We start from the raw sequence: 55,092 nt of genomic DNA, 5'->3' as shown, positions 1-55,092 counted from the left end.
CTTCCTCGCGCCGGTTTTCCGCCGAGCCGCCCTCGCGGCGTTCCTCGTCGCGGCGGTTTTCGTTTCGGGACGTCTGACTGCTCTTGTCTTCGCTACGCTTCTGGTTGGACATCATTTGCTCCGTCGTTGGTGCAGGCAACAAGTCCTGCATGCACGATGCAGCAATGCGTGTGCCGCTCGCCGGACGCACGCCGCCTCTTGCCAGAGCGGCCAGGCCCGTGCATTGCGTTGTCGTTGGCTCCACTCGACACAGGAGTTCCTATGACCACCTCCGCCAAAGACCATCTGCTCGACTGGTTGCGCGACGCGCACGCCATGGAAGAACAGGCCGAACACATGCTGCGCTCCCAATCGTCGCGGCTCGAGCATTACCCGCAGCTCAAGGCACGCATCGATCAGCACATCGAAGAGACGCGGGAGCAGCAGCGCATGGTGAAGTCGTGCATCGACCGGCTCGGCGGCAGCACGTCGGCCATCAAGGACATGGCCGCGCGCATCACCGCATTCGGGCAGGGCCTGAGCGGCATGTTCGTCTCGGACGAAGTCGTCAAGGGTTCGATGGCAGGCTATGTGTTCGAACACATGGAGATCGCGGCGTATACGACGCTGCGCGCGGCGGCCCAGCACTGCGGCGACACCGAGACCGTGCGCGTCTGCGACGCGATCCTGCCGCAGGAGCGCGCCATGGCCGAATGGCTGTCGCAGCATCTGCCTGAAGTGACCCAGGCCTTCCTGACCCGCGCACAGACGCCTGGGCTCGAGGCCAAGCGCTGAGCGCGGGTCGCTCCGATGGCCGACATCCGCTGGATCTTCGTGGCGCTGCTATGCGTGGTGGCGCTCGCCTATGGCGCCCTGATCTAGCGCGCCGTGGGCGGCCGCGCGGGCAAGCGGCTGCATTCCCAGCCGGCGGTGTCGCAATGGAGCGGGTCCGGCCAATTCGAGGCCCGGCCCGCGAGCGGCGCAGCGCCGAGGGGGTTCACGGCTGATGCCGGTCGCCGCTCAGCAGCAGATGCGCCTGCTCGAGGCCGTCGCGCACGGCTTCACCGCGGGTCAGCCAGCCGCGCCACGCCTGCGTGAGCTGCGGCATCTCGATGCGCTCTGCGCCCTGGAGCACCGTCACCCGCGGCAGCCACACGCCTTGTTCGTTCTGGATCGCGTACACGAGGATCGTATAGCCGGCGTATTCCGCGCGCGCATCGGGAAGGTCGGACATGCGCGGCGCTGCATTGTTGTCAGAGGCGGGGGAAGCCATGTGCATCACCATCCCAGGTCCACCAGCATGGGGGCCGGCCGCGAACGCGGCACGGCCGCTTGCGAGGCGACGGCGCCGGGTATGGCGGCCGGGTCGTGCACCAGCGAATAGGCTGCAATGGCTGCGAGTGTGGTCACGACGATGGTCAGCAGTTCCTGGGTTTCCATGCGTGCTCTCCTGAAAGGCCCCTCCGCACCACGCCGGAACGGAAGGGCCGGCTCGAGTTGCGGGTTGCGGATTACGCGGTACCTTCTTCGTCCTGCGCGCCCATCTCGCCCAGTTCGGCGCCGGTGCGCGGGTCGGTGGCGGTGTCGGAGGCCTGGCGCTCCTTCATCGCCTGCAGCGTGGCGAGTTCAACGTCGCTCAACTGGACCGAGGCACTGCCGTCGCCGCCTGGGTCGGCCGGGATGGGCGGCTCTTCGACAAGCTCCAGGCCCGTGCCGCTGTTCCATGGCGCCTGCACCACCGGTGCCCCACGCGACATCTTGAAGTACGCATCGCTGAACTCCGGCACCGGCGGCAGCTTGCCCGGAGGGAAGTTGCCCGAGATGGAATACAGCGCCTTCTCGAACGACTTCTGGTGCGCAATCTCGCGTGTCATCAGGAAGCCGAGCGCCTCGCGCACGCCGGGGTCGTCGGTCACGTTCATCAGGCGCTCGTAGATGATCTTTGCGCGTGCCTCCGCGGCGATGTTCGAGCGCAAGTCTGCGGTGGGCTCGCCGATGGAGTCGATGTACGCGGCCGTCCAGGGCACGCCGCCGGAGTTGGTCAGCGCCGGACCGCCGCCATAGAGCACCTGCGTGACGTGGCTGTCGTTGCCAGCGCCGTTGAGCTTGCGGTACAGCTCGGCCTGTTCGTCCACGGCTTCGGCCAGCTCACCCTTGGCCCCGCGATTGAGCATGGCCACGATGGTGCCGATCACTTCCAGATGGCTCAGCTCTTCGGTGGCGATGTCGTAGAGCATGTCTTTGCGGCCCGGATCCTCTTCGGCCACCGCCTGCGTGAAGTAACGCATGGCCGCGGCCAACTCACCTTGAGGGCCGCCAAACTGCTCAAGTAGCAGGTTGGCGAGGCCCGGGTCGGTTTCGCTGACCCGCACGGTGTACTGCAATCGCTTGTTGTGCATGAACATGGGATTCTCCTGAGAGCGTGTTCAGGTGTGCGTATGCCGGAGTGGCGAAGGTCTGTCCGCAACGGCTGTTCCATCGCGCGCGGCCTTTGTGTATGCCGCTGCCGGTCGGCCCGGGAACGCCGATTGCGGATACCCGCAGCGCCACGCCCCTCCCTCCCATTGCGCCCATGGACGACAGTCTCCCCCTCGTGCACGACAAGCCTTCTGCCTCTGCCTGCGTGGTCGCGCAGGTGCACGACGTGCTCGAAGGGCGGCGCCGAGGCTGGCGGGTGCTGGCGCCCCTCATGGGGCCGGCCATCGTGGTGTCGGTGGCGTATACCGACCCGGGCAATATCGCGACCGGCATCCAGGCTGGCGCCGGCTATGGCTACCAGCTGCTGTGGGTGGTGGTGGCAGCCAACGTGGTGGCGATGCTGTTCCAGGCGCTGTCGGCGCGGCTGGGCATCGTCACGGGTCAGAACCTGGCGCAGCTGTGCCGCGCGCATTTGCCCGCGCCCGCCGCCCTGGCGATGTGGCTCATCAGCGAGCTGGCCGCCATGGCGACCGACCTGGCGGAGTTCGTCGGCGCCGCCGTGGGCATCGCATTGCTGACCGGCATGCCGCTGCTGCACGCGATGGTGGTGGCCGGCGTCGCGACCTATCTGCTGCTGACATTGCAGGCGCGCGGCTTTCGCAGCGTCGAACTGCTGATCGGGGCGCTGGTCGGCGTGATCGGTATCTCTTACATCATCCAGGTGTGGATGTTGCCCATTGCGTGGGGGGCGGCGCTGCGCCAGGCCGTGATGCCGTCTGCCATGCCGCCGGATGCGCTGATGCTGGCGGCGGGCATCGTGGGCGCGACGGTGATGCCGCATGCGCTCTTCCTGCACTCGGGGTTGACCGATACGCGCGTGCGCCCGCGCAGTGCGCGCGAGACTGCGCAACTGGTGCGCTATTCCAACGTGGAGGTGGTGGTGGCGCTGGCGGTGGCCGGCTGCATCAACCTGGCGATGGTGCTGGTAGCGGCCAGCGCGTTTCACGACGCACATGCCGACGTGGCCAGCATCGAAACGGCCTACGTCACGCTCATGCCGCTGTTCGGTGCGGCGGCGGCGGTCGTGTTCGTGGTGGGGTTGATCGCCTCGGGGCTGTCCAGTTCGGTGGTCGGCACGCTGGCGGGGCAGATCGTGCTGCAGGGCTTCCTGCACGTGCGCATTCCAGTCTGGCTGCGGCGGCTGATCACCATGGTGCCGGCGTTCATCGTCATCGGGGCGGGGGTGGACGCGACGCGGGCGCTGGTGCTCAGCCAGGTGGTGCTGAGCATGGCGGTGCCGTTTCCGATGGCGGCGCTGGTCTGGCTCACGGGTCGGCCCGATGTGATGGGCCCGCACGTGGCCGGCCGCGGCGTCGTGGTGCTGACCACCGTGGCCACGGTGCTGGTGACGGCGCTGAATGCGGTCGTGGTCATCAACAGCGTCTTCTGAGCGCCGAGCGCCTCAACGCACCACTGTCGGCCTCTGCTTGACAGTGTGCTCCTCCGGCGGGGCCGTTCGGGGCGCATCGCCCGCGTGGTCGCAGCGGGCGGCGGCAGGGTGGTGGGTGGCAGGAAGCATCCGCTCGGCGCCCCGGACTTTTCGTCCTACCTGCTGCAGGCGGTCGACTATTCCGCCATGCTCACGTGTCTCAACGCCGTGCAGGCTGCGGGCACGGACGACGCCGACCGCGTGATGGCCAAGCTCAGGTCGATGATGATCGACGACATGTACACCCAGGGCGGCTACGTGCGCGCCGACGGCATGATGCTCCACGACATCTGCCTGTTCGGGGTCAAGAAGCCGTCGGAGTCGGTGCGGCCGAGGGACTACTACAAGCCCGTACAGACGATTCCCGGGGAGCAGGCATTCCACACGCTGGCCGAGTCGACGTGCGCGATGGACGAGAAATAGCGCGGAAGCCGCTCAGCGCTGCTCTGTGTCGCTGCCCACGTCGATGCGCTTGAGCCCCACGTTGGCCGGCCCATGCAGCACGGCGCCGTCCGGGCCGAAGCGCGAGCCGTGGCAGGGGCAGTCGAAGCTCTTCTCCAGACTGTTCCAATGCACCATGCACTTCAGGTGCGGGCACGCGGCATCGAAGGTGTGCAGCACGCCGTCCTGGCTGCGGAAGGCGGCGACATGCCGGCCGATCGCCTTGACGACATGGCCTTCGCCCAGCGGGATGGCGTCCAACGCCGTGGCGGCGGCGCCGCCCAGCCAATCGGCATATCGCGCGGCGACGTTGGCGTTCTCGCGGGCATATTCGAGCGCGGCCGACAGCGACCTGCGCGACGGGTCATACAGCGCGGCCCAGGCATTGTCGCGGCCGCGCACGAGGTCGCAGATCAACATGCCGGCAATGGCGCCGTGCGTGATGCCGTTGCCGGAGTCGCCGGTGACCACGTAGACATGCGCGTCGCCCGGGTTCCGCCCGATGAAGGCGACGCCATCCACCGGCTCCATGACCTGGCCCGACCAGCGGTACAGCGGGTCGTCCACCACCGGGAAGCGCTGCTGCGTCCAGCGGACGAGCCGGGCAAAGCGCGCGTCGGCATCGTCGGCCTGCCCGACCTTGTGATCTTCGCCCCCGCTGATGAGCAACTGGTGATCGGCGTCGAGGTCCCCGGCGATGCGCACGTAATGGTAGGGGTCGGGCGTATCCCAGAACTGGCAGTTCGGCATGTCGCCCCGGCGCACCTTCATGGCGACCACGAACGTGCGGTAGGCCGCCTGTTTGGTGTGGATCGCAAACCGGTCGATGAACGGCGTGTTGGTCGCCACCACGACGCTGCCCGCGCGTATGCGGTGGCCATCGGCGGTAAGCACGCGGGCGGGGCTGCCGTCTTCGACGCCGGTTGCGCGCGTCTTGCCGTACACCTGGCCGCCGCGACGGCGGATGGCCTCGATGAGGCCGCCAAGATACTTCAACGGATGCAACTGGCCCTGCCGCGGAAACCGCAGCGCCGAGCGCAGCACCGCCTTGCCCGTCTGCACGGCGCTCACGCGCTCGACATCCACGAGCCCGGCGCGATGTGCCGCTTCGAACTCCTTGGCCAGCACGTCCTCATCCTCGGGCGATTCGACAAAGAGGTAGCCGTCCACCCGCTCGAAACCGCAGGCGATGGATTCCGCCGTGCAGATCGTCTCGATCCGGTCGATGGCGGCGGCGTGGCTTTGCGCGATCATGTGCGCGGCCTCGCGGCCGAGGTGGTCCTCGATGTGGAAGTAGCGGTCGTCGAACGCCGTCATGAGATGCGCCGTGGTGCGGCCCGTTTCACCGGCGCCTGCCGTGTCGGCGTCCAGCACGATGACCGATGCGCCGGCTGCGGCCAGTTCATAGGCGACCGACAGCCCGGCCATGCCGGCGCCAATCACGCAGGCATCGCAGGTCGCATCGCCCTGCAGCGGCGCGCTGGCCAGTTCGGTGTTTGCCGCCCAGTAAGAAGTCGTGGTGCCGCCATGGTTTGCCATTGTCGTGCTCCGTCGGAACGTGTGCCCTGCGTGCAGCGAGATTCGTGCCGCTGGCGGCACACGGCGTCGTGCGTGGATCACTCCCCGGGGCGGGCACAGCGAATAAGCAAAGACGAAAACGGTCGTTCGCACGCCGCGGGCCTGCCCATATGCTCGCCGGAACGACCTTCCGGAGACGCCAGCATGACGCAGCCATCCCTGAGCACGATCGCCCCCGCCTGGAAACTCGACACCGTTGCCGTGCACGGCGGCTACAGCGCCGACCCGACCACCCGCGCGGTGGCCGTGCCGATCTACCAGACGGTGGCCTTTGCGTTTGACGACACGCAGCACGGCGCCGATCTGTTCGACCTGAAGGTGCCGGGCAACATCTACTCGCGCATCATGAACCCGACCAACGATGTGCTGGAGAAGCGCATCGCCGCGCTCGAGGGCGGCATCGGGGCGCTCGCGCTGGCGTCGGGGCAGGCGGCTGTCACGTATGCGATCCAGACGATTGCGGAAGCCGGCGACAACATCGTTTCGGCCAGCACGTTGTACGGCGGCACCTACAACCTCTTTGCGCACACGCTGCCGCTGTCGGGCATCACCACGCGGTTTGCCGATCCGCGCGACCCCGCTTCATTCGAAGCGCTGATCGACGACCGCACCAAGGCCATCTTTGCCGAGACCGTCGGCAACCCGCTCGGCAACATCACCGACATTGCCGCGCTGGCCGAGATCGCGCACCGCCACGGCGTGCCGCTCATCGTCGACAACACCGTGCCGACCCCGTACCTGGCGCGCCCCTTCGAACATGGCGCCGACATCGTCGTGCATTCGCTGACGAAGTACCTGGGCGGCCACGGCACGAGCCTGGGCGGCGCGATCGTCGATTCGGGCAAGTTTCCGTGGGCCAAGCACAAGGCGCGCTTCAAGCGGCTGAACGAGCCGGACGTCAGCTACCACGGTGTCGTCTATACGGAAGCGCTCGGCGATGCGGCGTATATCGGCCGCGCCCGCGTGGTGCCGCTGCGCAATACCGGCGCGGCGCTGTCGCCGTTCAACGCGTTCCTGATCCTGCAAGGCATCGAAACGCTGGGCCTGCGCATCGACCGCATCACGCAGAACGCGGCGCAGATCGCCCGGCATCTGCGCGGCCATGCCAAGGTGGAGTGGGTCAACCACGCCAGCCTGGACGATCACCCCGACCACGGGCTCGTGCACAAATACCTGTCAGGCAAGGCGCCGGGGCTGCTCACGTTTGGCGTGAAGGGTGGTTTTGCTGCCGGGGCGCGTTTTCAGGATGCGCTGCAGTTGTTCACGCGGCTGGTGAACATTGGCGACGCCAAGTCGCTGGCAACGCATCCGGCATCGACCACGCACCGGCAGCTGTCCGAGGCGGAGCTTGCCAAGGCCGGTGTGCATCAGGAGACGATCCGGCTGTCGATCGGCATCGAGCATATCGATGATCTGCTGGCCGATCTGGATCAGGCGCTGGCGCGCGCCTGAAGCCGGGGCGCGGTCAGGCGTTCATTGCCGGCCGCGCACCCACCCGAACACCACCGCCAGCAGCACCAGAAACGGCACACCCACCACCAGCGTCATCCGGAAATCGGGCATCCAAGCGGTGCTCACGATGATGACCGCCATGGCGATCGCGCCAAGCGTGGTCAGCACCGGAAAACCCCACATGCGAAAGCGCAATGCGCGACCCTCGCGCTCGGCGGCCCGCCGGAAGCGCAAGTGCGTCACAAAGATGACGAGCCACGTAAACAGCGCACCGAACATCGCCAGCGACATCATCAGCAGGAACGAGTGCCCCGGCAGCACCACGCTCAGCACCGCCGCCAATGCCGCACCGGAGCTGGACACCGCCAGCGCGCGCAGCGGCACGCCGCGCTGGCTTACCGCGCCCAACGCCTGAGGCGCCTGCCCGCCCCGCGCGAGGCTGAACAGCATGCGCGTCGATACATACAGCTGCGCGTTCATCGACGACAGCGCTGCGGTCAGCACCACGAAGTTCATCACGCCCGCACCCCCGGCAATACCGAGGATTTCCATCACGCGCACGAAGGGGCTTTTGCCCGTGCCGGCCTGCTGCCACGGCACCACGGCCAGCATCAGCGCGAGCGTGCAGAGGTAGAAGAACACCAGCCGGAACAGCGTTGAGCGGAAGGCACTGGTGGCGGCGGCTTCGGGCTCGCGTGCCTCGCCGGCGGCCACGGCAATCAGCTCGATACCGAAGAAGCTGAAGATGCTGACCACCGCGCCGAACCACACGCCATTCCAGCCGTGCGGCAGGAAGCCGCCCGCGCTCACGTAGTTGTGAAAGCCGATCGGGCCGCCGTCGGGTGCACGATAGATGGCGTAGCTCGCCACCGCCAGAAACGCGACGATGGCCACCACCTTGATCATCGAGCACCAGTATTCGGCCACGCCAAACACGTCGACGCTGCTGGCATTGATCCACACCAGCACGGCCGAGAACCCGACGATCCACACCCACGCCGGCACGCCCGGAAACCAGTACGCCATGTACACCGCCACCGCGGTCACTTCTGCACCGATGACGAAGACGACGGCCGCCCAATACGCATAGCGCACGAGGAAGCCGGCCAGCGGGCTCACGTAGTGCTCGGCATAGGCGCCGAAAGAGCCGGTGGTCGGGTGCGCCACGACCATTTCGGCAAGGCAGCCCATGAGGAGCAGCGCGATGAACGCCCCGATGGCGTAACTGGCGATGACGCCCGGGCCGGCCAGTTGAATGGCTGCACCGCTGCCGAGGAACAAGCCGGTGCCGATCGCGCTGCCGATGGCGATCATGGTGAGTTGCGCGGAAGAGAGGCGGTGCTGCAGGCCGCCTTCGCGTGCGGCCAGCGCTTCGAAGCTGCCGGTGGCCTTGGTCATGGTGTTGTCCTGACTGGGGAAAGGCCCGGATGATACGCCGCCCCATGCAAAACGCCCCGCGCGGAGGCGGGGCGTCTTGTACAACGGGGCGGCGGCGCTCAGCGCGCCACGGGCTTGGCGTACTGGATCGGAATGTCTACCCGCGCCTGCGGCAGCGTCTTCTTGAGCTGCGCACGCGCGTTCACGGCCTCCTGGAACGACGCAAAGCGCAGCGTGCTGATGTTCAGGTGTCCGTAATACTCCGCCGACACGGGTGTTGCGGGCAGGGTGCCGACTGCCTGGCGCACGCTGTCGACTGACACCTGCGAGACAACCACCTCGTTGCGGCTCTCGCCAACCACGCCGCGCTCGTTGGCGACTTGCGTGACGGCTGCCGACGCAGCGCCCGCGGCCTTGGTACGCGTGCCGCTGGAAAGCACCTTGAACGACTGCGTTTCGATCTGCACCGTCGGTGCACTTGCGTACTGCGCAAGTTCCTGCGTGCTGAGGTGCTTGCCGACCGCCAGGTCCGCGGCTTGGCAGGCGGCGCCCATCGAGAGGAGCACCGCCAGCGACGCGGTTTTCATAAAAGTTGCATGGATCATGTTGAATGTTCTCCGAACGGGCTCACTTGGCGGCGATCACGCGGTATTCCACGGCCAGGGGCGTGGCCAGGGTCACGGTGTGGGTGCCGCCCTGGGGCTGGTACGTCGAGCAGGCGTTGGTCGGTACGCCGCTGACGGCATAGACCTCCCACGTGCCGGCTGCGTTTTCGCCGTAGAAGGCGTAGCTGCCAAGGCCGTACTTGTTCACGGCATTGACGCCGTTGTTGTAGTAGCCGTTGTAGGGGAGGGACAACGCCGACACCGTGCCCGACGGCGATTTCACAAAGAAGCCGACGCTACCAATGCAGACGGAGCCCGACACCCGCAACTGCAAGGCATCGACCTTGTCAGTGCCCGACACGTTGAACTGGCCGAGCTTTTGCACCGCGCCGTAGTTCAGCTGGTTGACGTTGGCGAACGCCGCCGCGAAATCCGGCACCGACAAGGCAGCCGGCTTATACGTTGTGGTGGCTTTGGCCATCTTCACGGCGGCGGATGCGTCGATCAATCCAAAGCCGTACCACGTCGAATACGCATAGCCAGCGGCGTTGGTCTGCCAGCCGTAGTCCAGGCGTGCGGTGGTGGCGCCGTCAACCAGGCTCGTGCTCGTGTCGGCCGTGGTGGTGTTGCTCGTCAGGTCGATCTTGGCATTGCGGCCGTCGCGATTGCCGTAGTCCGGGTCGATCTTGCGTGCGGTGGCCCGCAGAATTTCACGCACATCGCGCCAGGTCAGATTCGGATTGGCCGAGAGCATCAGCGCAACCACGCCGGACACCGTGGGCGTTGCCGCAGACGTGCCGTTCATGCTCGAGTAGTCGCATTTCGGGTTGTCTTTCAGATTGGTGGCCGTGCCCGCCATCGCAAAGTCATCCAGCTCGTCTGTATTGGCACGGCTGTAGCCGCGCGCGCAGCCGCTGAGGTCGGTGGAGAAGATCTTCGGCCCGGACCCGACCTCGCCGTACTTGCCGCCGTTGCCGGACTCGCCGCCCAGGCCCGTGATCCAGTTGACCGATCCGGCGTTTGAATAGCTCGCCTTGACGCCACGCGCATTGGCAGCGCCCACCAGGATCACGCCCGGCTCAAGCGCTTCGGGGTCATTGGCCGGATTCTCGCAACTGACGAGCCCAGGAACGCCGCCGGCGGCAGGGCACGTCCGCTCCGGCTGCCCTGGAACCACGATCGCGTCATACTCGTTGCCCGCTGCCTTGAGCATCACCATTCCACGGCCGCCGCGCAGGTTCGGGAACGCGCGAACCGCCGTCTGTGCCGAGGTGGGCGTGTCGTACTCCAGGGGCGCCTGCGGGTTCGCACCGTACGACGCATTGATGATGTGGCCGTTCTTCGACCAGGCCGCGCCGCCATAGGCGGCGTTAATGTCGGGGTTCGCCGCGCGCAGGTAGCGTGCACCGCCCAACGTCGCCCGCGGCGCGATCCCCATCACACCCTTGCCGTTCTGCGCCGCGGCGATGATGCCGGCCACGTTGGTGCCGTGCGCGTCCTTGATGTTCGCGGGATTGTCTGCCGGTGTCGGATCGTTCGAGCCATCGTCGAAGTTGTGCGTCATGTCCGAGTTGGCATTGGCGAACAGGTCTTCGTTGTGCACATCGATGCCGTCGTCCAGCACGAGCACGTTCACGCCCTGGCCCTTGACGCCGGCCCGGTGTACGTCTTCCACATCAATGTCGGTCGTGCCGTCGGCGACGAGACCGAACGCCGCAAAGAAGCTGTTCGCCTGCCTGAGCGCCCACTGGTAGGCGTACAGCGGCTCGGTGCTGCCGGTCTGGCAGGCGTACTTGGCATCGACGCCAGTTTCTGCGCAGGTGGATGCGGGCGGCGTGTTGCCGCCGTTGTTGCCGCCGCCAGTGCTGGCTGTGTTGCTGCCGGAATCTCCGCCGCCGCACGCGGCCAGGGCCACGGTGGCGAACAGCGTCAAGGCAAGCGTTTTTCCCGTTATGTCTTTCACGAGACCCCCGTTTTGTCGTTGTGAGTTGTGCGAAGCGCGGGATGCCCGCACCGCTTTGACCTGTTCGACGAAGAGAGGGCACATCGTCCGTGCCCGCCGCAAGCGCATTGGCGCTCGTCAGGTCGGGCCGGATGCTCGCATGCACGACGGGCGCGCTTCAACGAAGAAGGCGCATGCCGTCGCTAACCGGTTCCGCTGTCGCGCGAACCTGTCAGCGCGTCTCAGCCCAGGAGCGGCAAGCGCGGGAGGAGGGAGGAAAAAACGCGTGCGGGAAGAGGGGCGCTGCGCGCATCAGCGCATCTGCATGACCCAGGTGCGCCAGTCCTTGTGCTGCACGAAGGGCATGGCAGCGGCGCGCCCTTCGACGGCCAGCATGCGCGTCTCACGCGGTGACATGCTGGTCGCACGACGGTATGCACGTGCAAAGTTCGAAGCGTCGGAAAAACCGTAGGTCTGCGCGATTTCGGCCACCGAACGGTGTGTCTGCGACCGGTCGGCGAGGATCGCGTGGCACTGTCGCAGGCGCTGCATGCGCAGGTAGTTGAAGAAGCCGCCTTCGCGCTCGAACAGCCGGTAGAGCGTGGCACGCGAGATGCCAAACTGCACGGCCACGCCTTCGGGCGAAAGCGTCAGATCCGACAAGTTGTGCTGCATGTGCCGGCAGATCGATGCAAACAGGCTTTCCCTCACGGACGGCGCATTGGCTTCGGTCACCTGGCAGTTGATGGCGGCCGCAGCCAGTTGCAGGGTGCCCGGGATGACGGCCTGCGCTTCGGCATCGCTCAACTTCCCCATCGACTGATAGAGCGAACACAGGTGATCGCGCAGCAGCCCGACCATCGGGGCGTCGCCGCGCAGCACGCGCATGCTCAGTTCGTCGGGTGCGCGCAGCAGCGGTGCCAGCAGGCGCCGTGGCACGGCCAGGCTCAGAAAGCGGCTGTCGGTCGTGCTGGTGGCGAGCGGCTGCGCAGCGTCGACGATGAACAGATCGCCCGGGCGCGTGGCGCTGCCGCTGTCGCCATCGCGCTGTCCGCAGCTGCCTTCCAGGTAATACTGCAGAACGTAGACATCCACGCCGTCGCGCCCGAGCTTGGAGCGGGAGCGGTCGTAGTGTTGTGCCTGTGCGCTGAGCATGCCCACGCCGGTCTCCCCGCACAGATAGGCATCGACGCTGGCCCGGAACCCCTCCGCGCGCGGCACGGCAGAGCGCGTGTCGAACAGCACGTTGATCGCGTCCCGCCACGCGGCGAATTGATGCTCGCGCGCAAGCGCAGATGTATCGAAGTGCGAATGCGGTGGTTTGCTCACGGCGGTTTCCTCAAAGCCCCCGGCATTGTGCAGAAGTCGTGGCCGATGACGGCATGCTCCAAAAGGAGGGTTTACGCCGCACGCTCGCCTACACCACCGCCAGCCTTGGCCGCTCCGGTCTGGGCATGACCACGTTGCGGCCTGCGGCCTTGGCTTCATACAGCCGTCCATCGGCCAGCCGAACAAGGTCTTCCAGCGTGTCGTCTTCGGCGGCAACGCCCGAATGCACGGCCACGCCGATGCTCACCGTCAGCTGGCCGTACGCACTTCCCGCGTTGGGCTCGTCGGCCGCCAAGACAGCGGCCCGAATGGCTTCAGCCACGCGCACGGCGCCGCTGAGGTCCGTATTGGGCAGCACGGCGCAGAACTCTTCGCCGCCGTACCGGCCGGCAAAGTCGCCGGGCCGCTTGATGCTGTCGTTCACGCAGCGCGCGACGGTGCGCAGCGCGGTGTCGCCGGCGGCGTGGCCGTAGCGGTCGTTGTAGCGCTTGAAGTCGTCCACGTCGATCATCAGGACCGACATCGGCGTGCGGTGCCGGTTGGACCGCAGCCATTCCATTTCCAGCGCGGCATCGAGCGCGCGGCGCGTGCCGAGGCCGGTCAGGCTGTCGGTGTTGGCCATGAGCTGCAGCTGCTGCTCCATCTCGAGGCGCTTGCGCAGCTGCCGCGCAAAGAGCACAGACAGCACCATGAACACCGCGTCGAGGATCAGCACAATGCCGCCGATCACCCAGGCGCGCTGCCACCATTCGGCGTAGATGTCTTCGGTGGCCAGCCCGACCGTGACGATCAGCGGGTGGTCTCCGATATGGCGGAAGCTGTAGAGCCGTTCGATGTTGTCAATGCCGCCGACGTCGATGTAGGAGCCCTCGGGTGCCAGCAGGCGCTTCTGAAACGCGGTGGCACCGGCAACGCTGCGGCCGATGAGTTGTTCGTCGTACGGGCGGCGCATGAGCAGCGTGCCGTCGGTGCGCACCAGCGTCACGGCCGCGTGCGGGCCGAGGTTGATGCCGTCGAAGAGCCGGCGGAAGTAGTTCAGGCGCAGCGTGGCGACCACGATGCCGTTGAACTCCCCGTGGGGACCGTTCAGGCGCCGGCTCAGGCCGATCGACGTCTCCAGGCCGCTCACGCGCGGCTTGAACGGCTCGCTGATATAGAGCCCCATGTTCGGGGAGCCCCGCTGCACCTGGAAGTAGTCGCGATCGCCGAGGTAGATGCGCCGGGGCGGCACCGCGCGCGAATCGACGACCACGTCGCCCGCCGCGTTCGTGACCAGCAGCGAGCCCATGTCCTGTGCGTTGGTGGACCGGTCAAACAGCACCAGCTGCCGCACGTTGGCCGGCAGCGCGCTGATGACCGGATCATGGACCGTGTCGATGACGGCCTGCAGCGACAGGTCGTACACTTCGATGTTGCGCGCGATGTCGCGCTGCAGGATCAGTGCGAGGTTGTCTGCGCTGTCCCGCGCGCGCGCCAGCGCGTCGACGCGCATCTCCCACAGCGACAGTGCCGTCAACCCAGTCACCACGAGCGACAGCACCGACGCCCCGGCGATCAGCAGGGGAGGGCGTCGCAGAAGGGCCGCCGTAGCGCGCTGGAGAGGCATGCGCGAATTGTGAATTAGTGATGAGGCGGACGATTGTGTACCGGACTCCACCTTCCTAGGCAATAGGTTGTAGAACCTTTTGCGCAGCGAAAACGTTTGCGTACGCGCTCCTACGCCGCCGCGTCGCGCAGGTGCAGCACTTGCTAACCCCTTGGGGGATGTGCCGGGCGCGCCGCACCGCACCGCTTCGATGGGGCGGGCCCCACCTCATCACCACCTTTGCCTATGCTGGATCCGCACCCTTGGAGAACGCCATGCCAGACGACCGCGCCTCGCCCACGCCCGCGCCCGCCAACCCGCATCCGCCCGTCGCGGATACGCACGAAGAGGCGCTGCTCGACGAGGGCATCGAAGAAACCTTTCCCGCGAGCGACCCGGTGTCGGTCGATACCGGCAAGCCCGATGTCCCGCCGGAAGTGCCGGCACAGGCGCCCAGGCCATAAAATGCGCAATATGTGTCAACGCAATCGCCACTTCGTCCGTATTACGTGACATCAGAGATGACGTTCGGATCGCGCACGCGCGACATGACCGGCGCGCCGGCGGCCGCAAGACAACCGACCGCGCCCGGCAACAACGGGGGCTCAACACAGGTTGGGGACGCTTCTTGAGGCGCAAGCCGCAGGGCCGCCAGATTCCGGCCCGGCGCGCGCCGATACCTCCCGTTTGCGCGTACCCGCATCCCATCCGGTGCGCCACCGGCGCCGCGCTCAGCCGCGTGCATGACGTGGCGCACCCTTCAAGCCAGCAGGATTTCGTGTTTCACCATGCCTGACGCCGCGTCCAACGACGCCAGTCCCCCCTCGCGCAGACCGTCGCCCAAGCGTTCCGCCCGTGACGGCGCAGACGCCGCGCTCGACCCATCCGCCAGCGCCTCCCGCGCCGATTCCGGTTTCGGCCTGGGCGGCTGGTCCGTCATCGGCATCGTGCTCGTCCTGGGCGCGCTCGTCTTCGACAGCCTGTATGCGCTGCTCGACCACGTGCATTACGCCGACATGGTGGCTGCGCTGCATGCCATGCCGTTCTCGCGCCTGTTGCTGGCCGCCTTGGCCACGGCGCTCAGCTATGCCGCCCTGACGCGGTACGACGCATCGGGCTTGCGGTATGTCGGCGCGCAACTGGCGCCAGGCACGGTCGCTGCCACCTCGTTCATTGCCTATGCGCTCGGCAACACGATCGGGCTCGGTTCGCTGACGGCGGGGTCGGTGCGCACGCGCCTGTACACAGCGGCCGGTGTCGACGCCGACCGCGTGACCGCTGCCGTGGCGTTCGATGCCAGCGCGCTGGGCGTGTCCACCACGGCCTTCGGCGCGGTGGGGCTGCTGTGGGGCGCACCGCATATCGCCGCCATCACGCATCTGCCGGCGTCGCTGCTCGAAGCGGTGGCGCTGCTCGTTCTGGCTGGCGTGGTCGTGCTGCTGGCGTTGTGCCTGCGGCAGCGGCACGTCACGCTGGTCGGCCGCTGGGAAATCCGCTTGCCGCCGCCCGGGCTCGCGGCGCGGCAGTTCGTGATCTCGGCGGCGGACCTGAGCGCGGCGGCGGCGGCGCTGTGGGTCCTGATGCCGGCCGGCGCCGTCGATCTGCCCACGTTCGTAGCCTTCTACGCGCTGGCCGTCACGCTGGGCGTATTGAGCCAGAGCCCGGGCGGCCTGGGGGTGTTCGAGGCCGTGATCCTGCTGGGGTGCGGCGACCAGGCGGCGCCGGCCGAGATCCTGGCTGCGCTGCTCTACTACCGGGCGATCTACTTCCTGATGCCGCTGGTGCTGGCCACCGCCATGCTCGGCGTCTTCGAGCTGCGCTCGGGCACCGGTGCGGGTGCGCCGTTTGCCCCGTTCGGGCGCGCGGCGGTCAAGCTATCGCCGGGGCTGCTGGCGGCGCTGACGATGGTCTCGGGCGTGATGCTGCTCGTCTCCGGCGTCACCCCTGCCACCGACGAGGCCGAAGACCTCCTGCGCATGCACGTGCCGCTGTTCCTGGTGGAGGCGTCGCACATGATCGGCAGCGTGGCGGGGCTCGTCATGCTGTTTGTCGCGCGGGGGCTGCTGCATCGGCTCGACGCGGCGTGGTGGGCGGCGCTGGTGCTGTCGCTGCTGGCGGGCGTGCTGGCGCTGCCCAAGGGCATCGCCGTGTCGGAGATGGCGGTGCTCGTGACGCTGGCGGTGCTGCTGGTCATCTCGCGCCGGCAGTTCGACCGGCCGTCGTCGCTGTTCTCGCAGCGGCTGGAGGCCGGCTGGCTCATCGCCATGGCATGCGTGTTCGCGGCGTGCGTGTGGATCCTCTTCTTTGCCTACCGCGAAGTCGCCTACGCCAACCAGCTCTGGTGGCAGTTCACCTTCGATGGCGATGCGCCGCGCTCCATCCGCGCGCTCATGGCGGTGGCCGTGACGGGCCTCGGCTTCGGCCTGTGGCAACTGTTCCGCAGCGAGCCCGGCGAGACGGCCCTGCCCACCGAAGAAGACCTTGCCCGCGCCGCCGAGATCATCCGCGCCCAACCCGCCGCCGACGCCGTGCTCGCCCTGATGGGCGACAAGAGCCTGCTGTTCTCGCCGTCCGGCAAGGCTTTCATCATGTATGCCCGGCAGGGGCGCTCGTGGGTGGCGCTGTCCGACCCGGTGGGCGCGCAGCAGGAGTGGCCCGAGCTGATCTGGCGCTTCATCGAAATGGCCGATGCGCACGGCGGCCGCGCGGCGTTCTACAAGACGCGCCCGCAGACGCTGCCGCTGTACCTTGATGCCGGCCTGCGCGCGTACAAGCTCGGCGAGGAGGCATACGTGTCCCTGCCGGAATTCAGCCTGAAGGGATCCCGCCGCGCCAACCTGCGCCACGGCGTGACGCGCGGCGAGCGCGAAGGGCTGTCGTTCGAGATCGTGCCGCCCCAAGGCGTGCCGGCCATCCTGGAGGAGCTGCGCGCCATCTCCGACGAGTGGCTGCGCAACCAGAACGCGCGCGAGAAGGGGTTCTCGCTCGGCGCGTTTGAAGACCGTTACATCCTCCGCCAGCCCGTGGCGGTGGTGCGACGCGAAGGCGCCATCCTGGCCTTTGCCACGCTGATGTGCCCCGACGTGCTGCGCATCGAGGCCAGCGTCGACCTGATGCGCTACCGCAGCAACGTGCCGCCGGGCACGATGGATTTCCTGTTCGGCAAGGTCATTCTCCACTTCCAGGCCGAGGGGTATCAGCGCTTTGGACTAGGGATGGCGCCCATGTCCGGCATGGTCGAGCACCAGCTTGCGCCGCGCTGGCACCGGTTCGGACGGATGATGTTCCGCCATGGCGCGCGCTTCTACAATTTCCGCGGGTTGCGCAATTTCAAGGACAAGTTCGAGCCGGTATGGGAAGCCCGCTACCTGCTCGCACGCGGCGGCCTCGCGCCGCTGTTTACATTGACGGACGTCGCCGCGCTGATCGGCGGCGGCTTGAAGGGAGTGATCTCCAAATGAGTCGGCAAGCACCGCGCCCGCAAGAGGCGCGGCATCGGGGAGTGCAGCCCAGGGGCTGGCGTCTGGCGGCCCGCGTGGGCGCGGCCTGCATGGCGCTGGCGGCCGCGTGCGCCGTGGTGCCCAATGCGTGGGCGGCCGCCACCGCACCGAAGCCCGCGCCGGTGCAGGGCCCGGTGCTCGTGCCGCCGGTCGGGATGACCGGCGCCAGCGGCGTGACAGCCGCGCCACCGCAGGGCGACATGCCGCCGCGCGTGCAGATGAGCCCCGCCGCCGTCGCGGCCAACAAGGCAGCCAACGGCGGCGTGCTGTCGCTGCCGGTCGTGTCGCCGGCCACTTCGGCTGCCGCGCCCGGCGCCGTCGAGTTCGTCACCCACGGGCGCTTTCGCGATGTGCCGGTCTACAAGCCCAGGGGCGAAATCCGCTCGGTCGTGCTGATGCTTTCGGGCGATCTGGGCTGGACGACCACGGCCTCGCGCATGGCCCAGGCATTGGCCGACCAGGGTGCGTTGGTGGCGGGGCTCTCCACGCCCGCGTTGTTCTCCAGCCTCGAGGCCGACTTTGGCGATTGCGCGTTCCCCGACGGGGATCTCGAAAACTTCAGCCGCTTCCTGCAGGCGTACGAGAAGGTGCCGGGCTATTTCCCGCCCATCCTCGTCGGCGACAACGAAGGCGGTGCGCTGGCGTACGCCATGATCGCCCAGGCGCGCCCCAACATCTTCGCGGCAGCCATGTCGATCGAGTTCTGCCCGGTGCTCGAACTGCGCAAGCCGCTGTGCAAGGGCGAGGGCATCCATTTCAGCCGCCGCCAGAGCGAGAGCCGGACCACTGCCAAGCGCACCAAGCCGCCCGAGAACGCCGGCGTGGTGCTGCTGCCGGCGACCAAGCTGTCGGCGCCGTGGGTCGTGCTGCAATCCGACACGCTCACGCCGTTTGCGCGCCGCTCCGGCCCGCTGTGCGATGCGCATGCCACACAAGCCTTCATCAACACGATCTCGGGCGCGCAGTCGGTGGCGCTGCCGGCGTCCGTGTCGGGCGCGAACGCTCAGCCCATCACCGCGAACGAGCTGTTCAAGGCCGCCTTCGCCAAGCTCGTGGCGCAGCGCAAGCCACCCGCTGCGCCGCCGCCTGCCGCGGTGTCGGACTTGCCGATCATCGAGGTCGCCGCGCAGCCCGGCACGTCGTCCGACCTGTTCGCGGTGCTGCTCTCCGGCGACGGCGGCTGGGCCGGGCTGGACAAGGAGGTCGCGGCCGCGTTGTCCAAATCGGGCGTGCCGGTGGTCGGCGTCGATTCGCTGCGCTATTTCTGGACGCCGCGCACACCGGCCTCCGCTGCCGCCGACATGGACCGCCTCGTGCGCTTCTACGCCGCGCGGTGGAAGAAGCCGAGGGCGTTGCTGATCGGCTATTCGCAAGGCGCCGACGTGCTGCCGTTCATCGTCAACCGCATGCCGGCCGCCTCGCGCGACCACGTTGCGCTGGCGGTGATGATGGGCCTGGGCAAGCGCGCCGACTTCGAATTCCACATGACCAACTGGGTGTCGAGCAGCTCGTCGGGCCTGCTGATCCTGCCCGAGGCGCAGAAGCTGCCCACGGGCCTCGGCATGTGCATCTACGGCAAGGACGAGAAGGACAGCAATTGCCCCGCCCTGGACCCGAAGCAGGTTCAGCTCGTCAGGCTGCCCGGCGGCCATCACTTCGATGGCGACTACGCCAAGCTGGCGCGGATCATCCTCGAAGGGGCACGCGCGGGCGGCGGCGGGGCTGTCGCGCGCTGACCGATGGCAGTCGTGGCCGCCGCGCCTCGTGCGTGTCAACCGCCGGCGGCCAGGGACTGCACGCACTCATCGACGCTCAATTCGTGCAGCATCGCCGGGCGCAGCGTTTCGTCGGTGGCGCGCAGCAGGGCGGCCAGCGCACGCGGCTTGAGCCGCACCAGCATCAGCTGCAGGCCGCGCGCCGCGCATTCCGCCGCAAAGATGCGCAAGGCCTCGATGGCCGAGCCATCGACGTCGGGCGTTTCTTCGAGGCTCAGCATGATCGTGCGCAAGGGCACGTCGTACGGCTGCTGCAGCATCGCCCGCACGTTGCCGAGCACGCGTTCGGTATTGGCGAAGAACAGCGGCACCTCCGGCCGGACGATCAGTACGCCAGGCAGCGGCTTCGCGTCGGCGTGCAGGGACACATCGACGAAATCATGGCTGTCGCGCAGGCGTCCGAGCACGCTCACGTTGGGCTCGGAGAGCTGGCGCAGCGTCAGCAGCAGGCTCACGCCGATCGCCGCCAGCAGCCCGTGCAGCACGCCAAGCACCAGCACGGCCAGCAGCGCGGCGATGACGACGAGGCGATCGCGGTGCCATGTCCAGTACGGCTTGAACACGCCCGGGTGCAGCGAATGGCTGACGGCAAAGATCACGATCGCGGCCAGCACCGGCTCGGGAATCCGTGCGAGCTGCGCAAGGAACAGCCAGACGATCAGCGCCACCACGGCCGCCGCGCACAGCCCGGCCAGCCGTGACTGCGCGCCCGCCGCCTCGTTGGCCGACGTGGCGGAATACCCGGCGCCGACCGGCATGCCGTGCAGCAGGCCCGACAGCAGATTCGCGCAGCCCAGCGCGACGAGGTCGCGGTTGGCCGACATGCTGTCGCCGTGTTTGAGCGCGAAGTTCCGGATCGAGCCGTACGACTCGGCATACAGGATCAGCATGAGCGCAAAGCCGAGCTCCGCACTCTGCATCCATTGCACGCGGCCCAGGCTCGGCACGCCGAAGCTCACGTTCTGCAGATCGATCTGGCCCACCACGGCAATGCCATAAGCATGCCAGTCGACGCCATAGCCCACTGCGATGGCGAGCACGATGACGACCAGCGTGGCCGGAATGCGCCCCCAGCGCCCGAGCCCGAAGAGCAGCACAAGTGCCACCGCGCCGAGCGCCGCGCTGTAGCGGTTGGCGCTTCCCGTGCTGCCGAGCAGGTCCAGTACCACGCGGAGGGTGTCGCTGTGGTGCACGGGCACCGCCAGGATCTTCGGCAACTGCTTGATGGCGATGGTCAGTGCCAGCCCGAACGTGAAGCCGCGCAGCACCGGCCGCGCGATGAAGTCCGACATGCCGCCCAGCCGTGCCAGCCCGGCCAGGATGAACAACACGCCCGTCGCGATGACGAGCGCCGCCGCCATCGTGAGTGCCGTCGCGCCGTTCGTGCCGGGCTCCGGGAGCACCGTCGCGAACAGCACCGCCGCAGACGACGATGTGGCCGAGACGATGGCAAACCGGCTTGTGCCGAGCAGCGCGTAGACAACGAGGCCGCACAGCAGCGCGATCAGCCCTGCCTGCGGCGGCAGGCTCGCGATGCCCGCATAGGCGACGGCTTCGGGCAGCAGCAGGCCCGCAATCGACAGGCCGGCGACCACATCGCCCAGCACGCGGCGCTGCGGCGTCTGCGGGGGCGCGGCCAGCGGCGCGAAGTTCTCTGCGTGCTGCAGCGCGGTGGCGGATTGTTCCTGGTGTGAAGGCATGCGATGCAGGGCAGAAAAGGAAGACGCCGCGACCAGGCGGGCGCGGCGTGCGGTGTCAGCAGCAGGCGGCGGCGCTTACTTGGCGCAGCCCTTGCCTCGGCTCGGTCGCATGCCCTGGGCCTTGGCGTCGGCTTCGGTCATGTACTGGCCCTGCTTGGTCTTGCCGTAGTAACGGTCGCCCGCGCAGTGGTAGACCTTGGTGGTGGCGTTGGCCCAGACCTTGTCGGGGCCGCCACCGGCAGCCACGGTGGCTGGCGCTGCGGCAGCCGGCTTGGCGGGTGCAGCGGCAACGGGCTTGGCCGGCGCGGGCGTCGGGGCGGGTGCTGCAGCAGGTGCAGCGGGCGCGGCAGCAGCCGGCTTGGCCGGTGCAGCGGCCGCAGGGGCCGGCGCCGGAGCAGGTGCCGTCGAGGCGCTCGCGGCGCTGGCCTTCTTGTCGACGCCGCCATGACCGCGGCAGGCACCCTTGAGGGTCGCCCCGCTATAAGGCGTGCCGTCCTTGCAGACTGCGTGCACGCCAGCAGGTGCCGCGGCGGCGGGCGCGGCCGGCGCCGCGGTGCCCTGCGCAAACGCCGATCCCATCACCAGCGCACCCATCGAAAACATCAACGCAGACAGTTTCATAACGAGACCCTCAACGAGGCACACGGGATACGTGCGTGACCGATTAACGCCGGCCAAGGGCGCGCGTTGACCACACCGAGGGTTTGTCAGAAGACAAAGGCTGCAACGTTGACCATTGCGTAACAGTTCAGCGGTGGCGCGAGGTGGCCGACGGCGCGTGCCAGAGCCTCATTACATTGACGAAATGTCAAAAAATAACGTATCGTCAACACCCATGAGGGCTGCTGAAGAAAACCGCCTCCTCCTGCGCGAGGGGCGCAAGATCGTCGAGGCGCTGGGCAAGACCCTGGCGCCGCTGGTGGAGGTCGTGCTGCACGACCTGACCGATCCCGACCATTCCGTGGTCGCCATCGCCAACAATCTTTCGGGCCGCCGGGTGGGCGACGCCGCGACGGAAATGGGCCTGGCGCGCATGGCCGATCCCGGCTTCCCGGAAGTCATCGAAAACTACGCCAACCGGTTTCCCGATGGGCGGCCGGCCAAGAGCACGTCGATCGGGCTGAAGAACAGCCGCGGCGAGTACGTGGCCGCCATCTGCCTGAACATGGACGTGTCGATGCTCGGCGCCGTGACGGCCGGCCTCACGCAACTGGTGCGCATTGACGTGGCAGCGCCGCCGGTGGCCGAGTCGCTCGCGCCCCGCCGCGTGGAAGAAGTGCGTGCCGCACTCGAACGCTTTGCCGTCGCGCGCAACACCACACCCATGGCGATGACGCTCGACCAGCGCCGCGAGGCCATGCGAGAACTGGCCGCCAGCGGCCTGCTGAACCTGCGCCGCGCGTTGTCTGAAGTCGCGCAGACGCTCGGCGTGGCGCGCTCCACCGTCTACACCTACCTGCCCGAAAACTCCGAGGACATTGCATGAGCCTGCCCCTTTCGTACGACGACATTGCTGCCGCGCATGCCCGCCTGCAAGGCGTGGCGCACAAGACGCCCGTGCTGACCTCGTGCACCGCCAACGCGCAGACCGGCGCAGAGCTGTTCTTCAAGGCCGAGAACTTCCAGCGCATGGGTGCTTTCAAGTTTCGCGGCGCATACAACGCGCTGCTGCAGTTCACGCCCGAGCAGCGCAAGGCGGGCGTGATCACGTTCTCGTCGGGCAACCATGCGCAGGCCATTGCCTTGTCGGCGCGGCTGCTCGGCATGCGCGCGGTGATCGTCATGCCCAAGGATGCGCCTGTCATCAAGGTGGAAGCCACGCGCGGCTACGGCGGTGAAGTCGTGTTCTACGACCGCTACACCGAAGACCGCGAGGCCATCGGCCGCAAGCTGGCCGAGGAACACGGCCTCACGCTGATCCCGCCGTACGACCATCCGCACGTGATGGCCGGGCAGGGCACGGCGGCCAAGGAACTGATCGAAGAAGTCGGCCCGCTCGACGTGCTGCTCACCCCGTTGGGCGGCGGCGGGCTGCTCTCGGGGTGTGCCACGGCCGCACGCGCACTGAACCCCGCCTGCAAGATCATCGGCGTGGAGCCCGAAGCCGGCAACGACGGCCAGCAGAGCCTGCGCCGTGGCGAGATCGTCCATATCGATACGCCCAAGACGCTGGCCGACGGCGCGCAGACCCAGCATCTGGGCCGCTACACGTTTGCCGTGATCCGGCAACTCGTCGACGACATCGTCACGGTCAGCGATGCAGAACTCGTCGCCACCATGCGCTTCTTTGCGGGCCGCATGAAGTCGGTGGTCGAGCCTACGGGCTGCCTGGCTGCCGCGGCGGCGCTGCAAGGCAAGGTCGATGTGCGCGGCAGGCGCGTCGGCATCGTCATCTCGGGGGGCAATGTCGACCTGCAGCACTTCGCCAGGCTCGTTCTGGAGCACGCATGAGCGACACGACCGAGGCGCGCTATCTCAACGCGCCGGCGCTGCGCCCGCCCGCCGGGCACTACTCGCACGCGGTGTGCGCCAACGGCTTCGTCTTCGTGGCCGGCCAGATTCCCGTGACGCCGGCCGGTGAAAAACTCGTCGACGCGCCGTTCGAGACGCAGGTGCGGCAAGTGTTGTCCAACCTCGACGCCGTGCTGGCCGCGTCGGGCACCAGCCGCTCGCGCCTCGTGCAGGTGCGCGTATACGTGACCGACATGGAAACGCACTGGCCGGCTTTCGATGCGCTGTACCGTACGTGGATCGGGGACGTGCGCCCGGCGCGTGCGGTGGTGCCGGTGCCGACGCTGCACTACGGCCTGGCCGTGGAGATCGAGGCGACGGCGCTGGCCGGATGACAAAACGCTTGCCGTTGACGGGCGTCAGCATGAGGCCGCGTGAGGGGGGTTGATGTCCGTCGGTTTACCGGCCATTGTTGCAAGATGCCGGAGGTTCCTGCCCGGGCATTTTTGCCCGTGGCCACGACAGACGACTCGCCCCAAGACATGATCCAAGCCGCACGGCAACTCACGCAGGACGATGTACCGATCGGGCAACCGTTGCCTTTCATCATGGGCGACCCCGCTGGCCGTCTGCTGTTGCCCGCCGGCGTTGTCGTGCACGACCCCGACGATGTGCGGCTCCTGTTCCAGCATGGGCCCGTGCTGGCGTTGACGCAGGTCGACACCCAGGACACCGCCGGCACCGAGCCTCCCAAGGAACCGCCGGAAGGCAGGCCGCGCCTGGGCGCCACGGGGCTGAGCATCGGAACCGTGCTGCAAGTCCACGAGAAGTCGGCGCCGTTGCGCGGGCCTCTGCCGTGCCGGTTGATCGGCTACGTGGAAGGCGAGGCGCTCTTCATCACGCAGCCTGCCGATGCCAAGCGCACGTTGCGGCCCGAAGCGCGCGACGTGCTGATGGTGCGCGGCTTCTCGGGCCGCGCGGTCATCACCATGATGTGCAGCGTGGTCGCGACGGGCCAGTTCCCGGTGCCTTATCTCGTGTTGTCCATGCCCGCCAAGGTCCAAAAGATGCCGTTGCGGCGTGCGCGGCGGGTGCAGGTGCGCATTGGTGCGACGGTGCGTCCCGAAGGGCAGTGCCCGGCGCCGACGGACCGCGTCGCCGTGCTGCGCGATATCTGCCTGAACGGAGCCCTTGTGCAGAGTGCCGCCCCGACGTTTCGGTCGGGCGACCGCATTGCGTTGGACTTCAGCGCCTACGTCGACGGGCAGCAGGAGGATTTCGCTCTGGTGGGGCGCGTGGCCGGTACGTCGTCGGTGCAAGAAGGCACGACGGCGTTTCCATCGTTCGGCGTGGAATTCACGCTGACCAAGGAGCAGACGGCGCGTCTGTCCCGGCTGATCATCGAACGGCTGGACGAGCCGCTTTGACGGATCAGCCCGACAGCATGGTTTCGAGCAGCCACGCCCCTGCCTGGCCCAGCGTACGGTTGCGCGACCATACTGCATCGACCTGCACCTGGCGGGGCCAGCCCCGTGCGCGGATTTCGTGCAGGCGGTCGGCGGCAAAGTGGTCCACCAGCCAGCGCGGCAGTTCCGTCCAGCCGAAGCCCAGCACCGCCATTTCCAGCAGCATCAGGTAGCTCGGCGCCGACCAGCGGCGCAGGCTGCGCACGGGCACAGCGTCGGTTCGCGGGCCCGTCGGATCGACGAACGTGTTCAGCCGCAGCTCGCGCGCCTCACGGAGTATGGCGTGCGGCACTTCCTCGTCGCCGTATCGGGCGAGTGGGTGCTGCAGCCCCACGAACAATCCGATCTCCGATTGTTCCGCAATGGTTGCCCATCCAATATCGGCCGGATATGCCGCCTGCGCGGCCACCAGGCCGATCTGGGCACGGCCCAGCTGGATGATGTCGACCACGTCTTCGTGCTCGGCGATCAGGCATTCGAGTTCAAGTTCGGGGTAGCGCTGCTCGAGCGTGGCGAGCGTCTGCTCATAGCGGTCGGACTGATAGGTATCGGACACCACCAGCGTGAGACGTGCCTCCAGCCCACCAGCCATCTGCGCGGCGAGCCGGTCCATCTGCTCGCTGGCCTCGAGCACGCGGCGCACCTGCGTGAACATGGCGCGGCCCGCCTCCGTCAGCGTGGGCTGGCGCGTGCTGCGGTCGAACAGCGTCAGGCCCAGGTCGATTTCGAGATTGGCGATCGCCTCGCTGATCGTGGACTGCCGCTTGCCCAATTTGCGGGCGGCGGCGGAAAAGGAACCGAGCGTGGCGGCTTCGGCAAAGGCGAGCAAGGCTTCGGGTGAATGACGCATTGAGTCCTCCGGCGAGCGGCATAGCGCCCATAGTATCGGAAAAACCGATATCAAAGAACTGGATCATACGGTTCGTACCGATGAAAATACCCCTGTTCTTTGGAGGTATATGCAATGCAAGTCATACAGAAAACGCCGGCCGAGCGCCTTGTCCATGCGCTGACGTTCGAGTTGGTTGCCATGCTGATCTGCGCGCCGCTGTTTAGCTGGCTGATGGATTTGCCGTTGGCCGAAATGGGCGTGATGACGCTCATGTTTGCGGCAGTGGCGATGGTGTGGAACATGGTGTTCAACGCCATCTTCGAGCGCGTGGAGCGTCGCTACAGGCTCTCGCGCACCGTGATCCTGCGGGTGGTCCATGCCTGCCTGTTCGAAGGCGGGCTGGTCCTGATGCTGGTGCCGCTGGCCGCCTGGTGGCTCGACGTCGGTCTGTGGGAAGCGTTCGTGCTCGACATCGGCATCATGCTGCTGTTTCTGCCGTACACGTTCTTCTTCAACCTCGCCTACGATCACCTGCGCGCACGCTGGATGGCGCGCCGTGTCCTTGCCTGATGGGCGGATTGGCCTAGGGCAAACATGGCAGCACGCGCAAAGCGTGCTTCCTATAATGAAGTTCCTTTTTTCGACGGGCGCACCGGCCAGGCCGCTGCGCCCGTATTGCATCCATGCCGCGCTTTGTTGCCATGCCGTCTCATGCCTCGGCAATCGTGCTGCGCCAATGCTACGTGGCGGCGTGCGCGGGCGATGCCGTGGGTATGATGGACGTAGTGCGCGATGCGTGCGGTGCACGTCATGCCGCAGCCATGGTGCGCTGGCGCGTTGATGGGCGGTGGCATTGGGCGGCGTCGCAGGGTGTCTGCATGGCCAGGCTGCTGCTGCACGCCAGGCACGGCGACGGCGTGACCGGCTGGCCGATTGCCGACGCCGAAGTGCGCGGCATGGTGTGGTTCGAGGATCGGCCGCGGGGGCAGCGAGCGCGTGCGGGGTACCGGGCGGGGCCGCTCGCTCTGCTGCCGCATGTGGCACAGGCGCTGCCGCTGTGCTGGCAGCGCGCGGCCGCCCGCGCAGGCGTGGCGCCGGTGCAGCCGGCCAACGCCTGGCTGACAGGTCTCTTCCACCTCACCCGCCGGGAGGCGGATGTGGCCGACCTGCTGGCACACGGCGCCGATCCGGCAAGCATTGCCCGCAAGCTCGGGATCTCGCTCGACACGGTGCGCACGCACCTCAAGCACGTCTATCGCAAGACGAACACGCACAGTCAATGCGATGTGGTGCGATTGATGCTCGCGGCATCCGCCCGCCGCTGACGCGGCTGCGCGGTCAGGCTGCTGCCACCTGGGGCGCTTCGGCGCTGGGTGTGCCGTCCTTGAACAGCGTTTGAAGCTGCGCCCGCAGCTCGGGCGTGTCGGCATGCTTGTGCACGGAAACGGCGTGTTGCACGGCGGCTTCGAGCAGCTCGGCGTCGCTGTCGGCGCGGATGGCGACCGAGCAGTTGGTCTCGCTGGGGAAGGCCCGGCAGTCGATGTAGCGGCGGCCCATGGCGGTACTCCTGAAACTAAACGATGGCCGCGCGATGCCGAAACGGGCGTCGCGCGTACGTTCGTTATAGGTTCGCCGGGGGGCAGTGTCGTCACCCGAGCGGGGTAGGACAGCGCTGAGGCGCCCGGCTCAGCCGACCACTCTGGCGCCGCGCTCCTGCAGCAGCACGCGCAGCACGGAACGGTGGCAATGGGCTTCGTCCTCGCAATAGCAGCCCACCGACAGGTTGGTCTGATGCGATAGCGCGGCCAGCATGTCGAGCAGGCGGGCGGCATCGCCGTCGCGCATTTCGGTGCGGAAGTGGCGCACGAAGGTTTGCCAGGCTTTTTCATCGTGCTGGGATTGCGCGGCCTGGGCTTGCTTGACCAGTTCGGGCGTGGGCGAAAGCAGCGGCATCCACACGTCATAGAAATCGCGGCTGGCGAATGCTTCCTTGGGCACGCCGCGCGGCGGGCGCCGTACGGTGCCGATGCGCAAGCCTTCATCGGGGTGACGCGGCTCGCCGAGCCGGACGATGCGTAGTGCCATGGAATGTCTCCGTGTGGATGCTGCGCGCGGCCTGCTTACGAACCCTGCCGGCTCTGCACCGTTGGGAAGAACAGATCCTTCCACGACGCCGGCTTGTTCTTGAGCGTGCCCACGCGCTGCATGAACTCAGCATAGTGTGCGACACCCACCGGCGTCGTCGTGAAGCGCGAATCCGGATCATCGAGAATCTTCTTCACCTCTTCCGGCGAACTCTTCACCTTCGACTGGGCGATGTAGATCTGCGCCGCCTTGGTCTTGTCCTTGGCGATGAATGCGTTGGCTTCATCCAGCGCCGCCACGAACGCCGCCGACAGTTTCGGGTTGGCCTCGTAGAACTTCTTGCTCGTGTAGGTCATGTCCAGCGTGATGTTGCCGAGCACGTCGACCGTGTTGAACACGCGGTGCAGGCCCGGGGCAGCGGCCTCGGTGTACGAGAACGGCGGCGAGGCCATGTGGCTGTTGATCTGGCTGCCGCCGGCCAGCATCACGGCCGTGGCGTCGGGGTGCGGCAGCGGCACGGTGATCGGGTCGAGCTTGTTGAACTGCTTGTCGCCGAAGGTCTTGGCGGCGGCCATTTGCAGCACCACGGCGGGCAGCGAGGTCTTGATGCCGGGCACGGCGATGCGGTCCTTGTCGGAGAAATCCGCCAGCGTTTTGACGTTGGGGTTGCGCGTCATCAGGTACATCGACGACGAGCTGAGCGATGACAGGCCGCGCACTTCCATCGCGCTGCCGCGGGTTTTGTCCCACAGCGTGAGGAAGCCGGGTACGCCCAGCGAGGCGATGTCGAGCGCGCCGGAGAGCATGGCGTCGTTGATGACGTTGCCGCCGTCGAGCACGCGGTAGCTGACCTTCACGTCGCCCAGGCCGGCGGCCTTGGCTTGCTTCTCCAGCAGGTGCTCGCTGGCCATGACCATGATGGGCAGGTAGAGGATGCCGTAGCCGTGGGAGATGCGGACTTCGGTGGCTTCTGCGTGGGCGGTGGTGATGGCGCCGGCCAGGAGCGATGTGGCCAGCGTGGCGGCGATTGACAGGCGGAGGATGGTGCGGCGGGGGTGCTGCATGTGTTGTCTCCTTGTTGTTGTCGATATGGTTGTTTGTTGGTGGTGTGTCCCTTGTTTCACCCCCTGCCGGGGGCGACTCACTTTCTTTGTCTTGCCAAAGAAAGTAAGCAAAGAAAGGCGCGCCCGATGCGGCGAAAGACTCCTTGAATTTCTGTGACCGTGCGGAGAAGGAGGCAAACTCGCTTCGCTCAAACAGGCCTCCTTCTTTTTCCGCCCGCTCACAAAAATTCAAGGCGCCGCATAGGGCAGGGTAAGGCCGAACCGTCTGGGGGCGACCGTATGCGCCTGGATGGTTTCGGTAGCCGCGCGCGCTCTTAGTTCTGCATGCCCCAGCGTTTGACGGTGCGGGCTTCGAGCGTGCGGAATACTAGGTTCTCTACCAGCAGGCCGATGATGATCACCGTCAGCAGGCCGGCGAATACTTCCGGAATCTGCAGCTGGTTCTTGTTTTCGTAGATGTACCAGCCCAGGCCGCCCTGGCCGGAGCTGACGCCAAACACCAGTTCGGAGGCGATCAACGTGCGCCATGCGAAGGCCCAGCCGATCTTCAGGCCGGTGAGGATGGAGGGGAACGCGGCCGGGATCAGGATCTTGGTCAGGTATCCCATGCCGGAGAGCCCGTAGTTGCGGCCCACCATGCGCAGCGTGTTGGATACCGACAGGAAACCGGCATGCGTGTTGAGCGACACCGCCCACACCACCGAATGCACGATTACGAAGATCAGGCTGCCGTTGCCGAGGCCGAACCACACGAGTGCGATAGGCAGCAGCGCAATGGCGGGCAGCGGGTTGAACATGGCGGTGAGCGTTTCCAGGAAGTCCTGCCCGAGCCGGTTGCTGATGCCGAGCACGACCAGCGCGCAGGACAACGCCAAGCCGAGCGCGTAGCCTGCCAGCAGCGTTTGCATCGACGTGCCGATGCGCGCGAACAGCGTGCCGCTCGCTAACCCAGCCCACAAAGCCTGCACGGTGTCAGAGAAGGTCGGCAGCAGAAGCGGGTTGTCGAGCCAGCGCGCACCGCCTTCCCACACGAGTGCGAGCACGACGAGGATGACGAGCTTGCGCAGCCATGCCTGTTCGTACAAACGCTCGGTAATGGAGAGCGGTTTTTCCACCACGCCGATGCGCTCGAACGCCACGGGCGTGCTGTAGACGGGCGCGCGGTTGCTGATGTCGGTGGTGGCTGGCATGGAAAGCGTTTCAGTCTGCATGGGTTTCCTCCACTGCGCGGGCGAACAGCATGTCGTGGATCTCGGCTTCGAGCGCTTTGAAGCGCTCCGGGTCATCATCGCCGCGCGCGAGGCTCGGCAGCTCTGCGCGGACCTGGCCCGGATGCGGCGACAGGATCAGGATGCGGCTGCCGCAGCGGATCGCCTCCGGAATCGAGTGCGTGACGAACAGCACGGTGAAGCGCGTTTCGTCCCACAGCTGCAGCAGCTCGTCCTGCATCTTGCGGCGCGTGAGCGCGTCGAGCGCGGCGAACGGCTCGTCCATCAGCAGCACGTCGGGCTCCATCGCCATGCCGCGCGCAATGGCCACGCGTTGCTTCATCCCGCCTGACAGCATGTGCGGGTGATGGTCGGCAAACTTGGTGAGGTTGACCTTGTTGATGTAGTGCAGCGCGCGCTCTTCGGCTTCACGCGCACCCAGCTTGCCGGTGGAGAGCAGCGGGAACAGCACGTTCTCTTTCACCGTTTTCCACGGCAGGAGCTGGTCGAACTCCTGGAACACCATCATGCGATCCGGCCCGGGCTTGGTCACGGGTTGCCCCTTCAGGCGGATCTCGCCCTCGGTGGGCGTGAGGTAGCCACCGATGGCCTTGAGCAATGTCGATTTACCGCAGCCCGACGGCCCGAGCAGGATGTAGCGCTCGCCGGGATAGACCTGGAAGTCGACGCGGTAGGTGGCCGTCACCAGATGCTGGCGTGTCTTGTACTGCAGCGTGACGCCGCGCACGTCCAGCAGCGGCGGCGCGGTCGGTGAGTTGGCCTGCATGGTTGTCTCCTGTGTGTGTTTTTGTCGGATTGGGTTGCGGCGTATGCGGCGCTACCGGATATCGACGTGGTAGCGGAAGTGCGCCGCCGCGCCGCGCGAGCGCCGCCATTCGAGCGGTACCCGGTCGTAGCCGCGCGCAACGCGTTCGATGACCATCACCGGATCGCCGGCCTGGATGCGCAACAGCCGCGCATACGTTGCGTTGACGGCTTCGGCGGTGAGCGTTTCCTCAGCGCTGGCAATGATCTGCCCGCAGTGCGATTCGTACAGCGGATACAGCAGGTCGCCAAACGCCTCGAGTTCCAACGTGGCGAGCGGCGCAAAGCGGTCGTACGGCAGCCAGATTTCTTCGGCCAGCATGGGCGCGCCATCCAGCAGACGCAGTCGGGTCAGGCGAATGACGGGGGCGCCCGTCTCAATCTGCAGGCCCGCAGCGGGGGCAGACGGCGCATCCAGCACATCGCGCTTGAGGATGCGGCTCTCAGGAATGCGCCGTTCGCCGCTTTCACTCTGGAAGCGGAAGAACCGGAACAAGGAGCTGGCAAAGCTGGCGCGCCGCACGAAGGTGCCCCGGCCCTGGAAGCGTTCGAGCAGGCCCTCCGCCACCAACACATCGACGGCTTTGCGGACCGTGCCGACCGCCACGTTGTACGTCTTGGCCAGCTCGGCCTCGGTGGGGATGGCGTCGCCCGGGCGCCAGTGCTGCTGGGCGATCTGCGCGGCCAGATCGTCGCGCAATTGCTGATAGCGGGGCAGGCGGAGATCGGCGGGCATGGGTATCGAAAGTGGTCAACTATTCATCTATATGACTCGTCATTGTAGGGAGCTTGAGGGCCGCCGGCATTAGAGGAAAACCCGTGGCCCGGGCCGGGATGTCGGGCGCAGCGCGCAACCGATATGGATGCGCGAAAAGCTTCGTTGTCGTGCGGGATGGCCTATCCAATACTAGGCTGCGCCCATGCTGTGGGCGCTTGCAGACACTCCACCTTTGCGGAACGCCTGATGTCATCCAATGCCTTCTCTCTCACGTCGCGCCGCCGGGCGTTGAAACACCTTGCAACGCTGGCCGCATTGGGCAGCACCGGCCTGGGCCTGACAGCATGTTCGCGCAGCGATGGTCAGCAGAACGCCAAGGCGGGCAGTGGCCCGGCCGTCATCAAGAAAGCCGGTGACAAGGTGAGTTTCAAATATCCGGACAACCCGGCGTTCGACCTGATCTACCTGGCCGACCAGCTTGGCTACTTCGACGGCACCAACACGCGGCCGAATTACATCGGCAAGGTGGCGGCGCCGCAGATCATTCCGCTGGTCGGTACGGGCGAGATCGACTTCGGCTCGCGCATGGTGCCCCTGGTCATCTCGGCCTATGCCAGCGGCGCCGATATCAAGGTGGTGGCCGCCGGCGGCAAGACGCTGGAAGAAGCGCCCCACATGAAGTACTTCGTGCGCAAGGATTCCGGGATTCGCCAGCCGAAAGACCTGGAAGGCAAGACGGTCGGTTTCAACAGTTTTGGCGCGTGCGCCGAGTTTGTGACCAAGACGTTCCTGCGGCAGAAGGGTGTGGACGTCAACAAGATCAATTTCGTTGTGATTCCCGATGACCAGGCCGAGCAGACACTGGCCACAGGCAACACCGATCTGGCGATCATCCATGCGCCATTCTCGGGCCGCGCCGATCATGCGCAAAACCTCGTGCGCCTGTGGAGCGACTACGACCTCGACGGCGGCCTGGGCGGCATGGCGCCGTACAGCGCGCACGGCAAGTTCATCCGGGAACAGCCCGAAGCAGTGCGCGACGTGGTGACGGCGCTGGCCAAGGCGGGCAACTGGGTCAACGCCAACCCGGAGGATGCACGCAAGCTGGTCTCGCAGCGCATCAAGCTCGATCTGCAGTTTGTCGATCGCTATGCGTATGTAGAGGACCTGGTGATCACCGAGCCGCCCATTCAGTACTACATCGACGTGCTCGAACGCGAGGGAAAGCTTGCGAAGGGCAAGGTGGCCGCGCGCGATATCTACACCAACGAGTTCAACCCGTACGTCAAGGCCTGAAGGACACGACGATGAGCAGCAAGATCGTGGCGCGCGGTGTGCGCATGGATTACAGCGTACGCAACGATGCAGGGCAACGGGAAGACGTGGCCGTTTTGCGAGACTTCGACCTGGACATTCGCGACGGCGAGTTTCTTTCGGTGTTGGGGCCGTCCGGGTGCGGCAAGTCGACGTTTCTCAGCATCCTGGCGGGGCTCACCGACCGCACCGGCGGCAGCATCCGTATCGACGGCCAGCCCCTCACGGGCATCAACCCGCAGCAAGGCGTGGTGTTCCAGGGCTACGCGCTGTTTCCGTGGCGCACGGTGCTGGAGAACATCGAAGTCGGTCTGGAGATTCGTGGCGTGCCCAAGGCGGAACGCCGCCGCATCGCGCAGGAGCATCTGGAGCTGGTGGGCCTGACGGGCGCGGGTGCCCGCTATCCGCACGAGATTTCGGGCGGCATGAAGCAGCGTGTGGCGATTGCGCGCTCGCTGGCCTACAAGCCTGATGTGCTGCTGATGGACGAACCGTTTGCCGCGCTCGACGCGCAAACGCGCGAGATCCTGCAGGGCGAACTGCTACGCATCTGGGAGCAGTACCGCAAGACCATCGTGTTCATCACGCACAGCCTGGATGAGGCCATATTTTTGTCGGACCGCATCGCCGTGATGACGCGCCGGCCCGGTACCGTCAAGCAGATCCTGGAGGTGCCGTTGCCGCGCCCGCGCCTGCCGGAATTGCGCAATTCAGAGGCGTTCGTCGCGCTGCGCCAGCAGGCGTGGGACATCCTCAAGGACGAAGTGCAGTTTGCCAATCCGGGCGCCGCGCCCCGGCCGCTGGGCGCCACTGCCGATCCGCGGGAGCGTGCGGAAGGTGAAGCCGTGCTGCACGCCGCAGGGCACGACGTCCGCGGCCAGATTGCCGTTGCGGGGCCCGCACGATGAGCACGCGCAAGTTGACCGTCCGTCTTGGCGATCACGCATGGGGATTGGCCGGCATCGTAGGATTTTTGCTGCTATGGGAACTGGTGCCGCGCCTGGGCATCGTGAGCGATGCCTACCTGAGCCCGCCGTCGCAAGTGACCGAGGCGATCTGGCAGCTCGCGCATAGCGGGGCGCTGCTCAAGCACGTGGCCGCGAGTCTGCAGCGTTCCTTGTGGGGCCTGCTGCTGGCCATCGCGCTGGGTGTGACGCTGGGCTTGCTGATGGGCTGGTTCACGCGCTTCGAGGCGATTGTCGATCCCATCCTCCAGCTGTTTCGGCAGACCTCCGCATTTGCGCTGTTTCCGGTGTTCATCCTCTTTCTGGGGATCGGCGAGCTGTCCAAGGTGGCCATCATCTTCTGGGCGTCGTTCTGGCCGGTGCTGCTGAGCACGATCGGCGGGGTGCGGCAGGTCGACAAGTTGCTGATCCACTCGGCGCGCTCCATGGGCGCGTCGAACCTGTTCGTGTTCCGCAAGGTGGTGTTGCCGGCGGCCACGCCGTCGATCTTCACCGGCATCCGCCTGGCCGGTACGTATTGCGTGACGGCGTTGGTGGCAGCGGAGATGATCGGTGCGCATTCCGGGCTGGGCTTCCTGACGCTGAATTCGCAGGAGGTGTTCCAGATCCCGACGATGTATGCGGGCATTCTTCTGCTGGCCGTGCTGGGGCTGGTGCTGAACACCATCCTGGCATCGATCGAGCGGCGCCTGACCCGCTGGCGCAAGGGCCTGACGCTCAATGCCTGAGCGTGCGCCCACATGGCGCGTGCCAATCCTGACCGCGCCGATTGCGCAGGCATCGCGCCTGCGCAGGCCCTGGCTCGTTGCGCTGGGCATTGCAGCGACAGGCGCGCTGGCCTGGTTCGGTGCGCCGGCGCTGATGCCCCACGTTCCGCATTGGCCCGAGCGCTTGCCCTTGCCGATGCAGGCCTGGCTGGCACAGCGTCAAGCGGAGCCGGACTGGGCCGCATTGCCGCTGGGCCCGGTGCTGCGCGATGCGCAACGTAATGGTGAGTTGGTCGTGGCAGTGCGCGCCTATGCGCGGCCGGCGCCGCCCGGGGTGACCGCACCGATGGAGCCCGATCACTTTGATGCCGAATTCGCAGCCACGCTGGCGCAGCACCTGCAATTGCAATTGCGGCTGGTCAACCTGCCGGCAGACGGCCTAGTGCCTCACGACGCGCATATCGACCTGGTCGTCGCCGGCAGCCAACCGGCGCCTGCTGCGTGGCAGCCTGTGCCCACGGCGTATACCGGCGGGCAGGGCGCGCTGGTGGTGCTGCGCAACACTCCGTATCGCTTCGCCGCCGATCTGCGCGCACGCACGGTCTGCGTTGCACAGGGCAGTCCGTATGCCAGCGGATTGGCTGCGCGTGATGGCGCCATTCCCCGGCAGTATCCGTCGGCGGTCCGTGCCATCTGGGGATTCCTTTCGGGCGAGTGCCAGGCGTTGGCAGACGATGCGCAAGCGCTGGCACGGCTGGTGCAATTGCCGGAATGGCGCTTCTACCGCACGCTGGAAGACGACATCGCCCCGGACAACACTGCGGCGCAGATCGCCCTGCGCACCCGCGATGCCGTGTCTGCCAACTATGTGGACCGTGCAGTGCGCGTCTGGAAGACCGGCGGTGCGCTGGCCCGCGCCCGCACACAGCGCGCCGGCGACATTGCCTTCGAGGTGAGCCAGTTGCAGGATGGGCTGGTCTGCCACAACTGACGGTATCGGCAGGCCTCGGTGGGCGCCGTCAGTGGCGGTGATCGAACTGGCGCGCCAGCCGCTCGCCGCCCAGCTGCACGGCCGTCACCAGCACGATGAGGATGGCGATGACGTTGAACATGACGGCGGTTTCGTAACGCTCATAACCGTAGCGGATAGCAAGATCGCCCAGCCCGCCGGCGCCCACCGCACCTGCCATGGCGGAAGCGCCGATCATGGCGATGACCGTCACGGTGGCGCCGCCGATGAGCGCGGGCAGCGCCTCGGGCAGCAGCACGTGCCGCACGATGTGCCAGCGGCGGCAGCCCATGGCGCGCGCGGCCTCCACCAGGCCGCGATCGACCTCGTTCAGGCCCACCTGCGATACACGCGCAAAGAACGGAATCAGATGGGCGCTCAACGGCACCACGGCCGCCCACGTGCCCATGGTCGTGCCGACAATGAGCCGGGTGACGGGCAGCATCGCCACCAGCAGGATGATGAAAGGGATCGAGCGGAACGTATTGACCAGTACCGACAGCACGCGGTGCAGGCGCGGCCGGGGCCGCAGGCCGCCCGGCGCCGACGTGGTGAGCACGATGGCCAACGCCAGGCCGACGACGAATACCACCAGGCATGCGCTGCTGACCATCAAGAGCGTTTCGCCGAATGCGCGCAGGTATTTTTCAAGCATGGGCGTAAGCGCGACCCGGCGGATCGGCCAAGAGGGCAACAGGTTTGGTGGGTGTCATGCCAGAGCGTTGGCGCAGCGGACGCAGCAGTGCCAGCGTGGCGTCTGCATGCGGATCGGCGAACACCTGATCGACCGTGCCGTGCTCGGCAATGCGGCCTTGATCGAGCACCAGGACGCGATCGCAGGCGTCGCGGATCACCGCCATGTCATGCGTGACCAGCACGACGGTCAGCCCCAGGCGCCGGTTGATGTCGCCAAGCAGCAGGAGAATCTGTTCGGTGGTTTCAGGGTCCAGCGCAGACGTCGCTTCGTCGCACAACAGGATCTCCGGGCGATGCACCAGCGCGCGGGCAATGCCGACGCGCTGCTTTTGCCCACCGGAGAGCTTCGCCGGATACACGCCGGCCTTTTCGGACAGGCCGACCAGATCGAGCAGCTCCATAACACGCGGCCCGATGGCTTCGCGCGGCACACCCGCCACACGAAGCGGCAGCGCAACGTTCTCGAAAACGGTCTTGGCCGACAACAGGTTGAAATGCTGGAAGATCATGCCGACGCGCCGGCGGAGCGCGACCAGGCCGTCTTCGTCAAGGCGGCCGACATCGATGTCGTCGATGCGGATCGTGCCCGCGTCGGGGCGTTCCAGCATGTTGACCGTGCGCAGCAGCGTGGATTTCCCCGCGCCGCTGCGGCCGATGATGCCGAACACCTCGCCGCGCGCGATAGTGAACGAAATGCTGTCGAGCGCGAGCGTGCTGGCGCCGGGGTAGGTCTTGCTGATGCGTTCGAACGCAATGTGCGGCATGACCGGGGCTGCCGTGTTCGGCAATGCAGCGAGGTGCGGCGCGAGCGGGGGGATGATCGGCTGCCTCAGAACGCCGGGATGACCGAGCCCTGGTATTTGCTCAGGATGAACTGGCGCACTTCTTCAGACTGATACGCCTTCACCAGCGGCGCCACCCACGGCGCGCTCTTGTCCTGTTCCCGGACCACGATCACGTTGACGTACGGATTGCGTTCCTTCTTTTCCACCGCAATACCGTCACGCGTGGCAATCAATCCGGCCTGGTAGGCAAAGGTGTTGACGATGGCCGCCGTGTCGACATCGGGCAGCGAGCGCGAAAGCACCACCGATGCACTCTCCACCCATTCCAGCTTCTTCGGGTTGGCCGTCACGTCGGCCAGCGTGGCCGTGCCGGTAAACGGATCGAAGCCGTCGCGCAGTTTGATCAGGCCATGATCGCGCAGGATGACAAGCGCACGCGTCTGGTTGCTCGGGTCGTTGGGCAGGCCGATGCGGGCGCCCACCGGCAGGGCTTCAAGCGATTTGTATTTGCGCGAGTAGAAGGCGATGGGCGAGATGAGCGTGTTGCCTACCGTTACCAGCTTGTAGCCGCGTTGCTTGATCTGGTCGCGCAGGAAAGGGATGTGCTGGAACGCATTGGCGTCGAGATCACCGTTGTTGAGCGCCTCGTTGGGGCTTGCGGTGCCGGTGATGACGATGGGCTGGACCTTCAGCCCCTGCTTTTCGGCCACGCGGGTGACGACCTCCCAGATTTCTTCATCAACACCGCCGCGCACACCGACCTTGATCGGTTTGTCTGCCGCCAGCACGGAACCGGCGCCCAGCGTCAGGGCAGTTGCAGCGGCCAGGAGGGCGTGAAAGAAAGGGCGTCGTTTCATGGGGCGGCTCGTGTGTTGTGAAGACGTGGCCCAGTCTAGAAGCGGCGTGCAGTGCTGGTCCACGAACAAAACCGAAGTAGCAAATTCGCAGCATGTTCACCGCCGTGAATCCGCATATCGAAGCAACGATTGCTTCGTTGGAGCGACACGGCATGGCCGGTATGGTGAGCGCTTGTCCAAGCGCCGAGGTTTCCCGTGAGCGACACGCAGGTACCGCGTCAATTGCACCTGAACGTCAACATCCTGCACTCCGGCTTTGTACCGTCGGCCTGGAGACTGGCCGAGAGCGATCCGTACGCCTTTGCCGACGTGCAGCACTACGTGAAGGTGGCGCGGATTGCCGAGGCGGCCAAGTTCGATGCCGTGTTCCTGGCAGACAACGCCGCCATCGTCGATCAGATCCACTTTCGGCCGATCACCGCGCTGGAGCCCACCGTGCTGCTGGCCAGCATCGCAGCGGCCACCACGCACATCGGCCTGATCGGCACGGCATCGACCAGCTACAACGAGCCTTTCAACATCGCCCGGCGCTTTGCCACGCTCGACCATGTGAGCGGCGGCCGCGCGGGCTGGAACGTGGTCACCACCGCCGATCTGCCGTCGGCACGCAATTTCGGCCGGGACACCGTGCCCGACCACGCCGAGCGCTATGCCCGCGCCGACGAATTCACGAGCGTCGTCAAGGATCTCTGGAACAGTTGGGAAGACGATGCCTTTGTTGGCGACAAGGCCGGCGGCAGCTTTGTCGATGTGCGGAAGGTGCATCCCATCGCCCATCGTGGCGAGTTCTTTCGTGTGCAGGGCCCCTTGAACCTGCCGCGTTCTCCGCAGGGCTATCCGGTGCTTGTGCAGGCGGGCGGTTCGGCCGATGGCCGCGAGCTGGCTGCGCGCCACGCGGAGGCCGTGTTCTCCGCATCGCAAGGCTTTGAAGAAGCGCTGGCCTATGCGCGCGGACTCAAGGCACGCGCTCAGGCTTTGGGGCGAGGGCCGGAGGCGATTCGTGTGTTGCCCGGTTTGACCACCATCATCGGTGCCACGCAGGCGCAGGCCCGCGCGCGGCGCGATGCATTGGTCGACCTGATCCCATGGGATTACAGCCTCACGCGGCTGGCCGGCACGCTCGGTGTGCCGGTCGAGCGCCTGCAACTCGACACACGCCTGCCGGACGATTTGCCGTTGCCCAACAACGGCAATGGTAATCACACGTTTTTCAACGCCACACTGGCATTGGCGCGCAGTCAGCAATTGACCGTACGCGAACTGATTCGCGAACTGGCCGGCGGTGGCGGGCATCGCGTGCTGGTGGGCACGCCCGAGCAGATCGCCGACGACATCGAACACTGGTTCCGCCACGGCGCGGCCGACGGCTTCAATCTCATGCCCGACGCCTTGCCGGGCGGGCTGCAGGACTTCGTCGATGGCGTGGTGCCCATCCTGCAGCAGCGCGGGCTGTTTCGAACCGAATACGCCGGACACACGCTGCGCGAGCATTTCGGCCTCGCGCGGCCTGTCGGTCGCCCGACCAATCGCGCGGCTGCATAGCCGCTTTCATCGTGCTGATCTTATGAATACGCCACGCGATCTTCATCTCCCCGACCGCCTGCAGGAAGCCCTTGCCGAGCTGCCTGACCTGGCCCAGCGCATCGGGACAGATGCCGCTGCACGCGAAGTGCGGCGCGTGCTGCCGTACGAAGCTTTTGCGCACTTTCGCGCGTCGGGTCTGGGTTTGCTGCGCATTCCCGTGGAGTGGGGCGGTCTGGGCGGCTCGCTCGTCGACCTGTTCGAGACGATCAGCACGCTGGCCGCTCACGAATCGAACGTCGCGCATGCGCTGCGCATTCATTACGACCTGACCGAGGTCATCCGTCTGTCGCCGCTCGATGCGTTTCACCGGACGCAGTTGGATCGGCTGCTGGAGGGCGCCCTCTTTGGCGGCGGTTCAACCGAGCGCGGCACGTCGCGCCCGGGGGAGGTCACCACGACCCTCCAGCGCGACGGCGCCGACTACCGCCTCAGCGGCCGCAAGTACTACACCACCGGCACGGCGTTCGCCGATTACGGCCGCTTCAATGTCAACGATGACGCAGGCGGAAACGTGCAGATCATCATTCCGGTCACGCGCGAGGGCGTGAAGGTGATCGACGACTGGGACGGGATGGGCCAGCGCATGACGGCCAGCGGCAGCATCGTGTTCGAGCACGTGCAGGTGCGCGCAGACGAGGTGGCCTCGCGCGTCAGCAGCTCGCTGGTGGGGCGCCATACCGGTGCACTGCGCCAGTTGCATCTGGTGGCCGTGGCGGCAGGCATTGTGCGCAATGTGGCGGCCGACGCGCGGCGGTATGTGGTCAACCATGGGCGGCCGGTGTTGCACAGCCCGGCGCCGTCCGCGCGGGAGGACCACTTCATCCAGCAGGTGGTGGGCGACATTGCCGCACACAGCCATGCCATCGATGCCCTGGTGCGCGAGAACGCGCGCGTGCTGGATCGATCCTCCGACGCCATCCGCGATGAAGCGGAAAACGCCGACGCGCTGGTGCTGGAAGGCGCGCTGGCCACGGCGCAAACGCAGCTGGTTGTCGGCAAGCTGGCGCTGCATGCCGCGCAGCAGCTCTTTGAAGCGGGCGGTGCATCCATGACGGCGCGCGCGCACAACCTTGACCGTCACTGGCGCAACCTGCGGACGATCTTCAGCCACAACCCGTTGCTGCACAAGGCGCGGGTGGTGGGGGATTACCACCTCAATGGCGAAACGCAGCACCTGAAGGAAGGCCGCGTTTTCTGACCATTGAGCCGGTGCTGCCCCGGCTGCACTGTTCAAGGCGCTGCCCACCGCCTCTGCGTCGTACATCATGGTGCGCCGCGCTGGGCGGTGATGCGCCGCTCATGGCCGGCATCACCGCTGCGCAGACAGTGATGGCCGTGGCGGCCATGCCGGCCGTGATGACGCTTCAAGGCCGTCTCCATCGCAGTGCTGGCACTTGGCATGGCCGTCAGTGCGCCCCTGCTGGCCGCCACGGTGGCCGACGCCGATCAACCTTCCGTCGTGATCGTGCACGGCGCCTTGCCGATGGATCCGACTGGGCCAAGGTGATCCCGCTGCTGCAGGCCAAGGGCGTGAAGGTGCAGGCGGTGCAGAACGGGCTGAACTCGCTGGCCGACGACGTGGCCGCCACGCGCCGCGCCATCGGCAACCAGCCGGGCAAGGTCGTGGTGGTGGGGCACTCCTGGGGCGGCACGGTCATCACCGAAGCCGGTGCGGACAGCAAGGTTGCCGGCCTCGTGTACGTGGCGGCGTTTGCGCCGGACGCCGGCCAGTCGACGGAAGAGGTGGACAAGGACTACGCGCCCGCGCCGGGCATCGGCAAGCTCGTCGCGGACGCCAACGGCTATCTGTCACTGCCCCCCGCGGAGCTGGCGAGCGACTTTGCGCAGGATGTGCCCCGCCGCGCAGGCACGCGTGATGGCCGCGACGCAAGGTCCCATCAAGGCCACGGCATTTGGCGAGCGCACCACGGTGGCGGCATGGCAAAGCAAGCCGTCGTGGTTCATCGTCAGCGCGCACGACAGGATGATCCAGCCGGCTCTGGAACACGCCATGGCCCGGAAGATTGGCGCCAAGGTGACGACACTGCCGACGAGCCACGTGCCGCAGCAGTCGCGGCCGCAAGATGTGGCAAAGGTGATTCTGGATGCGGTGCACGCGGTTGAGGCGCGCAACTGAGGCCGCGCGCGTGTTGCCTGCGCGTCAGTTCGGGCGTTGGCCCATGGCGCGCAGGAAGGTCTGCTGCGCGGTCAGCAACTCGCGGTAGGTGAGCGCGCGGTAATCAAGCCCATGGGCGCGCGCCACCTCCGCCACACGGGCAGCCAGCGCTGGATAGTGCCGGTGGCTATACGTAGGGAAGAGGTGATGCGTGAGGTGCCAGTTCAGGCCCCCGAGCCAGTAGCCGATCCACGCCGGTTGCGGTTGCCAGTCGCACGCGGTGTGGAACGCATGCTCGTGCCACGTGTGCGGCAGCTGGCCCGATTCGGGCGGCAGATAGAACGTCACGTCCGCCCAGTGCGTGCCCAGAATCAGCGCGACCAGCACGCATGACGCCAGCATCTGCCCCGCGAAGTAGCCGAACGCCACCCAGCTCCAGCCGAGGCCGAGCCGATGTGCCACCCAGGCCGGCACCACCACCGCAATCAGCAAGTGCAACGCCTTCGCAGACAGGAACGTCATCCAGCCGCGCAGGCCGGGCAGCACGCGATCCGCCGCCAGCGGCGTGAGGCCGAGGCGATCCGACCAGTCGTAGATCCAGTTGATGTAGGGCAGCGACAGTGCAGCAATCAGCGGCCAGTAGCGATGCTGATAGCGAAACTGCGGATACCACGGCTGAAAGGGCGTCTGCCGCAGGAAGCGGTTTGCGGCGGTGTCCAGATCGTAGTGCTCCACGTTGGCATGCGCGTGGTGATAGTGCACGTGGCGCACCGTCCAGTAGGCCGGTTCGATGCCGAGCGGGATGGCGGTCACACGCGTCATGAGGCGGTCCAGCCATGCCCAGGGGGAGAGCGCCCGATGCGCGCCGTCGTGCAGCACGTTCATGGCCAGCAGCATCGCGATGAACGGAAAGGCCATGTAGGCGAGCACGAATGTCGTCGCACCCGTGGCCGTCATCATGACGCCATACAGGAGGGCGGATACCACAACGAGGAAGGCGCCCTTGGCAATGAACTGCACATCGGCAAAGCGATGGTCGCCGTGCGCCTGCAGATGGTCGTGCGCGGCACGGCGCAAATCTTCGGCCAGCGAGGAGGCGCGCGGCGAAGCGTAGCGGAGCTTAGCGAGATTCGGCATGCGGCGAAGAAGAGAGCGGCGATTCGGTCCGCAGCGCGTGCCACAGGCCGCAAGCAAGACCATGCAACCCGAGCGCAACGGCCAACGTGTCGGACAATGCATCGCCCGCGCCGCATATGCCGATCATCAGCACGGGCAGCGCAAGCGCCAGCAGCGGCCAAAGCCAGCGTCCCCAGCCTCGCCCATCCGACAAACCGCCCAGCGCCAGCGTGAGGAGCAGGATGAGCACGAACCAGACCGCTTGCCAGTGCCCGGGCCACAGGCCGTCGGTGTGCACATAGTCGATCACCACGCCAAACAGCAGCACACCGCCGGTGGCGATCCAGCCGGCGGGCGTGGTGCGCGTATCGCGTTGCAAATGCGGCGTACGCAGCCCCAGCCATTGCAATGCCGGCACCACGTTGGCCCAGAACGGGTTGTCGCTGTGGGTGGGCTTGTGCACGCCATAGCGGATCGGCACGTCGGCCAGCGCGCGCTGATAGGTGCCGAACAGCTTGTCCCACAGCAGCAGCGTGCCGCCGAAGTTGCGGTCGATGTATTCCGGGTTGCAGCCGTGATGCACGCGGTGGTTGGCGGGCGTGACCATGAAGCGGTCCAACACGCCCGAGCGCCCGACCAGTCCGCAGTGGTTGTAGAACTGCACCGAGTAATGCAGGCCCGACACCGCCACGAACATTTCCGGCGTGACGCCGATCAGCGCCAGCGGCACGAAGAACGGCAGCGATGTCAGCGACGACAGCCACGCGTTGCGCACGCCCAGCGAGAGGTTGAAATGCTCGCCCTCGTGATGTACGGCATGGATCGCCCACAGAAAGCCGAGCGTGTGGTGCATGCGGTGCAGCCAGTAGAAGCCGAGATCCCACGCGACAAACGCGAAGGCCCAGCCCGCAACCGGGTGCCAGCCATCCACCCAATGCAGGCTGGCATGGGCATATAGCCACGTGAAGCCCGCGACTTCCACGCCGCGGCACAGCCACATCAGCACGTGGCCGGAGTTGAGGTTGAGGATGACGTCGCGCCACGGCAGCGGTTGGCCGCGCCACCACTTGAGCGCAGCCAGTTCCAGCAGCACGCAGCCGAGCATCAATGCAAGCGGCAGGGCAAAGGCATTCATGTGGACACCGGTTCGATGGAGAGCGTTGACGCGCGCCGCGCCAACCATAGACGGACAGCCGCGCCGCACAGCACACCCACGGCCACGCCTGCCGACAGGTCAAGTGCGACGTGCCGGCGCGTCTGGATCGTGGCGTACAGGATGCCGAGCCCCCAGGCGGCCGCGAGCGCCGTGCGCATCGGCCTGCGCGAATCCGCCAGCGCCCACACCGAGAGCAGCGTGAGCGCCCCATGCAGAGAGGGCAGGCAGTTCTGGCTCGAATCCATGGCGATCAGCATGCGTTGCACGCTGCCGGGCAACGATGCGTCCGCCAGCGGCGGGTAGTGCAGCGTGGTCGGCCACAGCATGAACACCGCACCGCTCACGAGCGCGCTCATCTGCATGGCGCGTTCCAGCCAGGGCAGCCGCGACATGTCGGCCTGCAAGTACGCCAGCGGAATCAGCACGAAGAACGACACGTACAGCCAGATGCCCGACGTGCTGAACGGAATGGCGCGGTCCAGTGCAGTCTCGGGCACGATCGTGCCAACGCCCTGCAGCGCTCCGCAGAGGCCATAGACGAGGCCCACCGAACACCAGCCAAAGGCCATATGACGCAGGCGCGTGGCAAGCGGGCTCATCGTGACGCTCCTGGCGCCGCGAGCCGGACGATGCGGCGGCGCTTGGTGGTGAAATCGGTGGCGATGCGCTCGGGCGTGGCGTGCCACGTCACGCGCGATGCATCGACACCCTGGCAGGCGAAGACATCGGTCAGGTGCGCCCGGCACGCGCGTGCAATGTCGGCGTCGGCCGGGTGAATGGACAACGCGAGCGTGTTCGCATCGGTCTGCACCAGGCGGTAATCCGCGTGCAGCGGCAGCGCCTGTGCCAGCGCCCGCGAACACACGTCGGCAAACAGCGTGACGGTGCCGCCGCCCAGCGCGGGCAGGACGAGCGTATCGTCGCAGCGGCCTTCGATACGCTCGATGGCCATCGCCGGATTGCCGCAGGGGCAAGCGCCCAGCGCCGGCTCGCGGCGGATGAGGATGTCATCGAGCCGGTAGCGCACGATGGGTTGCGTGCGGCGTGTGAAATCGGTAATGACGGGGACGAAGCGGCGCGCGTCCAGCCATTGCGGCTCGATGTGCACGTGCGCTTCGTTCAGGTGCAGCGTGCCGTGCGGGCAGGTCGCGCCCAGAAAGCCTTCGGTGGCCTGATAGACCTCACCGACGTTGCCAAAGGCCTGTGCAAGCAGTGCGCGGTCCATCGGTTCCAGCACTTCGGCGCCGGACAGCACCTGCACGGGCGCGATGTCGAGCCGGCCGGCAAGCTTCTCCATGGCAAGCGCACGCAGCACCTGCGCCGGCCCCACGATGATGGTCGGCTGCAATGCTTCCAGCGGCGCGCGGTGCGATTCGAACGGCGCAAACAGATCAAAGAACGAGAACGTCAGCCACGGGTTGCGCACGGCGGTGTACAGATTGCTGTTGGCGCGCAGGAACAGCGCGACGCGCTCGCCGTGCAACAGCCCGCGCGGCAGCAGCTTGGCGAGCAGAATGCCGGCCCACTGCGCACGCTCGGTCGGGCTCACGACGAATACGCCGCGTCCGCCGGAGGTGCCTGACGACAAGCCCACTGAATACGCACCGACCGTCGGCCGGAAATCGCGTGACTGCTCGGCCTGTTGCGCGCAGGCCAGCACGTCGTTCAGGCGCAGGCCGGCGGTGTTCATGGCGTCGAAATTGGCCATCATCGTGGCCTTGTCCATCAACGGCCATTCGTGCATCGGCTTCGATGCGAACGGGCGGAAATACGGGCTGCGAGTCAGCACGCGTTGCGTGAAGCGCGAGATCTGCCGCTGCTGGTGCGCTTCCAGCGCGGCGCGATCAGGCAGCCGCAGCCGGCGCGTTTGCCAGTACGACCACAGCAGGCGGTGCAACGCCGTCACAACGCCCCCTCGTGTGTGAGCAGGATGCGCACGTGGCCGCCCGCATCGAGCGCGTGCAGCTTGCGCAGCGTGTCGAAGTAGGCATGGCGGTCTTCCATGATCGAATACGCCAGTACCGACGGCCCGCGCAGCTCGCGATAGCTCAGCGGCGACCAGGCGGCGTCGGCGGCTAGCAGCACCCAGCCTTCCTGCGTGCGGACAAACGCGCCAAGGTGCCCGGCGGCGTGGCCGGGCAGCGGCACGAGCAGCACGTCGCCGTTGCTGTCGGGCAAGGCCCAGGCGGATGTGAATGGCGCCAGCTCCGGCGGCAGCGCGACTTGCTCGAACTGTTCGACAAAGCGCGTGCGCGTTTCAAAATCTTCGGGAATCAGCCCCGGCACGAAAGCGCGCCGCAACGCGGAAACGCCACGCAGCGCGCGCAGGTGCATCCATCCCTCGCCGGAGCAGATGACCGGCACGCCCGGAAAGTCGCGCAGGCCGGCAACGTGGTCGCCGTGGAAATGCGAGACGATCAATCCATCCAGATCAGCCGGGCGCACGCCCTGTTGCGCAAGCTGCGCCGCCATGGATTCCGACGTGTCGAAATACACGGGCGTGACCTTGCGATAGATCGCAAACAGGCCACTGCGCGTGTGGTCATGGAAATGGGAGGCGTAGCCCGTGTCCCACAGCCAGCGCCGCCCGGCGGCTTCGATCAGCCAGGCGCGTGCGGGAAACGCGCAGGTGCGCAGGCCCGCGCCGCGCAGCGCCACACATGCGGTATGCGTGCAGTACCCGGCTTCAAAAACGGACAACGTTGCCATGTTCACGTAACCAGTGAGCCGTGCGGCGGATGCCTTCGGCCATGTCGATGGGCGGCACGTAGCCGAGTTCGATGCGCGCGCGGTCGTTGGCGAGCGTCATGTCGTAGTGCAGGGCCGCGGCGCTGTAGCGCGTGAGCAGCGGCTCGCGACGCGTGACGGCGCTGGCACCTTCCATGGCACGCGCCGCCAGCGCCATCGCCGGATACGGCACTGCGCGGATGCGATAACGCAGGCCGAGCTGCTGGCCCAGCAGTTGATCGAGCAGATCGCGCAGCGTGGCAGGCGCGTGATTGGTGATGTTGTAGGCGGCGCCGGAAGGCACGCTCGCCGTGGTGGCGCACTGCATGGCGTGCACCACGTTTTCCAGATAGGTCAGGTCCATGCGCGCCGCGCCGCCACGGGGCAGGGGCAGCACGCCGCCGCGCAGCTCCAGCAAGTGCAGGATGCGTGGCAGGACCACGCGATCGTGCGGGCCGAAGAGCCCGCGCGGCCGCAGGATGACGAAGTGCGTGCGGTGCTGCGTGGCGACCTGCTGCAGGATGGCCGCTTCTGCCAGCATCTTCGTCGCCGCGTAATGATTGGCGAAGCGCGCGGGGCGATAGCTCTCGGGCAGATCGGCGTGATGCTGGTAGTCGAAATAGATCGACGGTGTGGAGATATGCACGAAGCGGCGGACGCCACGCTTGACGGCACCTTCGGCGAGCGCCGCCGTGGCGCGCACATTGGCCGCGTAGAAGTCTGCATACGCACCCCAGGGCGATGACAGCGCCGCGCAATGCCAGACCGTGTCGACACCGTCGAGCAGCGCATCCAGCGTGGTGGGTGCCAGCTGTGCCAGATCGGCCGGCACATAGTGGGCGCCACGGGCGGCAAAGGCGTCGCGTTGCGTGGCATCGCGCCCCGTCGCGCGCACGCGAGCGCCTTGCGCGAGCAGCGCGTCGACCGCGTTGCGGCCGAGCCCACCGGTGGCGCCCGTCACCAGCGTCGTCATAGCGTCAGCACCATGCCGCCGAGCGTCAGGCCGGCCGCCGTGCCGACCAGCAGCACCGGTTTGCCGGGCTCGATGCGTTGGGTCGTCACGGCTTCATGCAGCGCGGTGGGAATCGACGCGGCCACCTGGTTGCCGTGCTGCGCGTAGATATCGACCACGCTGGCTTCCGGCACGCCCAACCGCGTGCGCAGATGCTGCATCCCCAGGTGGCTTGCCTGGTGCGGCACGACGACATGCATGTCGCGCAGCGTGTATTGGCTGCCCGCGAACAGCCGATCGAGGAAACCGTCCATCAGTTGCGAGGCGAGCTTGAATACGCGCTTGCCATCCATGTGGAACAGGTAATCGGTCGGTTGCGCACCGGTGCGCGGGTTGCGGCGCGTGCCGCCCGCGCGGATTTCGCAGTAGGTTTTGCCGGCGGGGTAGGTCTCCATGCGGTAGGCGTGGATGCCCGCGCCGGACATCGACCGCGCCGCCTCAACGATGACCGCCGCTGCGCCGTCGCCAAAGATCAATGCGGTCTCGGCGTCGTCCCAGTCGATGCCGCGCGAGGCGAGGTCGGACGCCACCACGGCGATGCGCTTGTACGCGCCCGTCGTCAGGAGGCTGCCCGCCACATGCAGCGCCGTTACGAAGCTCAGACAACTCGCATTGACATCAAACGCAGGCGTGCCGGCCGGCAGCCCGGCGGGCTCGAGGATGTGCGCGGCCGTGTTGGGCAGCGCCTGTTCTTGCACGCCCGAGGCGGAGATCAGCAGGTCGATGGACGCAGCCGGAACATCGGCGCGGCGCAGTGCATCGCGCACGGCAGCGCCGGCGAGTTCCGACTGGCGCTCGGCCAGCGTGGCATGGTGGCGAACGTCGATGCCGGACTTCTCGCGCACGTACCCCGCCCGATGCCCGAGGCGGGCATCCAGTTCAGCGGACGTGACTTGTTGCTCCGGCAGCGCCTTGCCGGTGGAAAGCAGATGAATCGGCAGCATAGATGCGGGCAAGCACGGGGTGCGCGGCCCTGTTCCCTCTTCCGGCTGCCGCGCGCGCGGGGCGCATGCCGCAGCTTAGTGATCTTGTTTTGTTGCGCCGCGATTCTAGCGGGAGGACCGCGCCCGGCGAGATGAAAATTCGTTAATAGTGGTGACGTTCAGGCGCCGTAGCTGCGCAGCCGGTCGAGGTCGACGACCGTCACCCCGCCATATTCCAGCCGCACCACACCGTCCCTCTCCAGGGCCTTGAGCGACTGGTTGGCTGCCTGGCGCGTCATGCCAGAGAGCAGGCCGAGCTCTTCCTGCGTGATCTCGAGGTGGTCGCCGGCGCTGGGGTAGAGGACCGGGTTGAACAGCGAGGCAATGCAGCGCGCGAGCCGCGGCGTGGTATCGAGCATGCGGTCGTACTCGAGCAGCGCCATGAAGTGGCCGAGCCGCTCGTTGAGCTGCCGCACCAGGAAGCGGTTGAACGCGACGCTGTTCTGCACGAGCCACTGGAACGTCGCGCGGTTCATGAAGGCCATGCGCGTGTCGCGCAGCGCGATGATGTCGTAGCGGCGCGGCTCGTTCTTGAGCAAGGAGCCCTCGCCGAACCAGCCGCCGGCCGTGACCCCCGTAAAGGTGACGTTGCGCCCCTCCGGTGACACCGTGCCGATCTTCACCAGGCCGCTGACCACGCCCGTCCAGGAGTCCAGCACCGTGTCTTTCGCGCAGATGCAGCTGCCGCGCTCGTAGGTGCGCTCGATGATGCCGGTGCTGGCGCGCTCGGCTTCGTCGGCGGGCAGGTCGATCGACCACGCCGCAATGTGGGCCAGCCGCGCGCGGTTGATACCCGGGCGCGCGGCGTCCTGCGGCTCACGCACGCTGCACGCCCACCGGCAGCGTGCTGATGCGGTGGACTTCCGGGGTGGAGAGCCAGTCGGTCGATTGGCACTGGAGGAACAGGGCCGTCGCGTCCTCGCCCCAGAACAGCTCGCCGTCGGCCGCAAGTGTCGGCACGCCGAACACGCCCAGCGCGATGGCGGCATCGGTGTGGTGCCGCAGTGCCTCCTTGACGGACGGCTGCTCGACGGCGGACACCCCTTGTGCAAAGCCGACGGCCTCGCACAGCGCTGCAAAGCCTTCGGTCGACCCGACATCGTGCCCGTCGCGCCAGATGTGCCGGAACACGGCGCGCACGGCTTCCAGTGAACCGCCCATGGCGATGGTCAGCCGCAAGGCCTTGATGGGGTTGAACGGATGGGCCGGCGGCATGCGAAACGGAATGCCCAGCTGCTGCGCACGGAACAGCGCATGCCGATATGTGAACACGCGCTTGGCGCCGATCTCTGCCGGGCCTTTCTGGCCCCAGTGATTCAGGATGGCGCCGAGCACCACGGGGCGCGGCGCGATGACGATGTCCGAGGGCAGCTTGTCGAACTGCTCGAGCTGCAGGTAGGCAAATGGCGAGATGACATCGAAGAACCAGTCTACAGTCTTGGCGGGCATGCGGGTCTCCTCCGGTGCGGTGTTGGCGGTGAGTGTCGCACGGTGCAGGCGTTTGTGCAGAGGGCGGCTACTCGCCGTACTGCCTGAGGCCGACGAGGTCGCGCACCTCGATCACACCGTAATCCACCCTGACCAGCCCCTGCTGTTCGAGCACCTTCAGGGCCTGGTTGGCGCGCTGGCGCGAGATGCCCGCCAGCAGCCCGATCTCTTCCTGCGAGATCTCGAGCGTGTTGCCCAGCCGCGGATACAGCAGCTCGTTGAACAGCGACGACACGGCTCGTGCCACGCGCGAATCAATGTCGAGCAGCCGTTCGTACTCGACCGCCGCAATGAACTGGCCGAGCCGCTCGTTCAGCTGCATCAGGAGGAAGCGGGTGAAGGGCAGGCTCGTGTCGAGCAGCCATTGGAAGGTCTCGCGCGGGATGAAGGCGATGCGGGAGCGGCGCAGCGCCATCACGTCGTACTTGCGCACTTCGTGCTTGAGCACGGCGCCTTCGCCGAACCAGCCGCCGGTCGGCACCCCGGTAAACGTGACGGACTTGCCGGATGGCGACACCGTGGTGATCTTGACCAGCCCGTCGACCACGCCCATCCACTCCTCGGCGCGCTCACCCTTGTGGCTGATGTAGTCGCCCGGGCCGTATTCGCGCACGTAGGTGGCCTGCCATACGCGCTCGCGTTGTTCCGCGCTCAGGTCCGCTGCCCACGCGCAGTGGTCGATGAAGTCATTCGGCATGGGTTTTGGGAGTTCCTGTAGGGATTAACCCGGAATTGTCACCGGCGCGACATCCGGCCAAAAAGGCGTGGACTATCTTACCGTCACGATTGAGGCCGGGCACCAGAACGAACGCTCGTGCGGAAAATCAGCCTGCGAAGACGGGCGGCATACACGAACGGGTGGTTGGACACCCGAGCCTGGACACCAGCAGCAGAAGCGGCCTCCCGGTCAGGGAGGCGAAAGGGACAGGAGACACGCATGCAGGATTCGTCGGCGACGACTTTTCCGCGACTGCTGCTGGCGCACGCCCAGAGCAGGCCAGGCCACCCGGCCTATCGCGAGAAGGATCTCGGCATCTGGCAGACCACGACGTGGGCGCAGGTGGCGCAGGAAGTGCGCGCGCTTGCTTGCGGCCTGGCGGCGCTGGGCTTCGAGCGCGGCATGAACCTGGCCGTGGTCGGCGACAACCGTCCGCGCCTGTACTGGGCGATGACGGCCGCCCAGGCGCTGGGCGGCGTGCCCATCCCGCTCTACCAGGATGCGGTGGCCGCGGAAATGCTGCATGTGCTGGCCGATGCCGAGATCGCGTTTGCCATTGCCGAAGACCAGGAGCAGGTCGACAAGCTGCTCGAGCTGCAGCCGCAACTCGCGGGGCAGGCGCGTCCGCTGCAATGGATCGTCTACGAAGACCCGCGCGGCCTGCGCGACTACGACGATGCCGAGCTGATGTCGTATGAGCGCATCCAGGAGATCGGCCGCGAGTTCGACCGCGCGCATCCGGGCTTCTACGAGGCGGCCGTGGAGGCCGGCGCGCCCGATGACACGGCCATCATCCTCTACACCTCCGGCACCACCGGCAAGCCCAAGGGGGTGTGCCACGCGCACCGCAGCCTGATTGCCGTGGCCACGCGCGGCTGCGCCTTTGACGGCCTGCATGCCGATGACGACGTACTGTCCTACCTGCCGATGGCGTGGGTGGGCGACAACCTGTTTTCGTATGCGCAGGCCATGGTGGCTGGCTTTACCGTCAACTGCCCCGAGTCGCGCGAGACGGTGATGACCGACCTGCGCGAGATCGGCCCGACCTACTACTTCGCGCCGCCGCGCATCTACGAAGGTCTGCTCACGCAGGTGATGATCCGCATGGAAGACGCGGGCTGGATCAAGCGCAGGCTGTTCGACTGGGCGATGCGCGTGGCACGGCGCTGCGGTACGCAGATTCTCGACGGGCAGCCCGTCGCTGCGCTGGACCGCGCGCGCTATGCGCTGGGCGAACTGCTGATCTATGGGCCGCTGCGCAACGTGCTCGGCATGAGCCGCATCCGCGTGGCGTATACCGCCGGCGAGGCGATCGGGCCGGACCTGTTCCGCTTCTACCGCTCCATCGGCGTGAACGTGAAGCAGTTCTACGGCCAGACGGAGACCTGCGCCTATGTCTGCCTGCAGCCCGATGGCCAGGTCAAGTTCGATTCCGTGGGGCCGGCCGCGCCGGGCATGGAGATCCGCATTGCCGACAGCGGAGAGGTGCTGGTGCGCGGCGTTGGCCTGCTCAAGGGCTACTACAAGCGCGACGACGCCACGCGCGAGGCAATCGACGCCGACGGCTATTTCATGACCGGCGACGCGGGCCTCATCGACGCCGACGGCCACCTGCGGATCATCGATCGCGCCAAGGATGTCGGCAGGCTGGCCGACGGTTCGATGTTCGCGCCCAAGTACATCGAGAACAAGCTCAAGTTCTTCCCGTACATCAAGGAAGCCGTGGCCTTTGGCGCCGATCGCGACCGGGTCTGCGTGTTCATCAACATCGACTTCGAGGCCGTGGGCAACTGGGCCGAGCGCCGCCATCTGCCTTACGCCGGCTATATCGACCTGGCCGGTCAGCCGCAGGTGATCGAGATGATTGCGGAGTGTGTGGCGCAGGTGAATGCCGACCTGGCGGAGGACCCGATGCTGTCGGGTTCGCAGATCGCGCGTTTCCTGATCCTTCACAAGGAGCTGGACCCGGACGACGACGAGCTGACGCGCACGCGCAAGGTGCGCCGCCGCTACATCGCCGAGAAGTACGCCGTACTGATCGACGCGCTGTATGCGGGCAGGCACGAGCAGTACATCGAGACGCGCGTCCGGTTTGAAGACGGCCGCGAGGGGAGTGTCAGCGCAACGCTGAAGCTGGTGGACGCGAAGATCGTGCCGCCGGTCCAGCGCAAGGCGGCATAGATCAACAGACCGCCGCACGGGGAACAACATGACGCAAATGGCATGGCAAGGCGTGGCGAGGCAGACCGGCGCGGGCATCGGGCTGCCGGGGGGCCGGGCGCAGGCGGGTCTCGGCCCGCTGCAAGGCGAGGTGCTGCTCGACCTGCAGCACATCTCGCTGTCGTTTGGCGGGGTGAAGGCGCTGACCGATATCTCGTTCGACATTCGCGCGCACGAGATCCGGGCGATCATCGGGCCGAACGGCGCGGGCAAGAGCTCCATGCTGAACGTCATCAACGGTGTCTACCACCCGCAGCAGGGCCGCATCGTGTTCCGCGGCGAGGAGCGCCGCCGCATGAACCCGACCGCCATGGCACGGCAGGGCATTGCGCGCACGTTCCAGAACATCGCGCTGTTCAAGGGCATGACGGTGCTCGACAACATCATGACGGGGCGCAACACGCTGTTCCGCAGCAACCTGTTCGCCAATGCCGTGTGGTTCGGCCCCGCGCGCCGCGAAGAGATGCGCCACCGCCGCAAGGTCGAAGAGGTGATCGACTTCCTGGAGATCCAGGCGATCCGCAAGACGCCGGTGGGGCGCCTGCCGTACGGCCTGCAGAAGCGCGTGGAGCTGGGCCGTGCGCTGGCGGCCGAGCCGTCGATGTTGCTGCTCGACGAGCCGATGGCCGGCATGAACGTGGAAGAAAAGCAGGACATGTGCCGCTTCATCCTCGACGTCAACCGGCAGTTCGGGACCACCATCGTGCTGATCGAGCATGACATGGGCGTGGTGATGGACATCTCCGACCGCGTGGTGGTGCTCGACTACGGCAAGAAGATCGGCGACGGCACGCCCGACGAGGTCAAGGCCAACCCCGAGGTCATCCGCGCCTATCTTGGGCAGTCCCACGCCTGACAACCGAAGCGCGCAGCAGGAGCACACGACATGAGTTTCTTCCTTGAAGTGCTGGTGGGCGGGCTGTTGTCCGGGCTGATGTATTCGCTGGTGGCGCTGGGCTTCGTGCTGATCTACAAGGCTTCCGGCGTATTCAATTTTGCGCAGGGCGCGATGGTCTACTTTGCGGCGCTGGCCGTGGTCGGGCTGGTGGACAAGGGATTGCCGATCTGGGCGGCTGCCATCGGCGCGTTCGGCATCATGATCGTGGTGGGCATGGCAACCGAACGCCTGGTGCTGCGCAAGCTGGTGAACCAGCCACCCATTACGCTGTTCATGGCGACCATCGGCCTGTCGTTCTTCCTGGAGGGTCTCGGGCCGATGCTGTTCGGCAACGAGGTCCGCCCCATCGATCTGGGCATCGTCGACGAACCGATCGAGGCGATCCTCACGCATCTGAACATGGTCGTGTCGAAGTTCGACCTGACCTCGGCGCTGATCGCGGGCTTGCTGGTCGGGGTGCTCGCGCTGTTCTTCCAGTACACACGGGTGGGGCGTGCGCTGCGCGCGGTGGCGGATGACCACCAGGCCGCGCTGTCGCTGGGCATTCCGCTGCAGCACATCTGGGCGATCGTGTGGGGCGTGGCGGGGTTCGTGGCGCTGGTGGCCGGCATGCTGTGGGGTTCGCGCAATGGCGTGCAGTTCGCGCTCACGCTGACCGCGCTCAAGGCGCTGCCCGTGCTGATCCTGGGAGGCTTTACTTCCGTGCCGGGCGCGATTGTCGGCGGGCTGATCATCGGCGCATCCGAAAAACTCGCCGAGATCTATGTCCCGCCGGTGTTCCAGTCGATGTTCGGCGGCAATTTCGGCGGCATCGAGGGATGGTTCCCGTATGTGTTCGCGCTGCTGTTCCTGCTGGTCCGCCCGGAAGGGCTGTTCGGCGAGCGGCATATCGACCGCGTTTGACGCCCACGTTGCGCTTTTC

The 55,092-nt window shown here is 66.8% G+C and carries 55 protein-coding genes and 1 pseudogene (1 of these 56 only partly in view); 24 read left to right on the top strand and 32 right to left on the bottom strand.

What is annotated here, in order from left to right; all coding sequences use genetic code 11:
- Nucleotides 1-151: the 5' portion of a hypothetical protein gene (locus KHN96_RS01740; protein ID WP_147282544.1), read on the bottom strand. The gene continues 77 nt to the left of window position 1, outside the view; the window shows 151 of its 228 coding nt (coding positions 1-151); its start codon is at nt 149-151; the stop codon falls past the left edge of the window.
- Between the two features lie 110 nt (nt 152-261).
- Here KHN96_RS01740 and KHN96_RS01735 point away from each other — a divergent pair, with 110 nt between their 5' ends.
- A complete protein-coding gene (locus KHN96_RS01735; protein ID WP_045219528.1) occupies nt 262-774 on the top strand; it encodes a ferritin-like domain-containing protein in 513 nt (170 codons plus the stop codon).
- A 202-nt stretch (nt 775-976) separates the two neighbouring features.
- On the opposite strand, the gene KHN96_RS01730 is transcribed toward KHN96_RS01735, so the two are convergent.
- The 3 genes from KHN96_RS01730 to KHN96_RS01720 form a co-directional block, all read right to left on the bottom strand.
- A complete protein-coding gene (locus tag KHN96_RS01730) occupies nt 977-1,213 on the bottom strand; it encodes a DUF6566 family protein (protein ID WP_147282545.1) in 237 nt (78 codons plus the stop codon).
- Nucleotides 1,214-1,257: 44 nt separating this feature from the next.
- Nucleotides 1,258-1,419, bottom strand: a complete 162-nt coding sequence (locus tag KHN96_RS01725; protein WP_181817437.1) for a hypothetical protein — start codon at nt 1,417-1,419, stop codon at nt 1,258-1,260.
- Between the two features lie 71 nt (nt 1,420-1,490).
- Nucleotides 1,491-2,384 (bottom strand): manganese catalase family protein, encoded by an 894-nt coding sequence (locus tag KHN96_RS01720; protein WP_045219532.1) that lies wholly within the window; start codon nt 2,382-2,384, stop codon nt 1,491-1,493.
- A 167-nt stretch (nt 2,385-2,551) separates the two neighbouring features.
- Here KHN96_RS01720 and KHN96_RS01715 point away from each other — a divergent pair, with 167 nt between their 5' ends.
- Nucleotides 2,552-3,847 (top strand): Nramp family divalent metal transporter, encoded by a 1,296-nt coding sequence (locus tag KHN96_RS01715; RefSeq protein ID WP_062738789.1) that lies wholly within the window; start codon nt 2,552-2,554, stop codon nt 3,845-3,847.
- An 84-nt stretch (nt 3,848-3,931) separates the two neighbouring features.
- Entirely contained in the window at nt 3,932-4,309 is a 378-nt protein-coding gene (locus KHN96_RS01710; protein ID WP_115044478.1) for an ABC transporter substrate-binding protein, read from the top strand.
- Between the two features lie 12 nt (nt 4,310-4,321).
- Here KHN96_RS01710 and KHN96_RS01705 read toward each other — a convergent pair whose 3' ends face one another.
- The gene (locus tag KHN96_RS01705) at nt 4,322-5,866 is read right to left on the bottom strand and encodes an FAD-dependent oxidoreductase (protein ID WP_045219540.1); all 1,545 of its coding nucleotides are present in this window, start codon (nt 5,864-5,866) and stop codon (nt 4,322-4,324) included.
- 183 nt (nt 5,867-6,049) lie between these two features.
- Here KHN96_RS01705 and KHN96_RS01700 point away from each other — a divergent pair, with 183 nt between their 5' ends.
- Nucleotides 6,050-7,357 (top strand): O-acetylhomoserine aminocarboxypropyltransferase/cysteine synthase family protein, encoded by a 1,308-nt coding sequence (locus KHN96_RS01700; protein ID WP_062738791.1) that lies wholly within the window; start codon nt 6,050-6,052, stop codon nt 7,355-7,357.
- A gap of 21 nt (nt 7,358-7,378) precedes the next feature.
- Here the strand turns inward: KHN96_RS01700 and KHN96_RS01695 are convergent, their stop codons facing one another.
- From KHN96_RS01695 to KHN96_RS01675, 5 genes are all read right to left on the bottom strand, one after another.
- Entirely contained in the window at nt 7,379-8,755 is a 1,377-nt protein-coding gene (locus tag KHN96_RS01695) for an amino acid permease (RefSeq protein WP_045219543.1), read from the bottom strand.
- A 98-nt stretch (nt 8,756-8,853) separates the two neighbouring features.
- Entirely contained in the window at nt 8,854-9,321 is a 468-nt protein-coding gene (locus KHN96_RS01690; RefSeq protein WP_045219545.1) for a hypothetical protein, read from the bottom strand.
- Between the two features lie 40 nt (nt 9,322-9,361).
- Nucleotides 9,362-11,272: a S8 family serine peptidase gene (locus KHN96_RS01685; protein ID WP_238587574.1), complete on the bottom strand. Its 1,911-nt coding sequence runs from the start codon at nt 11,270-11,272 to the stop codon at nt 9,362-9,364.
- Between the two features lie 321 nt (nt 11,273-11,593).
- Complete coding sequence (locus KHN96_RS01680) at nt 11,594-12,610, bottom strand: AraC-like ligand-binding domain-containing protein (RefSeq protein WP_062738793.1); 1,017 nt, start codon at nt 12,608-12,610, stop codon at nt 11,594-11,596.
- Between the two features lie 88 nt (nt 12,611-12,698).
- Nucleotides 12,699-14,216 (bottom strand): sensor domain-containing diguanylate cyclase, encoded by a 1,518-nt coding sequence (locus tag KHN96_RS01675; RefSeq protein ID WP_115044479.1) that lies wholly within the window; start codon nt 14,214-14,216, stop codon nt 12,699-12,701.
- A gap of 254 nt (nt 14,217-14,470) precedes the next feature.
- On the opposite strand from KHN96_RS01675, the gene KHN96_RS01670 reads away from it, so the two are divergent.
- From KHN96_RS01670 to KHN96_RS01660, 3 genes are all read left to right on the top strand, one after another.
- A complete protein-coding gene (locus KHN96_RS01670) occupies nt 14,471-14,659 on the top strand; it encodes a hypothetical protein (protein ID WP_045219551.1) in 189 nt (62 codons plus the stop codon).
- Between the two features lie 324 nt (nt 14,660-14,983).
- Nucleotides 14,984-17,656 carry a bifunctional lysylphosphatidylglycerol flippase/synthetase MprF gene (gene mprF / locus KHN96_RS01665; RefSeq protein ID WP_062738795.1) on the top strand — a complete coding sequence of 891 codons (2,673 nt, stop codon included), beginning with the start codon at nt 14,984-14,986 and terminating at the stop codon, nt 17,654-17,656.
- Nucleotides 17,653-19,431 (top strand): virulence factor family protein, encoded by a 1,779-nt coding sequence (locus KHN96_RS01660; protein WP_062738798.1) that lies wholly within the window; start codon nt 17,653-17,655, stop codon nt 19,429-19,431. The genes mprF and KHN96_RS01660 overlap by 4 nt, the downstream gene beginning before the upstream one ends.
- Before the next feature lie 35 nt (nt 19,432-19,466).
- Here KHN96_RS01660 and KHN96_RS01655 read toward each other — a convergent pair whose 3' ends face one another.
- Both KHN96_RS01655 and KHN96_RS01650 read right to left on the bottom strand, forming a co-directional pair.
- Complete coding sequence (locus tag KHN96_RS01655; protein ID WP_062738800.1) at nt 19,467-21,170, bottom strand: SulP family inorganic anion transporter; 1,704 nt, start codon at nt 21,168-21,170, stop codon at nt 19,467-19,469.
- 75 nt (nt 21,171-21,245) lie between these two features.
- A complete protein-coding gene (locus KHN96_RS01650; RefSeq protein WP_062738803.1) occupies nt 21,246-21,791 on the bottom strand; it encodes a hypothetical protein in 546 nt (181 codons plus the stop codon).
- 214 nt (nt 21,792-22,005) lie between these two features.
- On the opposite strand from KHN96_RS01650, the gene KHN96_RS01645 reads away from it, so the two are divergent.
- From KHN96_RS01645 to KHN96_RS01630, 4 genes are all read left to right on the top strand, one after another.
- Complete coding sequence (locus KHN96_RS01645) at nt 22,006-22,656, top strand: helix-turn-helix transcriptional regulator (protein ID WP_045219562.1); 651 nt, start codon at nt 22,006-22,008, stop codon at nt 22,654-22,656.
- Nucleotides 22,653-23,621, top strand: a complete 969-nt coding sequence (locus KHN96_RS01640) for a threo-3-hydroxy-L-aspartate ammonia-lyase (protein ID WP_045219563.1) — start codon at nt 22,653-22,655, stop codon at nt 23,619-23,621. Before KHN96_RS01645 ends, KHN96_RS01640 begins: the two co-directional genes overlap by 4 nt.
- Entirely contained in the window at nt 23,618-24,016 is a 399-nt protein-coding gene (locus KHN96_RS01635; protein WP_045219565.1) for a RidA family protein, read from the top strand. The genes KHN96_RS01640 and KHN96_RS01635 overlap by 4 nt, the downstream gene beginning before the upstream one ends.
- Nucleotides 24,017-24,163: 147 nt before the next feature.
- Nucleotides 24,164-25,048 carry a flagellar brake protein gene (locus tag KHN96_RS01630; RefSeq protein WP_062738960.1) on the top strand — a complete coding sequence of 295 codons (885 nt, stop codon included), beginning with the start codon at nt 24,164-24,166 and terminating at the stop codon, nt 25,046-25,048.
- Nucleotides 25,049-25,052: 4 nt separating this feature from the next.
- On the opposite strand, the gene KHN96_RS01625 is transcribed toward KHN96_RS01630, so the two are convergent.
- Nucleotides 25,053-25,937 carry a LysR family transcriptional regulator gene (locus KHN96_RS01625; protein WP_045219567.1) on the bottom strand — a complete coding sequence of 295 codons (885 nt, stop codon included), beginning with the start codon at nt 25,935-25,937 and terminating at the stop codon, nt 25,053-25,055.
- Between the two features lie 114 nt (nt 25,938-26,051).
- On the opposite strand from KHN96_RS01625, the gene KHN96_RS01620 reads away from it, so the two are divergent.
- Entirely contained in the window at nt 26,052-26,489 is a 438-nt protein-coding gene (locus KHN96_RS01620) for a multidrug/biocide efflux PACE transporter (protein WP_045219569.1), read from the top strand.
- A gap of 113 nt (nt 26,490-26,602) precedes the next feature.
- A complete protein-coding gene (locus KHN96_RS01615; protein WP_062738805.1) occupies nt 26,603-27,244 on the top strand; it encodes a helix-turn-helix transcriptional regulator in 642 nt (213 codons plus the stop codon).
- A 13-nt stretch (nt 27,245-27,257) separates the two neighbouring features.
- Here KHN96_RS01615 and KHN96_RS01610 read toward each other — a convergent pair whose 3' ends face one another.
- From KHN96_RS01610 to KHN96_RS01585, 6 genes are all read right to left on the bottom strand, one after another.
- Nucleotides 27,258-27,476 (bottom strand): DUF1059 domain-containing protein, encoded by a 219-nt coding sequence (locus KHN96_RS01610; protein ID WP_115044481.1) that lies wholly within the window; start codon nt 27,474-27,476, stop codon nt 27,258-27,260.
- A gap of 129 nt (nt 27,477-27,605) precedes the next feature.
- Nucleotides 27,606-28,004, bottom strand: coding sequence for a DUF488 domain-containing protein (locus KHN96_RS01605; protein ID WP_062738808.1), 399 nt, complete (start codon nt 28,002-28,004; stop codon nt 27,606-27,608).
- Between the two features lie 35 nt (nt 28,005-28,039).
- Nucleotides 28,040-29,068 (bottom strand): ABC transporter substrate-binding protein, encoded by a 1,029-nt coding sequence (locus KHN96_RS01600; protein ID WP_062738810.1) that lies wholly within the window; start codon nt 29,066-29,068, stop codon nt 28,040-28,042.
- A gap of 314 nt (nt 29,069-29,382) precedes the next feature.
- Nucleotides 29,383-30,279 (bottom strand): ABC transporter permease, encoded by an 897-nt coding sequence (locus KHN96_RS01595; RefSeq protein ID WP_062738812.1) that lies wholly within the window; start codon nt 30,277-30,279, stop codon nt 29,383-29,385.
- Nucleotides 30,269-31,063 carry an ABC transporter ATP-binding protein gene (locus KHN96_RS01590; protein ID WP_012430126.1) on the bottom strand — a complete coding sequence of 265 codons (795 nt, stop codon included), beginning with the start codon at nt 31,061-31,063 and terminating at the stop codon, nt 30,269-30,271. The genes KHN96_RS01595 and KHN96_RS01590 overlap by 11 nt, the downstream gene beginning before the upstream one ends.
- Before the next feature lie 51 nt (nt 31,064-31,114).
- Nucleotides 31,115-31,837, bottom strand: coding sequence for a GntR family transcriptional regulator (locus KHN96_RS01585; RefSeq protein ID WP_027679354.1), 723 nt, complete (start codon nt 31,835-31,837; stop codon nt 31,115-31,117).
- Between the two features lie 228 nt (nt 31,838-32,065).
- Here KHN96_RS01585 and KHN96_RS01580 point away from each other — a divergent pair, with 228 nt between their 5' ends.
- From KHN96_RS01580 to KHN96_RS01565, 4 genes are read left to right on the top strand one after another with little or no spacing between them, the layout of a single operon-like run.
- On the top strand, nt 32,066-33,115 hold the full coding sequence (locus tag KHN96_RS01580) for an ABC transporter substrate-binding protein (RefSeq protein WP_082062915.1): 1,050 nt from the start codon (nt 32,066-32,068) through the stop codon (nt 33,113-33,115).
- 11 nt (nt 33,116-33,126) lie between these two features.
- Complete coding sequence (locus KHN96_RS01575) at nt 33,127-34,041, top strand: ABC transporter ATP-binding protein (RefSeq protein ID WP_062738814.1); 915 nt, start codon at nt 33,127-33,129, stop codon at nt 34,039-34,041.
- Entirely contained in the window at nt 34,038-34,826 is a 789-nt protein-coding gene (locus KHN96_RS01570; RefSeq protein ID WP_062738816.1) for an ABC transporter permease, read from the top strand. The genes KHN96_RS01575 and KHN96_RS01570 overlap by 4 nt, the downstream gene beginning before the upstream one ends.
- Nucleotides 34,827-34,845: 19 nt before the next feature.
- Nucleotides 34,846-35,796 carry a type 2 periplasmic-binding domain-containing protein gene (locus KHN96_RS01565; RefSeq protein WP_238587575.1) on the top strand — a complete coding sequence of 317 codons (951 nt, stop codon included), beginning with the start codon at nt 34,846-34,848 and terminating at the stop codon, nt 35,794-35,796.
- Nucleotides 35,797-35,824: 28 nt separating this feature from the next.
- Here KHN96_RS01565 and KHN96_RS01560 read toward each other — a convergent pair whose 3' ends face one another.
- The 3 genes from KHN96_RS01560 to KHN96_RS01550 form a co-directional block, all read right to left on the bottom strand.
- Nucleotides 35,825-36,469 carry a methionine ABC transporter permease gene (locus tag KHN96_RS01560; protein ID WP_045219594.1) on the bottom strand — a complete coding sequence of 215 codons (645 nt, stop codon included), beginning with the start codon at nt 36,467-36,469 and terminating at the stop codon, nt 35,825-35,827.
- Nucleotides 36,462-37,274: a methionine ABC transporter ATP-binding protein gene (locus tag KHN96_RS01555; protein ID WP_082062916.1), complete on the bottom strand. Its 813-nt coding sequence runs from the start codon at nt 37,272-37,274 to the stop codon at nt 36,462-36,464. The genes KHN96_RS01560 and KHN96_RS01555 overlap by 8 nt, the downstream gene beginning before the upstream one ends.
- 65 nt (nt 37,275-37,339) lie before the next feature.
- The gene (locus KHN96_RS01550) at nt 37,340-38,152 is read right to left on the bottom strand and encodes a MetQ/NlpA family ABC transporter substrate-binding protein (protein ID WP_062738820.1); all 813 of its coding nucleotides are present in this window, start codon (nt 38,150-38,152) and stop codon (nt 37,340-37,342) included.
- A 195-nt stretch (nt 38,153-38,347) separates the two neighbouring features.
- Here KHN96_RS01550 and KHN96_RS01545 point away from each other — a divergent pair, with 195 nt between their 5' ends.
- The 4 genes and pseudogenes from KHN96_RS01545 to KHN96_RS22965 all read left to right on the top strand — a co-directional run bounded on the left by KHN96_RS01545 (nt 38,348) and on the right by KHN96_RS22965 (nt 41,873).
- Nucleotides 38,348-39,694 (top strand): LLM class flavin-dependent oxidoreductase, encoded by a 1,347-nt coding sequence (locus KHN96_RS01545; RefSeq protein WP_062738822.1) that lies wholly within the window; start codon nt 38,348-38,350, stop codon nt 39,692-39,694.
- 22 nt (nt 39,695-39,716) lie between these two features.
- The gene (locus KHN96_RS01540; RefSeq protein WP_062738824.1) at nt 39,717-40,934 is read left to right on the top strand and encodes an acyl-CoA dehydrogenase family protein; all 1,218 of its coding nucleotides are present in this window, start codon (nt 39,717-39,719) and stop codon (nt 40,932-40,934) included.
- A gap of 101 nt (nt 40,935-41,035) precedes the next feature.
- Nucleotides 41,036-41,638, top strand: a pseudogene (locus KHN96_RS22715) (alpha/beta hydrolase); the annotation flags it as partial.
- On the top strand, nt 41,586-41,873 hold the full coding sequence (locus KHN96_RS22965; RefSeq protein WP_373995181.1) for an alpha/beta fold hydrolase: 288 nt from the start codon (nt 41,586-41,588) through the stop codon (nt 41,871-41,873). The pseudogene KHN96_RS22715 and the gene KHN96_RS22965, both read left to right, overlap by 53 nt.
- Nucleotides 41,874-41,897: 24 nt before the next feature.
- Here KHN96_RS22965 and KHN96_RS01530 read toward each other — a convergent pair whose 3' ends face one another.
- The 10 genes from KHN96_RS01530 to KHN96_RS01485 all read right to left on the bottom strand — a co-directional run bounded on the left by KHN96_RS01530 (nt 41,898) and on the right by KHN96_RS01485 (nt 51,031).
- Nucleotides 41,898-42,989: an acyl-CoA desaturase gene (locus KHN96_RS01530; RefSeq protein ID WP_062738826.1), complete on the bottom strand. Its 1,092-nt coding sequence runs from the start codon at nt 42,987-42,989 to the stop codon at nt 41,898-41,900.
- Nucleotides 42,973-44,103: a sterol desaturase family protein gene (locus tag KHN96_RS01525; RefSeq protein WP_062738828.1), complete on the bottom strand. Its 1,131-nt coding sequence runs from the start codon at nt 44,101-44,103 to the stop codon at nt 42,973-42,975. The genes KHN96_RS01530 and KHN96_RS01525 overlap by 17 nt, the downstream gene beginning before the upstream one ends.
- A complete protein-coding gene (locus KHN96_RS01520) occupies nt 44,100-44,723 on the bottom strand; it encodes a phosphatase PAP2 family protein (protein WP_062738830.1) in 624 nt (207 codons plus the stop codon). The genes KHN96_RS01525 and KHN96_RS01520 overlap by 4 nt, the downstream gene beginning before the upstream one ends.
- Nucleotides 44,720-46,030, bottom strand: coding sequence for a F390 synthetase-related protein (locus KHN96_RS01515; RefSeq protein ID WP_082062918.1), 1,311 nt, complete (start codon nt 46,028-46,030; stop codon nt 44,720-44,722). Before KHN96_RS01515 ends, KHN96_RS01520 begins: the two co-directional genes overlap by 4 nt.
- Nucleotides 46,027-46,833: an MBL fold metallo-hydrolase gene (locus KHN96_RS01510; RefSeq protein ID WP_062738832.1), complete on the bottom strand. Its 807-nt coding sequence runs from the start codon at nt 46,831-46,833 to the stop codon at nt 46,027-46,029. Before KHN96_RS01510 ends, KHN96_RS01515 begins: the two co-directional genes overlap by 4 nt.
- Nucleotides 46,811-47,824, bottom strand: a complete 1,014-nt coding sequence (locus KHN96_RS01505) for an NAD-dependent epimerase/dehydratase family protein (RefSeq protein ID WP_062738834.1) — start codon at nt 47,822-47,824, stop codon at nt 46,811-46,813. The genes KHN96_RS01510 and KHN96_RS01505 overlap by 23 nt, the downstream gene beginning before the upstream one ends.
- Nucleotides 47,821-48,807, bottom strand: coding sequence for a 3-oxoacyl-[acyl-carrier-protein] synthase III C-terminal domain-containing protein (locus KHN96_RS01500; protein ID WP_062738837.1), 987 nt, complete (start codon nt 48,805-48,807; stop codon nt 47,821-47,823). Before KHN96_RS01500 ends, KHN96_RS01505 begins: the two co-directional genes overlap by 4 nt.
- Before the next feature lie 158 nt (nt 48,808-48,965).
- Nucleotides 48,966-49,670 (bottom strand): Crp/Fnr family transcriptional regulator, encoded by a 705-nt coding sequence (locus KHN96_RS01495; protein WP_082062919.1) that lies wholly within the window; start codon nt 49,668-49,670, stop codon nt 48,966-48,968.
- Complete coding sequence (locus KHN96_RS01490; protein ID WP_062738839.1) at nt 49,663-50,295, bottom strand: 2-hydroxychromene-2-carboxylate isomerase; 633 nt, start codon at nt 50,293-50,295, stop codon at nt 49,663-49,665. The genes KHN96_RS01495 and KHN96_RS01490 overlap by 8 nt, the downstream gene beginning before the upstream one ends.
- Nucleotides 50,296-50,362: 67 nt before the next feature.
- Nucleotides 50,363-51,031 (bottom strand): Crp/Fnr family transcriptional regulator, encoded by a 669-nt coding sequence (locus KHN96_RS01485; RefSeq protein ID WP_062738841.1) that lies wholly within the window; start codon nt 51,029-51,031, stop codon nt 50,363-50,365.
- A gap of 240 nt (nt 51,032-51,271) precedes the next feature.
- On the opposite strand from KHN96_RS01485, the gene KHN96_RS01480 reads away from it, so the two are divergent.
- The 3 genes from KHN96_RS01480 to KHN96_RS01470 are packed head-to-tail and all read left to right on the top strand — an operon-like array spanning nt 51,272 to nt 55,073.
- Nucleotides 51,272-53,233: an AMP-dependent synthetase/ligase gene (locus KHN96_RS01480; RefSeq protein WP_062738843.1), complete on the top strand. Its 1,962-nt coding sequence runs from the start codon at nt 51,272-51,274 to the stop codon at nt 53,231-53,233.
- Nucleotides 53,234-53,261: 28 nt separating this feature from the next.
- Nucleotides 53,262-54,128 carry an ABC transporter ATP-binding protein gene (locus KHN96_RS01475; RefSeq protein WP_062738844.1) on the top strand — a complete coding sequence of 289 codons (867 nt, stop codon included), beginning with the start codon at nt 53,262-53,264 and terminating at the stop codon, nt 54,126-54,128.
- Between the two features lie 30 nt (nt 54,129-54,158).
- Nucleotides 54,159-55,073, top strand: a complete 915-nt coding sequence (locus tag KHN96_RS01470) for a branched-chain amino acid ABC transporter permease (RefSeq protein ID WP_062738847.1) — start codon at nt 54,159-54,161, stop codon at nt 55,071-55,073.
- Nucleotides 55,074-55,092 lie beyond the last annotated feature (19 nt).

Source organism: Ralstonia mannitolilytica (genome assembly GCF_905397375.1).
GTDB classification, from domain to species: Bacteria; Pseudomonadota; Gammaproteobacteria; order Burkholderiales; family Burkholderiaceae; genus Ralstonia; species Ralstonia mannitolilytica.
The sequence above is the reverse complement of the archived record's forward strand: the minus strand, read 5'-3'. Positions and strand labels throughout refer to the sequence as shown.

What these genes read in the sequence shown, in the direction of transcription:
- KHN96_RS01735 (WP_045219528.1), top strand. Translation starts at nt 262, where the DNA reads ATGACCACCTCCGCCAAAGACCATCTGCTCGACTGGTTGCGCGACGCG.
- KHN96_RS01730 (WP_147282545.1), bottom strand. Translation starts at nt 1,213, where the DNA reads ATGTCCGACCTTCCCGATGCGCGCGCGGAATACGCCGGCTATACGATC.
- KHN96_RS01725 (WP_181817437.1), bottom strand. Translation starts at nt 1,419, where the DNA reads ATGGAAACCCAGGAACTGCTGACCATCGTCGTGACCACACTCGCAGCC.
- KHN96_RS01720 (WP_045219532.1), bottom strand. Translation starts at nt 2,384, where the DNA reads ATGTTCATGCACAACAAGCGATTGCAGTACACCGTGCGGGTCAGCGAA.
- KHN96_RS01715 (WP_062738789.1), top strand. Translation starts at nt 2,552, where the DNA reads ATGGACGACAGTCTCCCCCTCGTGCACGACAAGCCTTCTGCCTCTGCC.
- KHN96_RS01705 (WP_045219540.1), bottom strand. Translation starts at nt 5,866, where the DNA reads ATGGCAAACCATGGCGGCACCACGACTTCTTACTGGGCGGCAAACACC.
- KHN96_RS01700 (WP_062738791.1), top strand. Translation starts at nt 6,050, where the DNA reads ATGACGCAGCCATCCCTGAGCACGATCGCCCCCGCCTGGAAACTCGAC.
- KHN96_RS01695 (WP_045219543.1), bottom strand. Translation starts at nt 8,755, where the DNA reads ATGACCAAGGCCACCGGCAGCTTCGAAGCGCTGGCCGCACGCGAAGGC.
- KHN96_RS01690 (WP_045219545.1), bottom strand. Translation starts at nt 9,321, where the DNA reads ATGAAAACCGCGTCGCTGGCGGTGCTCCTCTCGATGGGCGCCGCCTGC.
- KHN96_RS01675 (WP_115044479.1), bottom strand. Translation starts at nt 14,216, where the DNA reads ATGCCTCTCCAGCGCGCTACGGCGGCCCTTCTGCGACGCCCTCCCCTG.
- KHN96_RS01670 (WP_045219551.1), top strand. Translation starts at nt 14,471, where the DNA reads ATGCCAGACGACCGCGCCTCGCCCACGCCCGCGCCCGCCAACCCGCAT.
- mprF (WP_062738795.1), top strand. Translation starts at nt 14,984, where the DNA reads ATGCCTGACGCCGCGTCCAACGACGCCAGTCCCCCCTCGCGCAGACCG.
- KHN96_RS01660 (WP_062738798.1), top strand. Translation starts at nt 17,653, where the DNA reads ATGAGTCGGCAAGCACCGCGCCCGCAAGAGGCGCGGCATCGGGGAGTG.
- KHN96_RS01655 (WP_062738800.1), bottom strand. Translation starts at nt 21,170, where the DNA reads ATGCCTTCACACCAGGAACAATCCGCCACCGCGCTGCAGCACGCAGAG.
- KHN96_RS01650 (WP_062738803.1), bottom strand. Translation starts at nt 21,791, where the DNA reads ATGAAACTGTCTGCGTTGATGTTTTCGATGGGTGCGCTGGTGATGGGA.
- KHN96_RS01645 (WP_045219562.1), top strand. Translation starts at nt 22,006, where the DNA reads ATGAGGGCTGCTGAAGAAAACCGCCTCCTCCTGCGCGAGGGGCGCAAG.
- KHN96_RS01640 (WP_045219563.1), top strand. Translation starts at nt 22,653, where the DNA reads ATGAGCCTGCCCCTTTCGTACGACGACATTGCTGCCGCGCATGCCCGC.
- KHN96_RS01635 (WP_045219565.1), top strand. Translation starts at nt 23,618, where the DNA reads ATGAGCGACACGACCGAGGCGCGCTATCTCAACGCGCCGGCGCTGCGC.
- KHN96_RS01630 (WP_062738960.1), top strand. Translation starts at nt 24,164, where the DNA reads ATGATCCAAGCCGCACGGCAACTCACGCAGGACGATGTACCGATCGGG.
- KHN96_RS01625 (WP_045219567.1), bottom strand. Translation starts at nt 25,937, where the DNA reads ATGCGTCATTCACCCGAAGCCTTGCTCGCCTTTGCCGAAGCCGCCACG.
- KHN96_RS01620 (WP_045219569.1), top strand. Translation starts at nt 26,052, where the DNA reads ATGCAAGTCATACAGAAAACGCCGGCCGAGCGCCTTGTCCATGCGCTG.
- KHN96_RS01615 (WP_062738805.1), top strand. Translation starts at nt 26,603, where the DNA reads ATGCCGCGCTTTGTTGCCATGCCGTCTCATGCCTCGGCAATCGTGCTG.
- KHN96_RS01610 (WP_115044481.1), bottom strand. Translation starts at nt 27,476, where the DNA reads ATGGGCCGCCGCTACATCGACTGCCGGGCCTTCCCCAGCGAGACCAAC.
- KHN96_RS01605 (WP_062738808.1), bottom strand. Translation starts at nt 28,004, where the DNA reads ATGGCACTACGCATCGTCCGGCTCGGCGAGCCGCGTCACCCCGATGAA.
- KHN96_RS01600 (WP_062738810.1), bottom strand. Translation starts at nt 29,068, where the DNA reads ATGCAGCACCCCCGCCGCACCATCCTCCGCCTGTCAATCGCCGCCACG.
- KHN96_RS01595 (WP_062738812.1), bottom strand. Translation starts at nt 30,279, where the DNA reads ATGCAGACTGAAACGCTTTCCATGCCAGCCACCACCGACATCAGCAAC.
- KHN96_RS01590 (WP_012430126.1), bottom strand. Translation starts at nt 31,063, where the DNA reads ATGCAGGCCAACTCACCGACCGCGCCGCCGCTGCTGGACGTGCGCGGC.
- KHN96_RS01585 (WP_027679354.1), bottom strand. Translation starts at nt 31,837, where the DNA reads ATGCCCGCCGATCTCCGCCTGCCCCGCTATCAGCAATTGCGCGACGAT.
- KHN96_RS01580 (WP_082062915.1), top strand. Translation starts at nt 32,066, where the DNA reads ATGTCATCCAATGCCTTCTCTCTCACGTCGCGCCGCCGGGCGTTGAAA.
- KHN96_RS01575 (WP_062738814.1), top strand. Translation starts at nt 33,127, where the DNA reads ATGAGCAGCAAGATCGTGGCGCGCGGTGTGCGCATGGATTACAGCGTA.
- KHN96_RS01570 (WP_062738816.1), top strand. Translation starts at nt 34,038, where the DNA reads ATGAGCACGCGCAAGTTGACCGTCCGTCTTGGCGATCACGCATGGGGA.
- KHN96_RS01560 (WP_045219594.1), bottom strand. Translation starts at nt 36,469, where the DNA reads ATGCTTGAAAAATACCTGCGCGCATTCGGCGAAACGCTCTTGATGGTC.
- KHN96_RS01555 (WP_082062916.1), bottom strand. Translation starts at nt 37,274, where the DNA reads ATGCCGCACATTGCGTTCGAACGCATCAGCAAGACCTACCCCGGCGCC.
- KHN96_RS01550 (WP_062738820.1), bottom strand. Translation starts at nt 38,152, where the DNA reads ATGAAACGACGCCCTTTCTTTCACGCCCTCCTGGCCGCTGCAACTGCC.
- KHN96_RS01540 (WP_062738824.1), top strand. Translation starts at nt 39,717, where the DNA reads ATGAATACGCCACGCGATCTTCATCTCCCCGACCGCCTGCAGGAAGCC.
- KHN96_RS22965 (WP_373995181.1), top strand. Translation starts at nt 41,586, where the DNA reads ATGTGCCCCGCCGCGCAGGCACGCGTGATGGCCGCGACGCAAGGTCCC.
- KHN96_RS01530 (WP_062738826.1), bottom strand. Translation starts at nt 42,989, where the DNA reads ATGCCGAATCTCGCTAAGCTCCGCTACGCTTCGCCGCGCGCCTCCTCG.
- KHN96_RS01525 (WP_062738828.1), bottom strand. Translation starts at nt 44,103, where the DNA reads ATGAATGCCTTTGCCCTGCCGCTTGCATTGATGCTCGGCTGCGTGCTG.
- KHN96_RS01520 (WP_062738830.1), bottom strand. Translation starts at nt 44,723, where the DNA reads ATGAGCCCGCTTGCCACGCGCCTGCGTCATATGGCCTTTGGCTGGTGT.
- KHN96_RS01510 (WP_062738832.1), bottom strand. Translation starts at nt 46,833, where the DNA reads ATGGCAACGTTGTCCGTTTTTGAAGCCGGGTACTGCACGCATACCGCA.
- KHN96_RS01505 (WP_062738834.1), bottom strand. Translation starts at nt 47,824, where the DNA reads ATGACGACGCTGGTGACGGGCGCCACCGGTGGGCTCGGCCGCAACGCG.
- KHN96_RS01500 (WP_062738837.1), bottom strand. Translation starts at nt 48,807, where the DNA reads ATGCTGCCGATTCATCTGCTTTCCACCGGCAAGGCGCTGCCGGAGCAA.
- KHN96_RS01490 (WP_062738839.1), bottom strand. Translation starts at nt 50,295, where the DNA reads ATGCCCGCCAAGACTGTAGACTGGTTCTTCGATGTCATCTCGCCATTT.
- KHN96_RS01485 (WP_062738841.1), bottom strand. Translation starts at nt 51,031, where the DNA reads ATGCCGAATGACTTCATCGACCACTGCGCGTGGGCAGCGGACCTGAGC.
- KHN96_RS01480 (WP_062738843.1), top strand. Translation starts at nt 51,272, where the DNA reads ATGCAGGATTCGTCGGCGACGACTTTTCCGCGACTGCTGCTGGCGCAC.
- KHN96_RS01475 (WP_062738844.1), top strand. Translation starts at nt 53,262, where the DNA reads ATGACGCAAATGGCATGGCAAGGCGTGGCGAGGCAGACCGGCGCGGGC.
- KHN96_RS01470 (WP_062738847.1), top strand. Translation starts at nt 54,159, where the DNA reads ATGAGTTTCTTCCTTGAAGTGCTGGTGGGCGGGCTGTTGTCCGGGCTG.